Below are 57,671 nucleotides of genomic sequence, written 5' to 3'. Positions count from 1 at the left end.
AGAACGAGAAACGCTCGAGAAACACGATGGTATCATTACCGTTGTCGAAAGCGGTGGACAGTTCCAGGTCGTCATTGGCAGCAATGTGGCTCATGTATATGCAGAGATCATGAAGAACAGAGATTTTGGAGGAGATTCTTCCTCATCCGCTGAGTCTACAGGAGAAAAAACCTCGGTATTATCCAAAGTCTTTGAAATTATATCCGGAAGTTTCTCACCGTTAATCCCGGCCATGGCAGGATCAGGTATGTTAAAAGCTTTGCTGACTGTCCTGACCATGCTTGGATGGATGTCTGATACAAGTGACACGTACCTGATTCTATCTGCTGCCGGCAACGCAGTCTTTTATTTCTTACCTATCTTCCTCGGTATCACACTTGGTATGAAACTGAAAGCCAATCCTTATGTAGCCGGGGTAATTGGTGCCGCCCTGATGGAACCGAACTTCACCGGACTGATGGATAAAGGCTCGGATGTATCGTTCCTCGGCATACCGGTTGTCATGATGAATTATTCAGCCAGCGTGTTCCCGATCTTCATATCGATCAGTATCTACGCTGTACTTGACAAACTACTGAAGAAAATCATTTTGAAAGATCTGCAATTGTTCCTGGTACCAATGATTGCACTGATGATTATGGTTCCTTTGTCCGCAATGGCCTTCGGACCATTTGGCACCACGGTAGGTGACTGGATTTCCTCCGGCGTAACTTGGCTTATTGGCGTCAGCGGTATTTTGTCAGGAATTGTACTGGGTGGATTCATGACCTTCATGGTTGTCTTCGGACTCCACTGGGGCTTCACACCAATCACGATTCAGAATATCGGGGTTGGCGGCGATCCAATTGAAGCTATGGCTGCTGCAGCCGTGTTTGCACAAATTGGTGTAGCATTTGGTATTTTCCTGAAAGCCAAAAAGAACAAAACCCTGAGAACCCTTGCAGGCTCCACCAGCCTCACCGGTTTACTTGCAGGTGTCACTGAACCGATCGTATACGGTCTGATCTTGCGTTATAAACGAGTGATTCCTATCGTTGTCATTGCAGGTGCGATCGGCGGTGCCATTAATGGTCACTTCGGCGTTAAAATGACTGCTTATGTGTTCCACAATATATTTGCCATTCCTGTCTATACACCAACGGTTGTATACGTGATTGCGATCGCCTGCTCCTTTGCTGTAGCAGCGGTATTGACCGTGATGTTCGGTTATGAAAGCAAAACGAAAGACACAGTTTCCGAGAAAAATGAATCTGTCTCCAGCACATCTGTTGAAAGTACGCCGGAAGAACTTCCTGTCGTACCTGAGGCAAAAACAACTGAAATCAAAAAGGAACAAATTTATAGTCCTCTTACAGGTAAAGCTGTAGCCTTAAGCACCATTAACGACCCTGCTTTCTCAACAGGTGCCATGGGCAAAGGATTGGCGATTGTTCCTGAGATTGGAGAAGTCATCGCTCCCGTGGATGGCGTTGTAACTTCACTCTTCCCAACTGGACATGCCATTGGATTAACGACCAACGCAGGTACCGAGATTTTGATTCACATTGGTATTAACACGGTGGCGCTGAAGGGAAAACATTTCAATCCTGTCGTTCAGGAAGGCGATATCGTTAGACAAGGCGATCTGTTGATCCAATTTGAAATCGATAAAATTAAAGAAGCCGGATACGAAACGGTGACTCCTGTCATTGTTACTCTTACCCAGCAGGAAGTGGATGTATTCGAAACGACTCAAGAGCATGTACAGAAAAACGATGTCCTGTTGACTTTGGTTGTCTAACTCAACTTATATCATGTGTATTCAATTTAGGAGGAACTAACAATGAAGCATACTCAACTTAAACCATTTCCTAAAGATTTCTTCTGGGGAGGTTCAACCTCTGCCTATCAAATTGAGGGAGCCTGGAATGAAGATGGCAAAGGCCCTTCTGTCATCGACATGGGCAATCATGTGGATGGCGTAACCGACTTCAAGGTAACCAGTGATCACTATCATATGTACAAAGAAGATGTGGCCCTTATGGCCGAAATGGGCTTCAAAGCCTACCGTTTCTCCATTGCATGGACTCGCATCTATCCGCAAGGCGCAGGTGAAGTAAATCCAAAAGGGCTGGCATTTTATGATTCCTTGATTGATGAGTTGATTAAATACGGCATTGAGCCCATCGTGACCATGTATCACTTTGATCTTCCTTATGCGCTTGAAGAAAAAGGGGGCTGGTCCAACCGCGCAACGATAGATGCCTTTGAACAATATGCCAAAACGCTTTATGAGAACTACGGTGACCGGGTCAAATATTGGCTGACCATCAACGAACAAAATATGTTGATCCTACATCCTGGCTCTCTGGGTACACTGGATACAACGCTTGTTGATCCGCAAAAAACACTGTATCAGCAAAATCACCACATGCTGGTCGCTCAAGCCAAAGCCATGGTCCTGTGTCATGAGATGCTGCCTGAAGCCAAAATCGGCCCGGCTCCCAATATCGGTGTAATCTATCCCGCTAGCTCCAAACCGGAAGATACGCTCGCTGCTGATAACTATGCTGCCATTCGCAACTGGCTCTATCTCGATATGGCGGTATATGGACGCTACAATCATATTGCCTGGAGTTATCTCGAAGAAAAAGGATATACCCCTGTCATTGAAGATGGAGACATGGATATCCTGGCTCAAGGAAACCCTGACTTTATTGCGTTCAACTACTATACTTCCCAAACCGTTGGTGAAAGTCTAAACGATGGTAATGACTTCTCCCATACAGGAGATCAGCACGAAATCGTAGGAGAACCGGGTGCATATAGAGGATCTGTGAATCCGAACCTGCAAAAAACGGAGTTTGGTTGGGAAATTGATCCGGTCGGCTTCCGCTCTACCCTTCGTCAGATTTACTCCCGTTATCATCTGCCATTGATCGTTACCGAGAATGGTCTGGGTGCATTTGATAAACTGGAGGAAGGCGACGTGGTCAACGACCCCTACCGCATCGAGTTTTTCAATAAACATATCGAACAGATTCAACTGGCTATTACAGACGGTGTAGATGTATTCGGCTTCTGCCCTTGGTCTGCGATTGACCTGGTCAGCACACATCAAGGATCAAGCAAACGTTATGGATTCATCTACGTGGATCGGGAAGAATTCGATATCAAGGAATTAAGACGTATCCGCAAACAGAGCTTCCACTGGTATCAAAAACTGATTGAAACCAATGGAGAAGTCCGTTAATACTGTAAATTAAAAAGCCAGTCGTTTACACATCGTTCATGTGTAGCCGACTGGCTTTTTGTGTTGGTTCACTCACGCATTCTTATTCAAATCAGGATTACATTTCTGCTTTGGCGTTGCCTGTGGAGTTAACTCCTCTTAACACCCGCAGAGATAATAGGAAACAGATTGCCAGAACAAAAGCTGCTGAAACGTAAGGATAGTTGATATTCACATCAAACAATGCTCCCGCTACAATGGGACCTGCGATATTGCCCAAACTTGTGTAGGCTGAGTTCAATCCGGCCACAAAGCCTTGCTGTTCTTCCGCCAGTTTGGACATCTGCGTACTGATTGCCGGACGCAATATATCCATACCTAGGAACACGATAAACGTTACGACAAGAATCATCCAGTAGGTGTTCACAAACAAGGTTAACAGTACAAATACGGCTACAAAAAGCAAACAGACCGAAATGACTTTTTTCTCACCAAACCGGTTTAACAGCCAGCCAATCAGTGAGACCTGCACCACGGCTCCCGCAATGGAACCAAACGTAATAATGAATGCAATGTCTTTTGTCGTGAAACCAAACTTGTGATCCACAAACAGTGAAAATACCGTCTCATAGTTCGCCAGACCAAATGCCATAACAAACACGATAATCAAGCTGAAAAAGTAAGGCTCCCGGTACGAATGCAGCAACTGGGAAACCATGCCCGGGCTTTTGACCTTCGGTGCACCCGCAACAGGTTTGGTTTGCTCTCCGGTAATTCTGGTCGATTCCGGCAAAATAATCAACGTAATGATAGATGCCAGCAAACCCGCAATACCTGCGGCATAGAAAGGAATCCGAATACCAAAGTCAGCGATATATCCGCCGATCCCCGGACCAATGATAAATCCTGTAGTAATTGCGGCATTAATTAATCCCATGCCTTTACCGCGTTCTTCTTCTGTCGTAATATCTGCGGTATAGGCCATTACTGCTGGGAAGATCATCGCTGCACCGATCCCTCCAAGCATCCGGGCTGCAAAGAGCAGCGATGGTGCATTCACAGCACCAAACATAAACTCCGATACAGCAAAGATTAACATCCCGCCAACAATAATTTTTTTACGTCCCAAGATGTCAGACCAACGGCCCGCAACTGGAGAAAATAGAAACTGAGTGAAGGAGAATGCTGCTACCAGCAAACCAACCGTGAACCCGGTGATATGCAGTAGATCCATGTACGCAGGCATAATAGGTACCACAAGACCTATACCTGTAAAAACGAGAAAAATATTAAACATTAACAGCAGCAATGCGCCCCTGTTCCGTGTAAGTAATGCCATGATTCCATCCTCCGTAGTTGTCAAAATGTTGCCTTAAGCTTTATCTTTTGCTATTCCATACAAGAATACGCTAGCCGCTTGGCGGTACAAGGCAAGAGCCTGTTCTGGCTCCATTCCGCGCGACAGCTGACTAAGTCCAATAATGGTACTTTCCAGAATGAGAGCAAGATTGTCAGCGTTGTCCGCATTGAACTCTCCGCTCTCTATCCCCTGTTCCACCAATTGTTTGTTAAATTGAATATGCCGCTCAAACATCAAAGCTATGCGTTCTTCAATATCATTTTCTTTCTTTTCCCCCGTAAAGAACTCATCTGCCGCCTTGGTTAGCGGGTGATTCATATCGTCGAGGATTAATTGTTCTGCCAAGCCGTAGATCTTTTCTGTAGACGTATTATACAGATGTTCCTTGGCCGCCCAATTTTCTTCCCATTCCCGATCCCACTCATCAATCAGATACAGAAAGAGGCCTTCCTTACTTTTAAAATGGTAATAGATATTGCCTTTGCTGCTGCCTGTCGCAGTCACAATATCTTCAATGGAAGTTGCTTTATACCCTTTTTGCACAAAAAGAGCTCTTGAGGCATCCGCAAGTTTCTTCTTGGTCTGCTCGGTTTGAATTTGCTTTTTATTCATACTCATACATTTCACTCCACCTCTTGCATACTGAACGTTCGTTCTGTATTTTAACAGAACCATCAAACTTAAGCAATCAAAAAGGAGAATCGGCTTGGCGCCCATTCTCCCTTCACATCTTTATTTCACTTTTTTCCCTTGGCCATGAAGTATTTTCAGTTGTCCATTTTCATAACCGACTTGATACGTAACTTTATATTTCGTGGTGACCAATTCACCATCTTTTCGTTCATCCGCTGTAATAACCGCAGTGACCTCTATTTCATCATTTGACTTATCCGAGGACGAAACTTCGGCGATGGTAACATAACTGGTGTTGATGTAACCTTCACGGAACTTGGCATAACTTATACCGCTCTGCCACTCACTGCCAAGCAAGGCATAGGCGGTAACATAGTCATTCAGATTCAGGTTCATATAAAATTCGGTCACCAGACCCTCCGCTTCCAAAGAAGCTGAGTCTGCTCCCTGACTGCCACTCGTCTGAACCGCCGTTTTAGATGATGGTTTCTCAGACCAGGCCTGGACCTGCTTCAATACGCTGGTGATAGGAATGCTGAACCCGATTCCGCCTTCCTGCTCCACAACGGCTGAATTAATGCCCAATACTTCACCGGTGTCCGCACTGATCAGTGGGCCACCACTATTGCCGTGTGTAATGGGCGCCGAGATTTGATACAGATTACTATAGATATACGGGGCAATTTCGAAGCTGCGACCAACACCGCTGATAATGCCTGTAGTTACGGTGTTCTCCAGACCTAGCGGACTGCCCAGAGCGAGAACCTCATCTCCCGTCTCCGCTTTGGATTTGGCGATAGGCAGCGGTTTAACTTTTTTCAGATCAGGCACCCTGACGACAGCAATATCCGTCTCTTCTCCAATCCCGATAACGGTTCCTCTATACTCCTCATGATTCAGGGTTCGAATCGTTACTTCTTTCGAGCCCTCCACCACGTGAGCATTGGTTACCACATCCCCCTGATCATTGTAGAGAAAACCGGAACCCAGTCCGCTGCTGCTCTCAATCGTAACCACTTTCTTCTGACTCTCTTCAATAATCTGTTTACGTGTTTTCTTCACGGTTGTCTGGGAGGACGGTTTAGACGCTCTAGTTGCCGTTTCCTTCGTAGTGACAACAGCCAGTCTTGGTCCATCCTGCAGTTGATCTGCTGAATACTGATGAATCCAGAACACCCCTCCTGCTCCTGCTCCAATAATGATTGCACTGGATATAATCGTACTCCATGTTCGTTTGGCCATTCCAACCTGTCCTCCTATTCCAGATACCACGTTGCGTTCACTACAGAAACTTCAGCTTCCTCGTACACACCGTAATAATACGTTTCAAAAAATCCCTGATCCCCTACATCCAGCCAGCTCGGGTACACATCCGCATAGGTTTGACCGAGATATGCCCCGTCTGAGCTGTAGATGTCCAACATAACCGTCACGGAAGAGATAGGCCGAGTGGCATTATTCATGATTGAGCCGCTAATATACAGGTCGCCATACATATCAAGCGTCGCTTCTACGTCTACAATGCTCACCGCTGCTGTGCGGTTTTTCAGGTCTTCTTCTGCTGCCTGTTGCTCAGCAAGTTGAATTCGTTCAGCTTCTGCTTTTTCAAAAGCCTTCTTCTCGCTCAGCACCCTTTCGCGATATGCTGTCAGTTTGTCATCCTCGGGCGCGTAGGACAGTCCCTGATCAACGGTTTGCAATGCAGCCGCAAAATCCTTTTTCTTCACTTGCTGTTCAGCTTGCTTATAGCTAAGTCCAGCCAGCTTGTCGATGATTTGTTTCTGAACCGCCTCTGCTTCCTTGCCTTTCAATTTTGATACAGTGTCCAATTTCTCAGCAAGTGCCTGTACGGTTGTCAAACTATCGATTTCTTTCTTCACCTTCAGGACAGCCAGTGTCACCTTGTTGTTGTTTAGAGTCGTACGCACCTTGGCAAAAACCGGTTCTTCTCGCTCTTTCAACACTTTTGCTACAGCCTGAAGTGTCTTGTCACCGGCAGCAAGTTTTCCCGTTTTCAAACTTGTCGCAGCTTCGTTCAGCTGATTCATCAGATTGAAGGCTTTGGCTGTAATTTGGCGATCCTCCACAAGTCCATCAACATTGGGCCGTTTCGCAAGAGCCGAATCCAGAAGTTGAAGCGCCTCTTGATATTTACCATCTAAGGCTGCCTGCTCCGCCTGTTGATGCAGTGATTTTACCTCCGCATTGATCCCCATCTCCTGCTTGTAATAATAAGTCAACAAGGCCCCCATCACCGCTGCCAGAAGCAGTGGAATAATCCAGCTAAATGCTCGGCCTTGTGCCGTATTGCTCTGCTTCGGTGCAGACTGCTGCTGTCTGGATAACTGATCTAGTGCTTTTCCTGTTCCACTTTCCAGACCAACTGCTGTTTCTGCCCAAATCTGTTCATCGGTAGAGCTTGAATCTTTTAATTTCGTTCTACACTTTCTACACGTGCTGTCCCCTGGATTGCTTTTGGTCCCACATACGTGACAATACACCCTGATCCCTCCATCAAAAAGAACGTATGTATACTATGCTATTTTTACATGAATCGACACTTATCATATAGTAAAAAGGTAAATTACACCATATGTTATTGGGATATATGAACGCAAAAAGTACCTCCCTGTTCATAGGAAGGCACTGATTAACTAATGTATTCTATTCTTGCGTAGGAAAGCTGCTTAGATCCATATAGGAAACTTCCCACAGATGATCATCCGGGTCCTGAAAACTCCACCCATACATAAACCCATGATCTTGAGGATCGTTATACGGTTTGCCGCCAGCATCCAGGGCAGCTTGTACAATCAGATCGACCTGTTCACGACTCTCCACCGACAAGGCTACGATGACTTCTGCCGTGTCCGCTGCATTGGATATTTTTTTCGAAATAAACGATTGAAAACGATCCTCCACCAGCAGCATCGCATAGATGTTGTCTCCAATGATCATGCAGGTTGCAGATTCGTCTGTAAAGTTCGCATTGAACTCAAACCCTACTTTGGTAAAAAAATCAACGGACCTCTTCAAATCCTTAACGGGCAAATTAACAAATATCTGCTTAGCGCGAACAGCCACCATCGATCACCTCAATCTAATAGAATGGATTTCACCTCAAAATAACATCTCGCGTATACGCTGTCAATTCAATATAATAACGATATTCCAGACTGTGAGGTGAAACGGATGTTATTCCGAATCGTTCGAAGTAATTAGTCGTCGGGCTGGGTCAAAACGCGTACCAGCTAACATGGGATACGTCTGCCCTTTTGAGCCTGTTCGGCATCTAATCGTAACGATTTGGCACAACATCTGTCTAGAATCAAGAACTCACATTGGAGGAATCATATAATGAAGAAAAAGATGGACTATACTACTTTTTACGAACGTATTGGGCGATTGAATGGCTGGGACTTCAGCTCCCTGAAAGTGACTTCAGAGGGAATCAAATGGAATTTCTACGAGGAAGTTATACGCTGCACCGAACCATCTGATCTATTGCTTGATATTGGTACAGGTGGTGGAGAAGCAGTTCTGTCCATCGCGGATGCCGCACTATTATTGGTTGGAATCGACCTTTCCCGGGGAATGATTGAGACTGCCCAGCGTAATCTCAAGGCATCTGGTTCCCATTCGAATGTCCGTTTTGTGCATATGAATGCAGAGCAACTGACATTTCCAGATCAATTCTTCAATGTAGTGTCCTCCAGACACTGCAACTTCTGCGCTACAGAGGTATTCAGGGTATTGGACGATGGCGGTGTATTCCTTACCCAACAAGTCAGTGAACATGATAAGTATAATGTAAAAAATGCCTTTGGCCGTGGTCAAGCCTCAGATGTTCAGCCTGGCACATTAATGGAACGATGCAAACGTGAGCTTCGCGAAGCGGGTTTTCGTGACATTGAGACACACGAATATAATGCAACAGAATATTACGCCACGCCTGATGATCTGCTTTTCCTGTTGACCCACGCACCGATCATTCCTGGTTTTGGAGAGAAGGAATCTGACTTCAAGCGTTTCCAACAGTTTGTTGAGCAAAATCGCTGCGATAAAGGGATTCGAACGAACTCGGCACGTTTTATGCTGACTGCTCAGAAATAAATCTTATAACATAAAGGCAAAATAAAGCCCATCCGCCATTTTAGTAACATGAATGGTGGATGGGCTCTTCAAATACTAAAGATACATCGTAAATCGCAATCCAATTACTGTATTACTCCCTTTTTCTCCAGGAAAGGCTTTAATTTATCCAAAACATAATGACTGCCGCCTCTACCGTTCACTTGCTCAATGACTGCGGCTATAAGGAAGGATGGTGATTCGGTATCGAACACCACGACAAATCCGTTCTCCTGTCCTTTTTCACCCTTCTTGGCCTTCAGCTCGGCAGTCCCTGTCTTGGCCGCCAGTCCTTCAGGGAGTGAGTTCAAGGAATGAGCCGTTCCTCCCGATCGGGTCACAACCTCGCTCAATGCATCCTTCACCGTATTTGCCACTTCAGGCGTAATCACAACTTCCGGTTCGACTGTTTCCTTTTCCTCTATCAGTACAGGCTTCACCATTTTTCCTTCATTAATAAAAGGGGTGAAGGAGGACGCCAGATGGATCGGCGACATCAACATTTCTCCCTGTCCATAGGACGTGTCAGCGAGCAGCACCTCGGATGATAGATCGAGATGAGCCTCGTTTGCATACTGACTTGGTTTCAGATACAGTTCATCCAGTCCAAAGTTGTCTCCAAAACCGAACTTCTGGATGCCATCTATGAACTTGGTGCTGCCCATCTCTACGGCTTCCTTCGCAAAATAAATATTGTCCGAGTAGACCAGCGCATCAACCATGTTCACCGGGGATACACTTTTCACACGTTTCACATAGTAACCGCCCCAGCTCTCATCCTTGCGCCATTGCAGACCAGAGATATCATGCGATTTGTCGGCTGTGGTAACCTTCTCCATCAGACCTGCTGCTGCCGTAATGGCTTTAAAGGTTGAACCTGGTGCATAACGATTCGTAAACCTATTGATAAAAGGTAGCTTCTCATCTGCTGAATAGGCATCCCACTCTGCCTGCGTCAGTCCTGTAACCATCTTGTTCGGATTATAGGCGGGCGCACTTGCCAGTGCCAGCAAATTACCATCCGTTGGGTTCATCAGCACCATTGCTCCGGCGTCACCGCCACTCGATAATGTCTTATACAACTTGCGCTGTTGCTCAGAGCTTATCGTCAGTTGAATATTCTCTCCATCCACTGCATCCTTGCGAATAAGCTCAGAGCGAGTGTTTCCAGATTCATCGGTGATCTCGATCAGGCCACCTCGTTCGCCGCGAAGCTGTTTCTCCAGTGATTGCTCCAGTCCGGCTTTGCCAATCCAATCTTCCGCACGATAATAGCCTTCCGTATCTTTCTCCAAATCTTCCTTGGTGGCCTTGCGCACATAACCGATTAGATGAGCAGCAGCCTCACCAAGAGGATAATATCGTATTTCCTTGGATTGAACTTGCACACCAGCTAGTGCTGTAGGCACCCGGGAGTCTTCTGTTGAAGCAATCGGGACAAAATATTCTGGCTTCACCCATTTCTGTGCAAGCGCGGTGTTAATCATAGCTTCTGTAACTTTGTAATGCTCCGCGATCCGGGCGATCATCGCCTCTGGATTTTCTCCCAACTTCTCAGGTATAATACCCCATTCATATATATTTCCTTTTGTTGCGAGGGGCAGCCCTTCACGATCAACAATGTCTCCACGTTCCGGGAAGAGGGTTCTCACCCGAACTTTGCTTCCCTTGACCATGTCAGTCAGAATCAGGGATGGCTTCCAGTTGATCCGCCAGACTTTGCCACCCTCCTCAAGCTCTTCACGCACCAGTTTCAGTGTATGTGTCTCATCCACTTCCCCCAGGAAAGTCGTTAACTGCAGACTGTAGTCCACTTCATAGGCATCCGGGTTTTCGTTTTTATTTTCATTACCCTTGCCATCCGTTGTCTCTTCGATTACTTTCGGTTTCAATTCTGCTTTAATCGCAGAAACCTCCATACCCGAATAGATTGCGTTGTATTTTTCCACAAATTGCTCACGGTTCATACCGGACTCTTTCAATGAAACAGGTGTCATCAAGGTATACAGTTGATCAAATTCTTTCTTTTGCAAATGCTCTATGTACTGATTAGCGGTTACCTCAGGCTTTACTTCCTCTGTTTTGCTATTCTGCATGTATAAGTACATTCCGATTCCACCGGCAAATAAGATGGGAAGCAGTCCATAAATAATTTTACGTTTCGATTTCATCATATCACCTCTAATATACACTATAGATTTCCAGCCTCAATTAAACAATGGAACAAATCTGACGAATTTATCATTAAAAATAGCCGAAAGCTCACATAATATGTTTAAATAAGGAGAGTGAGATTACAGTAAAGGAGCCCGATGATGGAAATCAGCTATTTTTTACTCCCCAAAGCCGAAGTGGCCTATATCAAGTCTTCCGCTTCCATGAAAGATGCGATCGAGCAGCTTGAATTGCAGCATTATACCGCCATTCCCGTGATTGACCAGGATGGAAAATATGTTGCCACCCTGTCCGAAGGCGATTTGTTATGGAAAATGCGGAGCACTCCTGGACTGACATTTGAGACGATGGATCAGGTCCAGGTGCATGAGATCGACAACCGTGTATATAATGAATGTGTCTTTATTAAGGCAGAAATGGAAGATATGCTGACGCTGGCAGCAGATCAAAACTTTGTGCCTGTGGTGGATGTGGACCGTGTCTTCCTCGGTATTATCCGTCGCAAGGATATTATTGAGTATTATACGCGCAACATCTCCGACTAAATTTGAAATGAATATATGCCTTTTGCTGATCACAATGGCAGAAGACAGAAACAGAAATGACGAGTCCTTGGGGCAATATCATTAAGTTACTTAACTTAATGACATTGCACATTGAGCTCGTCATTTTTGTGTTTTCAAACATCCAGCCTCTACTTTCATTTATGCGAAAAAAACAAATAAACATATTGCGCAATTTTCGACAAATAACTACAATAATTATTATGATACGACAAAATTAACCATCAAAAATTGAACCTATGGTTCTATATTTTTCGAGGTCCTATCTCTTTTTTCAGAATTTGTTCAGAATCATTTAGTACAATGATCACATTCTTTTATTTCGATAGGCGGCACTACTCAGAAAAATCAGGAAGAGGTATTCACTTGAACTACTTAAGTACACGCAACAAGATACTTGTCACAGCTACTGTGATTATGTCTTGTATTTACGTCATTTGGCGTACATTTTTCACCATTCCTTTTGGACATGGCCCTCTCGCTGTAACCGCAGGTCTTGCCCTCCTCATTGTCGAACTTATAGGGATGTTCGAACTCGCCGTCCATTTTTACAATATGACCCGGCTCGAATATCCCGAACTTCCCGTTGTTGACGAAGCCTTATATCCGGATGTGGATGTATTTATCGCAACTTATAATGAACCCACTTCACTTCTGTTCAAAACGATTAATGGCTGTCTGAACATGGATTATCCTGATCGCTCCAAAGTACATATCCATCTGTGTGATGACTCGAACCGTCCCGAGATGCGGGACCTGGCTGCGCACCTGGGTATCAACTACCTTACGCGAACAGAGCATGTACATGCCAAGGCGGGTAACCTGAACAATGCCATGAAGCATACGTCTTCCCCGCTAATCGTCACCTTTGATGCAGATATGATTCCAAAACATGATTTTCTGACGTCGTGCGTTCCCTATTTTCTGACCGGAGAAAAAATTGGTTTTGTGCAAACACCACAGAGTTTCTATAATCCGGATCAGTTCCAGTACAATCTGTACTCCGAGAACCGGATACCGAATGAACAGGATTATTTCTATCGGGACGTACAAGTAGGTCGCAACAAATCCAATTCCGTCATCTATGGCGGAACAAATACTGTACTCTCCAGACAGGCACTGGAAGACGTCGGCGGTTTCTATACCGGTTCCATTACAGAGGATTTCGCCACTGGTATTGAAATGCAAAGCAAAGGGTATCGCTGCTTCGCTACCAATAAAGTACTGGCCTCCGGACTTGCTCCCGGTGATCTGAAAAGTTTGATCAAACAGCGTCAGCGCTGGGCGCGCGGTTGTATTCAGACAGGTAAAAAAATGAACCTTCTCTTCAAAAAGGGACTTAGTTTTGCTCAAAAACTGAACTACATTTCTTCCATTACCTACTGGTACTCCGGGTTAAAACGACTGCTGTACATCATGTCACCCATACTGTTTGCCGTGTTCGGCGTTCTGGTTGTGAAATGTACCATTTTGGAGATTCTTGTGTTCTGGTTGCCGATGTACCTGTTGACCAACACCTGCCTGCGAATGTTATCCGGCAATATTCGGACCACCAAATGGACCAATGTATATGAGACCATTCTGTTCCCTTCCCTTCTGCCCGCCGTCATTCTGGAAACTCTGGGCATCACGATGAACAAATTCGTCGTTACCCGCAAAGACGGTGCGCAAAATGATGATCGGAACTATCAGATTAAACAAATGATTCCTCATCTGATTCTGGCGGTACTATCCATTATCGGAATCGTTAATTGTATCCACTGGACATTTAGCCAAGGAACAATTGGTTTCCTCGTTGTGCTGTATTGGTTGTTGATCAATCTCTACAACATCATGATGTCGATCTTCTTCCTGGCTGGACGCAAAGTGTTCCGCAATCACGAGCGCTCAATGGCTGCCGTGGATTGCACGCTCACAACGGAAGGGGAGATCATCTCCTGCATCACTCACGATCTCTCGGAAGGCGGTATTTCCGTCATGCTGGATACACCGAAGTACATTCCAAGTGATATGGATATTGGCATTAAACTGGTAAATGACCGGTATTCAAGCGAGTTTACAGGCAAGGTGGCACATGTCGCTTCGATCGGAAACCGTTGGAAATATGCTTTTACCGTTAAGGATATCACGGAACAAGAGCAGCGCCAGCTGCTGCACATCATCTATGATCGCGAACCTACGCTGCCACAGAAGCTGGACAAGGATATCAGTACATTTGAAGACATTCGCCTGAATTTTGTACGTCGGGGTCAGAGTGAATTCATGTCCAACCGGAAGCTGGCACGAATTGCGCTAAATCGCGAATTGCCAACGGCAGATCATGGAATCGTGACATTGATGGATTTCAACTATGAATTCGTCCTGGTGGAGATGGAGCATCATGATTTGGCCAATGAGATCCAACTTTCGCTTAGCGAAGACATCTCACTGAAATGCATGTGGGTACAGTCCCTGCGTAACAAACGAGGCAATTTGTACCGTGTGACCAATATTCGTGATATTGCTCGCAACCATCAGATGCCAACCTTGGAAGCTCTGCTGAAACAGTGGAATAAGGAACATATTCAGTTGGGTAAAACAGGCCCTGCATCCCAGGGCAAAAACAACATCTCTCCAGACGAACTGAACGAGATGGCTTATTTATAGAGGGGAGGCAAGAAAGCATGATCAAGAAGTGGAAACAACTTACACTTGTTGCTAGTCTTGTTGTGTTATGGAACATGTATCCCATCCAGGCTGTTCAGGCAGAGCAGCTTAAGGTGAGTAGGAGTACACTCCATGAATGGAACAATGGAGCCAAGGTAGACGCCAGCGTTGATAAGCAAGGCAGTATTCAGATTAAGACCTCCACGCAGGGGCTCAAAAAAGGATACTATTCGGCCTACGTTTATGAGCTGCAGAATCGAGACTGGTCAGGCTATGGGGCTTTGACCTTCTCCATCCGCAATGAATCGGACCGAAGGTTGCCTCTTAATATCGTACTGACCCGAGCGGATAAAACCTCCCTTACTGTGTCTGATGATCGAAACGTCATCGTAGTCGAGAAATCAACCGGACACGCTGAACTGGTTCGTCCGTTATCTGGCCTGATTGCATTGGAACCGGGATTTGTCGGACAAATCCGCATCCCCTTTTCCAGCCTAATGGTCCAGGACAAGGCCAGCACGGCAGGTCAGGTGAACTTGGGTAAAGTCATTGGCTGGGGCATTACAACCACAACTCCCGAAAACGCCAAGCTGAGCTTCCGCATCGGCAACATCAAGCCATTGTCCAAGAAGCAAGCTGTTGTGGAGAATGGGCTCACCACCTTGCAAATGACTGGTGACGAACGTGTGGTGAAGCCCGTAGCTGGTGAATCCATTGTCCAATACGGTGTTCAATCTTCCTCAGAAGAAACGCCCGATGTAAAATTCCAGCTCAACACCCCCGTTCAGGGAGCATCCATTACACCGGATGGACTGCTGACGCTGCATACCGATGTCGATGCTGAGCAGGCCACCATATGTGCACTTGTGAATGGCAAATGGAATCTGACAAAGACCGTCATGCTGGATCGCTCTTCAGCGATGAATGTTCAGGAGAAAGACGGGACGCCACGTTCTATTCCTGACCCATCTGAAGTTACCAAGGTGCTCAGCCCTGCCGACCCACTGATGAAAACATCGGTGGGATGGTTTATTCGTCTCTTGTTAACAGCTGCCGGAATCCATGGACTCGTCCTCTACTGGATGTGGAGAAGACAACGGAATGCCCAGGGTGCCAGAAAGCGACGTTCCCGCAATGATCGACAAGCACGGCGACCTTTTCGCATGTAAACGAACCTTGCAGACCAACTCGCATCCTAAGATGCGGGTGTCTGTCTATTTTTAATTGAGCATGTTGCATCAATTGATACAACGTGCTCCCTTATATGATCCTCAAGGAGGAAAGGCAGTGCTCTTTTCCAGTGTAATCTTTCTATTTTATTTCCTGCCGCTTGTTCTGGGGCTGTATTACATACTGAGATTCTCGGTTACGGCCAAAAACATGCTGCTGCTGGTTGCCAGCCTGTTCTTCTATGCATGGGGTGAACCGTGGTTTGTCCTCATCATGCTGGCCTCCATCTGTTTTAACTATATCTTCGCCCTGCTTGTGGACAAGTTCAGGGAACGAAGGAATGCCGCGTACACCATCATTACGTTGATGCTTATCGTCAATCTAGGTATGCTGTTCGTCTTTAAATACATGGCTTTTGCACTGCGTATTGTGAATGAGAATACAAGTTTTGGCCTAAACATTCCGAATATTGCTCTACCGCTAGGGATCTCGTTCTTCACCTTCCACGGAATTTCCTACGTCATCGACGTGTATCGCGGACATGGTGCCGTACAAAAGAATCTCTTTTACGTGGCGCTGTATATCTCCTTCTTCCCTCAGCTCGTTGCCGGACCGATTCTGCGCTATAACACGATTGCAGATCAGATGGTTAACCGAAAGGAAAGTTGGGACAAGTTCGCACTGGGCTGCTGCCGTTTCATTGTGGGTCTGGGTAAAAAGGTGCTGTTATCCAACAGCATGGCGATTGTCGCGGATCATATCTTCAGCATGGGTGGGACCTCAGATATTCCAGCAAGTCTGGCATGGCTTGGAGCCATCGCCTATACGTTGCAGATTTATTTTGATTTCTCAGGATACTCCGATATGGCCATTGGTCTCGCCCTCATGTTCGGATTCAAGTTCGAAGAGAACTTCAGATATCCGTATATCTCCCGGTCCATCACTGAATTTTGGCGCCGCTGGCATATCTCGCTCGGCACCTGGTTCAAGGAATATGTCTATTTCCCACTCGGTGGATCACGTGTCACTAACAAGGATAAAATGATTCGCAATCTGCTCATCGTCTGGGGATTGACTGGCGTGTGGCATGGTGCGGAGTGGACATTTGTAGTCTGGGGATTGATTAACTTCGCATTCATTGCGCTGGAGAAAATCTCTAACTTTGATAAAGGTACCCGCTTCAACCCGCTGCGGCATCTCTATGCCATGTTTATTGTGGTCATCGGGTGGGTGATCTTCCGTTCACCGGATCTGCTGCAAGCTGGCAACTATCTGGGTAACATGTTCGGACTGTACGGCAATGGATTCTGGAGTGATACAACCTGGATGTTTCTGAAAGAGTATGCACTCTTCTTCATCCTCGGTATTCTGTTCTGCATGCCGATTGCCACGAGAATGAACAAACTGATGGTCGACGGCGCACGTTTCAGCAAACCATTGGAACTGGTGTACCCGGTCACGATCATCGTTTTATTCCTGGTCTGTGTATCGTATCTGGTCAAAGGTACATACAATCCGTTTATTTATTTCAATTTCTGAGAGAAGGCACAACCATGCACAACTTTTTTGCCAAAAAGAGAATCACGGCTTTCCTCTTCATTCTCGTGCTCGTGACATTCTCTGTTCTGAACATTATTCAATCCTTCGGGCCGATCCAAAAGACGCTGGCTTCAGCGGACTTCCATTTTTCTGAAGCCAAAGAACTGATTCACGAACTGGATAACGACATTAATGAACATGTCTTCGATAAGTTCGGCTTCGTGGAAGCGTACGGATATATGCAGTCACTCATGTGGAAGAACGAGGAGAACAACTTCGAAGTCGTAAAAGACATGGAAGGCAAGCTGCACTATACCTACTTCGCTACAGGGCCAACGGATACGAAAGATCTGTCGGATCGGGTTGCAGCGCTGGGAGCACATTTGGACCCCAAAACTAAACTGACCTATGTGATGACACCAGACAAATACGTACGTGGGTATACCCAGTTCCCGGAAGGCATTCCTTACAATTATAACAACGAAACAGCCGACGGCTTTCTGACCAATCTTAAGCAGGATGGCATCGATACGGTGGATCTGCGCGAAGGTCTGTTGGAGAGTGGTATTCCGGCAAAGGATCTCTTTTTCACCACAGATCACCACTGGAAAATCAAGACCGCGTTCTGGGCCTTTGGCCAGCTGGTGAATCATCTGGACGGCATGTACGACAAGCCGCTGGACCCGGATCATTATTTCACGGACTTAAATAACTATAATGTGGTGCCGTATCAGGATATTTTCATTGGATCACAGGGTCGAAAAGCCGGGAAATACTTTGCTGGTGACGATGACTTTGACCTGATTTACCCGAAGTTCAAAACGGACTATTCCTTCTATTTCAAAACCGGAGAGACGGAAGCCACACTGAACGGCCGCTTTGAGGATGCTCTACTTACGACCTATCCGCTGAATGTGCAAGGAGCTACCTATGATCTAACCGCTGACAAGTACTTTACGTACCTGTACGGAAATCAGGGAATCGTTCATGTGGTGAACAAAGACAAACCGAACGGACTCAAGGTACTGTTCATCAAGGACTCTCTCGCAGTGCCGATGATCTCCTTCCTGTCGACCGTCGTGTCCGAGATTTACCTGATTGATCCACGTTATTATACGGGAGACATCGTAGATTTCGCCAGCAAAACCGAATTGGATCACGTCTTTGTGTCCATATCGCCGCAGGATCTCGTAGATGAATTTTTCCCTTACGGATCGAAAGATTAACTCGGTGGAGGTTCATTCATCTATATAAATTCGAAAGAAAGGGTACCCCACAGCCAATGAGCTGGCAGACAGGGTACCCTTTTTTAATCCAATAGAATCAGTTTCGTTCACGCTTCGCCTTCTGTTCCTTATAATATTGCAAGACATCACGCGGGCTTCCTTGAAATGCTCTTTCCTTGCCATATGCATACGCCAGGTCCAAATTAGCAAAAGCTTCATCATGCTGCTCTAGCTTCATGCAGACTATACCCAGCTCAATCCACGGCCCGGTATTAATATCCGAACTTCGTGTTTGCAGTGCTATTTCTGCCCAAGGCTTCGCCAGCGCGTACTGCTTCATGTCCATATGTGCATTCACGTGACAGGAAGCGATCCAGCTTGCCATTTCCCAGTCGGTCTTCGGCTCGGGCAGCATCCCCCAAGCCTGATCATAATAGATCAGGGCTTGCTCATGCTGCTGCGTTTCATCCAGAACATTGCCTGCTTCTACCGTTTCAATAATTTGTCTCTCCAGTTCGGGATGCTCCGGTGTCAAATCTTTCACTCCGTAACCTCCTCCTCCAGTTCGAAATACCATTCCAGAAAGTTATTGAAGTTCGCCCACTGCGGTGTGCTTTCACCGCTCAGGAAACGTTCGATCGATTCACCAAGCTCCACCAGAGCCACATCTCCCGTTTGGCGGTTATAAAAGAATCCACCCTCGCCCTCAAAGCTGTCCAGCGGGATGTAGGCTTCTGGCAATCCCAACGTAAGTTGAGCCACCGTCATGTCCTCCAGATATACGGTGTTTTCCATAACCCAGCAGATCTGATAGATTTCCTGATGTCTGCTGTAAAAGGTCGGACCATCATCAGCATGCAAATAAAAATGTGCAAAATCAGATGCAAGATCAATACCCAGTTTACGTAAAGCTTCTTCGTACTCTGCTGGCACATCTTCATGCCACCAGCCCTGATTTTGACAATAATCAATCACTTTATTGGATAACATATTAAGCCTCCTAATGAATCGAACATGATGTAGCCATGATGAGTAAACCCTCTGGTACAATATAAATTGAACTAAGAATTATTTACACGTGGCACTCCGATGACAGAACAACCTTCCGATCGCTGTTATCCCCAGATTTTTTGGATTCCCTTTTTAAAGGGGAAAATCCGGGGATAAAGGCGAAGCGTATGCTTCCGATGCAGCTTTCTTTCAGAATGCTTTTAGCTCCGCTTCTTCAGGTTATTTCTGTCCTCTCCGTTATCGTGAAAAAGTTTAGTTCAATTGATATAGTTGATCTTTACCTATATAACGATATAACCTAGCCTGTTATGCGTTAAATCACGATAACGGTTTAACAGGTATCCATACTTGAGGAGGAAGACCCTGACCAGGGTAAACCTCAAGTTCCGGAATTCCTGCGTGCTTGTAAGGAGTGGCTCCGAACCATTCGCTCATAATATACTTCCACAACCGCTGTATCGCTTCTGGCGCCAATTCATCGGCTTCAAATACCATCCAGTGGGACGCGGGAATCTCTATTGAGAACAAACCCTCAGGCACTTCCCCGGAGTGTGAAGTTGCGATCCAATATTCCATTTGACCTCTGTGTAATTCCCTCTGATCTATACAAATGCCAACCAAACCGGAGACGGCCCCGTTATTAAACTCGTTTAAACGATCTTCTATTCCGTCCGCCAAAGCTTCCTGCCACATCTTTGGAATCTCTCTCAAATTCTCGCCATCCACACAAGAAAACGTTCTTTTAATGCCTACGAAAGTTAGGGACTGCTGTTCAATCAAGTTATCTTTCACATTCATGGGATCGGCTCCTTTCAGAATGAACGAATTATTAGTATCTAACCGAAACGTGCCTACGCACGCGCATTCCGCAGGAGTTCCTGAAGTGATTGTTGTATAAACAATATATCCCCACGGGTTTTACTATAAATACTGTATCAAAAGAGCAAGACGATTGGAAATAGCTTCATTCATATCCATCCTTAATTTCCTAATTCTGGAGCAACTTTACCTTCATTTTTTCGTCTAATGATTAACTAACGACGAAGGAGATGACTATGCGAATAAGTTGCAGTCCCGGTTTCCCCGGGAGCATGATTGGGTCAATTGACCTTCAGCCTACCAAGTTTAATACGGGTGTTTCCAGCAACAGCGAGATTACTCATCACATTAACGCTGAACTCATTGCCATTCCCTATATGGAAGATCCCGAATTCGGATCATACTTTGATGCGATGAAGATGATGAAGGGAACATACAAGGAAGAGTTTCACGTAAGCTATGATGTGGAATTTACGATTGATGTGGATAAAAAGGGGTATATGTGCGAACCCAATTTCGATCTTAGTATCGAACCATAACTCCTACATCATTTGAATACAACAAGAGCACAAAGCGTTCCTGACTTACTTCGGATCACCTGTGCTCTTTTTGAATATAGGTTCTGTTTACCAAAAAAAACATATTTCAGGGGTGGTTACATGGATTTTCGAGAAGAAACACCTGAAGAAAAAAGAGAACGTCTGAGACAAGAAGAATTAAAGGGAAACCCCATGGGTACGTTGGGTGATGGCGTAAATCGTGCTCAATTTGGAAGCTTCGCAGATTTAGTTGGAGGTTTGGGATGGAAAGGCACTGGAATCCTCATTATATTATTGGTACTAGGGTATGTAATTTATAAATTAGTATCCTAAATAAGGATTGGGATAACTATGCATTCTTCGCTATGTGAATAAATAAGCGTATTCAAAGCTTTCCATTGAATACGCTTATTCGTTTGCAGAAAATACTCAACCATTTAAGCACTCAAGTCTTTCTTTTCTCCCTTTGCCACCAGCTTCTTGTGCTCCCACTTCTCAATCCAACCCCCAACCCGGATGAAAAAGAAAGCTACCGCCATCGAAAAGGTCACAATTCCGTAGAAACCGGCTCCCGTACCAATACCGACCCCACCTGCAAATAGGATCATCGCTGCCGATGTCAAACCTTTCACTTCAAATCCGGCCTTCATAATGAGTCCTGCTCCGAGAAAACCAAGGCCCGAGACGATTTGAGCCGCCAGACGCATCGGGTCCATCATCGTTCGGTTATGCAGCTGTCCGTACACTTCAACACTCTCAATGGATACGATTGTAATGAGTGCAGAAGCGACTGTGACAAATGTATACGTCTTTACGCCCGCCGGTTTGTTCTTATGGGTCCGATCGAATCCGATTAACAGCCCGAGCACAGCACTGATCAGAATTCGGACATAATATTCAAAAGGTACAGAGTTGCCCATCCAGGATGTAAACGTTATCATATCTAACCTCACAACATCCGAAACTCATTCTTGCTAATTCTTGATCGAGGAACAAGAGTTTCTTTCTATTATTTTGCTAGGCACGATCCTGTTATTCTCGTACGATCCCTCCAAAATACCCAGCTTATGCATAAGCAGCCTTACCGACTGAACACCCAGCTCCGATGGTTGCAAATCCATTCCCGTCAACGAAGGTCTTACCTGATGCATCATGGACTGATCACCGCAGATTACAAACAATGAGATATCTTCCGGCACACGAAGACCCGCATCGTTAATGGCATTAAGAGCGCTAAATGCAGTACGGTCGTCATCTGCAATAATGGCCGTAACCCTGCCCATGGGGTTCTTCACATTATGAAGTGTCTCATCATAGCCGTATTTAATATACTTGTCTGAATGAATACCTGGTTTGTAATGGATCATTCCGGGCTGGATCGTCACACCATGCTCCTGCAGTACCCGGACGAACTCTTCCGACCGCTCAATGGAAACAGTCATCTGCTCCCCGGCGTTCAGAAACATGATGTTCCGATGCCCCAGTCCAAGCAAATAATCGCAAATATCGCGCATGACCTGTTTATTATCATTATTGACGGTAGATACACCCTGAAGTCCCTTGTTAATGATTTTGCCGATCGTGACGAACGGAATGTCATGCTGATACAGCAGATTGATCCGGTCATCCTCTTCTGTTGGTCCCAGCACAATGGCCCCGTCAATAGGATAACTCGCAAGTGAAGGTGTCTTCACCTCTTCGGCAGCAATCATGTCCAGAAGCACCCGATATCCGTAATTGGAAGCTTCCAGAATGACACCATTGATAAACTGATTATGGAACACGCTGAAAAAGAATTTTCCGTGCGGAATGGTAAGCCCGATCGCCATTGTTTTCTTGGTGACCAAGCTTCTTGCAATGTGATTCGGCACGTAATTCAATTCCTTCGAAATTTGCAGTACTTTCTCGGTTACTCTTTTGCTCGTTGGCCTTTTCTGGCTGAATACGTTGGATACCGTTCCCTTGGATACACCCGCCAGACGGGCTACATCATCAATCTTTGCCATTAGGAACAACCTCTCCTCAACACTAGTTCGATTTCGTCCTCGCGAGTTCAAAGATGACTGATGGTACCGTCAGGTTCATGTCGATGGTTAGGATGTCCTGGATTGCATCTCATCCTCAGTCTCGATTGGAACGCCGCGAAGCTGAAGCTGCTCTGCATAATGACAGGCAGCAAAATGATTATATCCTACTTCACGGAGTTCAGGAACGTGCTGGATGCATTTATCCGTCTTATACGAGCATCGGGGATGAAAATGACAGCCGCTTGGCGGATTGGCCGGATTCGGTACTTCCCCCTCCAGTATAATACGTTCTTTTTTAAAATCCGGATTCGGTTGGGGCACGGCTGACATTAGCGCCTCCGTATAGGGATGCTGAGGATTCGAGAACAATGATTCCGTTGTTGCCAGTTCCACAATTCTGCCCAGATGCATAACCGCTACTCGGTCGGAAATGTTCTGTACGATGGAAAGATCATGCGAGATGAAGATATACGTGATCTTGAATTGCTCCTGCAAATCTTTGAGCAGATTGATAATCTGAGCCTGAATCGATACATCCAGCGCAGAGACCGCTTCATCACAGACAATCAGTCTGGGTTGTGTAATCAGCGCACGTGCAATGGCTATCCGCTGCCGCTGTCCCCCCGAAAATGCATGTGGGTAACGTTTCAGATAACTCACATTCAGACCTGTTTTCTCGGCAATTCCCATCACCTTCGTCTCCACTTCAGCTCGGCTCAGCTTAAAGTTCGCAATCAGCGGTTCGGCGATAATATCGAATACGCTCATCCGGGGGCTCAGTGAGGAATACGGGTCTTGAAAAATCATCTGGATATCCTTGCGATATGCTTTGATCTCTTTGCCCTTCAAGTTTAGGTAATTCACTTCTTTTCCATCTTCCGCATGATAGACCACACTGCCAGAAGAAGCATCCACACCTCTGACGATGCAGCGTCCGAGCGTCGTTTTTCCACATCCGGATTCCCCGACAATACTGAGCGTCTCCCCTTCAAGGAGTTCAAATGAAATTTCGTTCAGAATATGAATGGGTTTTGGCTTTTTAAACAGGGCTTTTTTGGATTTGACCTGAAAGCTTTTGTTCAGGTTGAGGACTTCAAGAATGGGTTTGGTCATTATGCTTCTCCTTCTCTCTGGTCCGCGTACAAGAAACATCTGACCATATGCTGGTCGGAAATCGCGGTTTTCGGTACAGCTTGTTGATTACATACGCCTTCAATCCTGTCCTTGCAGCGATCATAGAATCCGCACATCGGAGGCATGTTGATCGGCATCGGAACAGAACCTTCGATGGAATCCAGCCGTTTGCTTTTATTCCCTCCCAGTCTGGGCATCGATTTAAGTAAGCCTTTCGTGTAGGGATGCTTCGGATTGTTGAAGATTTCCCTCATTGGAGCCTGCTCAACAATTCTCCCCAGGTACATCACCGCAACCTCATCACACATCTCGGCGATAATACCCAGGTCATGGGTCACCAGCAGAATGGCCATGCCAAATTCCGCCTGCAGACTTTTCATAAGTTCCAGTACCTGAGCCTGAATGGTCACATCGAGCGCCGTCGTGGGCTCATCCGCAATCAGAATTTCGGGGTTACAGGACAATGCCATGGAGATCATCGCCCGCTGACGCATACCTCCCGAGAATTCATGCGGATATTGATCGAAACGCTTGGCCTGATCGGAAATCCCGACTTTGCTTAGCATCTCTAACGCGATTTTTTTGGCCTCTTTCTTATTCCTCGTCTGATGAATTCGAATCGCTTCCATGATTTGATTCCCGATGGTATACATCGGAGAGAAGGCCGTCATCGGCTCCTGAAAGATCATCGAGATTTTGCGGCCACGTATGGAGCGGATCTGCTTGCCTGTCGGCTTAAGAGACAAAAGGTTCAGACCATGGAGAGTCGATTCCGAGTCGGAATTGTAAGTGATTGTTCCACTCGTTTCACATTCCTTGGGATTGATGCTGATGATCGATCGACTTGTCAGGCTTTTGCCGCAGCCCGATTCCCCCACAAGCCCAAGGGTTTTGCCTTTGTATATATTGAAGTCGACTCCATCCACGGCATTCATGACGCCATTTTCCATCTGAATCCGAATCTTCAGGTCTTGAACGGACAGTAAAGGTTGCTCCTTATCAACAGCTTGAGTTGCCATGCGATCCCCTCGCTTGCCTAGTATTTGGACAATTATTTTTTGTACGGATCAGCCGCGTCGCGCAAGCCATCGCCGATGAAGTTATAGGTCAATACAGTCAGAATGACAAAAGCGAGCGGAATGAGCTTCCAAGGATAAAGGGCCACATTTTCAATTTTTTGCGCCTCCTGAAGCAACACACCCCAACTGGTTGCCGGCGAACGTACGCCAAGACCGAGAAAGCTCATAGCTGTCTCACCCAGAATCATGCTCGGAATCGCCAGGGTTGTCGCCACGACCAAATAACTCATGAATCCTGGCAGCAGGTGTTTAACGATAATCTTTGCGTCTCCTACACCAGCGATCTTTGCAGCGATTACATAATCTTCATTCTTCAACGAAATGAACTTGCCTCTGACCACCCGTGCCAGATCCGTCCAGCCAATAAAAGCGAAGATGATCACGATGTATAAATACATGGTCACGACCGGTATACGTGGCGGAATTGCAGCGGATAGTGCCATCCACAACGGCAGCGTCGGAAAGGAACGGATGATTTCGATGATGCGCTGTATCATGGAATCAATCCAGCCGCCAAAATAACCGGAAATGCCTCCAATAATCAAACCCAGAATAAAGCTAATGCCTACGCCGACCAGCGGAATGCTCAGTGATATTTGACTGCCCAGCACGATCCGGGAGAACAGGTCACGCCCCATACCGTCCGTACCCAGCAGGAATATCCGCCCTGGCTCATCTACAGCGAACAAATGTGTCGACATGGGGATCAGACCAAGAAACTTATATTCTTCTCCCTTCACAAAGAACTTGAAGAAATGCTTTTTTTCGGTATCCGGGACAAACATTTTACGCAATGTTTCGGGGTCACGCTCGCTCTTCAATTCATATACAAACGGCTTGATGTGAAATTTGCCGTCCGCATCAACGAATCGAAGTCCCATTGGTGGAGCATTCACGTATTTGCTGTCATAGCTTTGCAGCCCATACGGCGCGATAAACTGTGCGAACAGTGCGATGATGTAAAATGCGCCCAGAATGTACATGCTGATCCGGGCCAACTTATGTTTCTTAAATTTCTGATATATCAGCCGCCACTGCGAACTGTATACAGTATCTTTGGGTGCTGCTGTAACTGGGACTGCCGGCCTTTGACCTTTAAATAACGGTAGTGGTCTCATCATTAGGATCCTCTGAACTCTGTACGTATTTTGGGATCAAGCCAAGCCAGCAAAATATCGGAAATCAGTGTTCCGAGAACCGTCAGCAAAGCCATGATCAATAAAAAGGTTCCAGCAAGATACATGTCCTGACCGAGCAATGCATTATGCATAACTGGCCCTTGAATCGGCAGGTTCAATACGATTGCTGTAATGGTAGCGCCGGTAAAGATGGAGGACAGTGACCAGCCAAAGGTACTCACAATAGGATTCAAGGCTGCACGTGTCGGATACTTGAACAGGATTTGCATCTCTGATAAGCCCTTGGCACGAGCTGTAATGACATTCGGTTTGTTTAACTCATCGAGCATTTGTCCGCGCATGATCCGAATCAGATCCGCAGTACCCGAAAGTCCGATAACAATAACCGGAATCACCATATGCTGCATTAAGTCTTTTACCTTGTCCATGGACCACGGCGCATTCACGTATTCGTTGGAGAATAAGCCGAGCAATGGATTACCGAACCACTTATAGGAAAAGAACATGAGAATAATGGCTAACAAAAAGTTGGGCGTTGCCATTCCGATAAAGCTCAGACCGGAGAAGAAATAATCGCCCGCAGAATACTGCTTTACTGCCGTGTAGATCCCAACCGGAATCGCGATTATATAATGGAAGGCCATTGTCACCAGCGAGACGACCAGAGTCAATCCCATATACTGCTGGATCACCGCCATCACCGGTTTGTTATAGTTGAACGAGAAACCAAAGTCGCCGTGCAGAATGATTTTCTTTACCCAAACGAAGTATTGTTCATAGATTGGCCGGTCGAGCCCCAGATTCGCCCGCATGTCATCCATCTCAGCCTGGGTCATGATATCGCCGGAAGCGGACATCTTGGCCGAGTATGAGGATACATAATCGCCAGGTGGCAATTGAATAATGTAGAAGACGATAAAGGAGATCACAACAACAACAGGAATGGCCAACAGGATTCGTTTTAAAATGTATTCAAACATCTATTCCTCTCCTCTGCACCGCGTGAATGATACAAAAGGAAACAATAGCAAGGATAAGTCCCCTCCTCACTATTGTTTACCTGAATGCTTCACCAGCTATTGCTTGATGAAAAATTGTGCCGGATGGCCTTGACCCAGCGAGCGATACTCATCGGACCAGATGAGATCCGTAGGGATGTTATGAATTTTATTCGAGGCTGTAATCAGCACCGGAGTTGGTCCCGCATATCCGATGACCCACTGATTCTTCTGGTGCAGCTTCACGATCTCATTGCTATACTGATTGATTTCATCCAGTGTCTTGCTTGCTTTCACTTTTTCCCAATACTCAAGGATTTTAGCGACATCCCCTTCAGGCTTGACACCTTCCTTGCCGCCAGATTGGCTGTATAAGCCGTAATGGCCGAACCATGGTGTGATAACACGGAGCGGAACCATGGTATCCGGTCGGAAGGCTACGTTGACGACAGAAATATTCTCGGTAGTCATTGGAATCTTGTTGGCATATTTCATATCAAAATGAGTGCCTCCGTCAACCACTTTCAGGTTCGTTCGCAGCCCCATATCCTCGTAGTATTTCTTAAGCAATTCAAGGAATGGTGCTGTATCGGTTGTGCTCTCAATCACCGTGAGTGTCAACTCGGAACCATCAGGGTTCAGACGGAAGTTGTCTTTATCCCGCTTGTTCAAGCCTAACTCGTCAAGAATTTGGTTAGCGCGTTCAGGATCATATTCCGCCCATTGCTGAGCCCATCCTTCCTGGTAGCCCATTACGCCTTCGGGTACGGAAGCTTGTATTGGTTCTCCCAGCCCACTGGTGACAATCTCAGACACCTGGTTACGATCCACCCCAATGGAGAGTGCTTCCCTGAACTTGATATCTTGGAAGAGTTTGCGGAGATTCGGATCTTCCGTAGTCTGGTTTAACTGTACTCCCGCGCTGGACCAAGCTGGTTGTGTCCAAGGGATGATACGGTAGTCACCTTTTTTCTCATTCTCTTTCAGTACCGTGAAGTCTTTGGAATCAAAGATCACCAGGTTGTAATCACCGGCAAGCGTTCCAAGGACCTTTTGGCTCGGATCTTGAATCTTAGTCGCTACAATCCGGTCAATATACGGAAGCTGTTTGCCTTCTTTATCTGTTTTCCAGTAGTACGGGTTGCGCTCCATGACAAACTGATCGCCGTTAGGATCATTGGTTGGAACCCAAGCCCGAAGTGTAGGAATCTGGTAGTGCAGCCAATCCGTATACCCGGTTTCCATCAAGAATACTTTGGGATCTTCATAACCCCATTGCTTCGTAATCTCCAATGTTTTGGCATCCCCTACGAACTCGGGAAGGATGGTTTTGTGAAAGTGTGCAGGAGCAAAGAACCACTTGTTATCAATGGCCACACGTTCCAGGAAGAGCACACTTGGATATTTGTGAGTTACGGTAAACGTGTAGTCATCCACCTTCTTCACTTCAGCCAACGCTCTATCCCCGGTAACAGGGTCAACGGAATAATAAGCGTCATAGATCTTTTTGCCAAAGGTCTCTTTGGTCAACATATGCTCCCAATAAAAGAGAACATCATCCGCTGTGAAAGGAACACCGTCGGACCATTTCATTCCTTCTCGCAAATGGATGGTGAACACGGTGGAATCATCATTCACTTCATAGCTCTTGGCTACGTTTGGCTCAACCTTGTTTCCTTCCTTGTTGAAACGAAACAGCGCTTCCTCTGTCGGTTGGCCTATCCCCCACTTATCAGGAACACCAGTCCAAGGCATGTTCCAATCTCCGCCATATTGCCCGATTTCCTCGACGACCTCTTCAACCATAATGTCTTTGGAAGCTGGTAGGCGCTCAGCCAGGGCAGGCAATTTACCTTCATCGACAAGCTTTGCCAGCATCGGGGCTTCTTTGGCACTGTTGTCCGTAACAACAGGTTCTTTCACTGTTGATTCCTCATTTTCGTTGTTAGACGAAGATGCAGAGCATCCCCCTAGTATTGTCGTGATTAGGACAAGAACAATTAACAAGTTGCTTTTCCTTTTCAAGCTAAACCCCTCCACGTTTGGATTTGCCATTAACTTGCCTAAATATGCTCTGGTTGGCGCTCACCTCCCTAACGAAATAAACCCTTTATGTACATATGTAGATACAATTAAACCGGTTTAATTTTTATGTAACAGAGGTTCTCAATCGGGAAAACATCTCATAGAATTAAACCGGTTTAATTGACATATAAGAAAATGTAAACGCTTTATTTGTATATAATACATGGATGACTACGTTCAAGCAATAGGGATTTTACAAAAAAATTCTGTTTTTTTAAATTCATTTCAGAAACAGTTCCGAACAGTTCAGGTCTGCTCAAACAGCACCCTCACTCACAAATCCAAGTATAGGTTCCAATTGTACTAGGATTATTATCCGATCATCAATTTTTGGTAAAATTCTACATCAACTTCTCTTATTTGCGGTTTGCAACTGTATTTAGTCGAAAGCGGAATTTGGCATCCTCGCCGTACCACATTGGGAAATTGGTGCCCCAAATATTGTTATGCAGATTAAACTGCCATCCAGATTCAAGCGAAACAAACGAGTTGTCGAATTGCAGCAGCCTTCTCTGTCCAGGTGCGACCAAAGCGGAATCCAATGCTTCAATAGAGGCCTGACCATCTGTGCCTTCATAGAATACTCCCTTGTCTACAGCATGCAGATTACGGTTGCCGTCTTTTACAACATTCAACGGAGAGATTCGTCCTCCAAGCTTGTCCATCATCCACAGATTGGGGTTATCCACCTTAAGTCCGCATCCAAACCAACTGGCCTCTGGAAGACGATTCGCTTCTTTTCCAAACCATTGCAAGCTAACCTCTACCACTCCTGCCTGTGAAAACGTATATACCAGTTCCAGTTCCTTGGGTGCTCCGTACAATTCATGACTTTCTGCTGGCATGGACAACCGGAACCAATACGTATCGCCATGAGCATTGCCTGACTTGTGCATATCGGTCACGATTGGCAAGTACACCTGATGGCTTGGCAGTGGGCGCACAAATTCAAAGCCAGGTTTGCTGAAGTCGGCATCCGCCCAAGGATGCGTCACAGGCAGGTTCTGCATATAGGTACGGAAATACCTGGCGTAATCCTCCGTCCCGAAGGTTTCATAGGCATAGGCTCCGAACGGATGCTTCGCGTCCACCCAATTCTTTTCCATCTCGTCCGTCAGCTGAATCAGTGCACCATTGTTATTGAAGGCCAGCTGGTATCCGCCACTGCTATAAACTTGATGACTTGCCGCAGATACGATGTCGGAAGAAACACTTTTAACTGGATTTAGTTGTTCAAAAGCTTGCAGCGCTTCCTTCTGCTTGTCTTCACTCAGGCACGCCACAGCCGTGTCCAAATATCCCCGCTGTTCCGCCCAAGAGCTCTCTATCATGGAATAGGTACGACGGCTCGTCTCCGAAGAGAATAGTCCGCTGGAATGACTGTCGAACTCATCCATGGCGAAGGCACCGATATATTGAAATTTTGCAGGAATATCCTCCACATCGACGTCGTTCATTTCCCGCGCCCGGTTGAAGTCAGGCTTGGCATAATTCCGGAAATCCGGAAGCCATTTCTTCACATCAAGTCCCCACGTATGCTCCACAACCAGCAACATGGCATCACTCATGCCTTTATATTCTGCGCTTGCCGAATCGATCCGGCCTTCGGTCAGCCACTTGTCTCTTAACCGTTGCAACTGGCGGAATCGGGCTATTTTAAGCGGGTCGGTACCGCCTCCGTGAATCCAAGTATCCCCGAGCTCTTCACGTACAACAGGCAATTGGTCCCGCACCTGATCAAGGTGCACTGCAAATGCATCAAGAGACGAAGCCATAATCTCTGCATCGGGGTATCTTTCCTGGATATGCTGGAATTGTTCACGAATCTCTTCTGCGCTTGGCGGTCCGCAATTGTCGCCCGTATGGGCAAACAACAAGATATGATCGATACCTTCAATTTCGACTGCCTCTCCGTAGGTGTCCGCATAATTGACAATGATCTCACTGCCATCCGCTGCCTGCCATCTGAACAGTTTAGGCACATCCGGGCGCATGGAAGCTGGATTAACTCCAAGATGCATATACCGGAGACCCGCTTCACTCATCAAAGGCACCATGGACAGGGTATGCCCGGGTACATCCGTCATTTTTGCTGCAATGGTCGTTTTGCCAAATTGTTTATCCAGGTCCAATCCGATGGACAATCCGTAGCGAAATAATGAGGGGTCCATCAGTTCGGTATGCGTTGTGAACGGTAATCCATGCCATACGATATGACCTTTGCGGATCGCTTGTTCCATGGCCTGTTTGCACTCTTCGGACGCATGATTCAGATAATGACGGATCAGCCAGGAACCCGTGGTCCATATGAATTGCTCGCGCCCTCCCTCTGCTTCCAACTGCGCGGACAAAGCGATAGCTTTGGGTACATACTCTTCCATGTACTGCTTTACGACGTTTTCCGCCAAATGCGTAAATCCGATATCCAGGTGAGTTTTAAAAACAACATGTACTTTTTTGCGGTTAGTCATCGTTGTCTGAGCCTCCGTTGTTAGATTCACAGTTAATACTGTCTACTTGGACAATAAGCATGGGAGACCCGCTTCATGTGAAAGCGAGTCCCCTCGTTAATCATCGCCTAATCTAAAATAACATCATTCGTTAATGCGCCTTTTTCCTGCGGTCCTGTTGGTCCTCCTGCAAGTAGAGGCTGACCAAAGAAGGAGCCTTGGGACGGATTTCCGAATTTATAGACAGACAAGCTGTTCGGATTACTGTAATCCCTATCCAGCCATGATGGCCAAGCATTTCCCAGACCATTGCCTGTTCGAGTATTCGGATAATACTGAAAAGCCTGGATATTGTTCCAGGTATCCCATGCCGTTCCCTGATTCGTCACATCAATCAATTGGGTCACGACGAGTTCCTGATAGACATGATTGCCAGGATCTTTCCACATCCCATGGGAACCAAACGCTGAATAAGCGACAGGATGTGTATTGTTTACTTTGTCCACTTCAGCCCACGAATAGGTTGTACCGAAAGAATGCGCGCCATAGTAAACTTGAACCGGCTTCACATAGTTACTGTTCTGATCAGTGAACTTGGCCAATCTGACCGTGACCCGCTCCCAATCTCCGACATGATCTCCCACTTCCGTGCCAAACACTGTTTTCCCAAGATCATAGGGACTGAACTGGAAATATACCAGATCGACATTGTTATACTCCTTCTCCACCCAAAACGCATAGATTGGTGCATTAGCCAGATCGCCCGTAAAATACGGTAGTTTCAGGGTATATGGATTCAACTCCGTTTTGGTCTTGAATTCATATAAGCCTGAACCTGGATTCACATAACGATCCACATAAGGCAGGGTGTGTTCTACCGAGGATGGAAAATAAACTTCGCCTTGGGCAAACCAGATTTTAGGAGCAAAGGTTTGCAATATTTCACGCTTGGCTGTGTCACTGTAATCGTTACCCGGAACGGCAACCGAGGTGGTGTCGAGCGGCGAGATGGCTTCAACCTTCAGGCTAGAAACCGAATCATTGATATCCCCGCCAACATAGATCGCATCTGCAGTCAGAACCTTGGAGTATCCAGCGAAATTGTAGTCTTTGTACAATGTGACCTTATACCCTGGGGCTATCCGAAGTGCAGAGATGGCATCATTGCCTACTCCAGCCTTCAGTTCATCCACATTATAGCTGCCAATATCAAACTGCTGCTCAAAACCTCCATAAGGTGAATTGGAGTATGCGAGAACTGGTTTATTGGGGCCTCCGATCTTCTCTACTTTCAGACTGGAGGTCGCGTCGTTAAAATCATCAAGCCATCCCGCATCGCCGGTCAGCGTTTTGGTGTCACCGGAGAAATCCTTGTCACGATACAGGGTCAATCGATATCCCGGAGCTACCTTTACCGAAGATATTTTGTCGTTACCAACCACATTAAGCTGATTCACATTGAACTGGCCAACCCCAAACGGTTGGGAGCTGCCTCCAAAATCTCCATCCTGGTAAACCGTTACGGCATTGTCCTCTGCCGCCTGCGCGGGCTGTGCCAGTGGAAAGAAAAGAGATACTGCCAAGAACGAAGCTGCAAGCAAGGATTTGATTGTCATATTCGGGCTCCTCTTCGAATAATGATTTCGTTTATTGCCAACGTTCGTACGTTCATTTCTTTTGGCTCTGCAGGTCATTTCCCAGGATGTATGGTAGCGCTTTCCGGAAAATCCTCCCTTCATCCTTGAAAGATATGTGGCATACCTTCACACTAATATATGTCATTGACATATACAATGATATAAATGTAAATTTTTCTCCAATTAAACTTCATATAACTACTATTATTTACAATATTTTTGCATAAAACGGTGAGATACATAACAAATTGTGTATTATTGAGTTTGAATTGGATAACAATCATCGTATGTTACTGACATATAAAAGCCTTCCTTATCATTAAAACGAGATAAGGAAGGCTTGAATTGGCTTAAATAACGCGGAACCAGATCGACATTTATTGATTAAGATTACGTACGGAGCTTCGTTCGATGATGGTTGTGTTTACCTTGATGGATAACGCCCCTTCTCGGGAATTCTCCATACGTTTGCACAGCAAATTCACTGCTGCCTGTCCAAGCTTCTCTGTGGTTTGCCTTGCCGTAGTCAGTGGCACGGGCAGTAGACTCGCCAACTGGATGTCGGAAAAACCAATGATGGACAGTTCCTCGGGTACCTGCTTGTGGATGGATAAGGCCGTGTACAAACAAGAAGTCGCGATATAATCATCCGCACAAACTACGGCTGTCATTGCGGGATTACTTTGAATGAAATCCTTGAGTTGCAGATTCGCTCCATTCAGGTTGAGCATGTAATCCTCTGCGCAATCCAGGCAAATGTTACGACCGTTGACGGGAAGTGCATAGTCCAGCATGGCCTGTACATAGCCTTTATAGCGGTCCTCGCGGCTCGTCACTCCATCAAACGGCATAGAGATATACCCAATTTCCCAATGTCCTCTATTGATCAAATATTCCGTCAAGTTGTAGGCTCCCTGATAATGGTCATGATACACACAATCAATATTGACCTCACGAAAGATTCGATCGATGATCACCAATGGATAATTCAGCAGATTAAGCTCCAGCACCTTTTCACTGCAGCGTGTTCGTCCCCTTGGATACAGAATAATTCCATCGATTCCTTCCTCGTACAATTCTTGTAGGGAGAAACTCTCATCCTCTTTATCCGTAGTGATCCGAATGAGCAGCTGGCACCCGGATTTACGTGCTTCCTGCTCAACGGATGCTATAATTCTGGCTACATAATCATCCATATTGGGGAACAACAGAGCAATTTTTCGCTTAATAAGCTTCTTGTCTGTAGTTACATTCCCCGATAATGACTCCTTACCCGGGCCGCCCAAATAGTCACCCGACACAAATGTCCCCCGCCGCGCCAACCGATAGACAATACCTTGTTTCTCCAAAATTTGCAGTGCAAGCTTGGCTGTCATACGGCTGACAGAATACAGTTTGGCGAGCTCGCCTTCTGATGGCACGGGATCATGTGGCTGCAATTTCCGGTTACGGATTTCTTCCATCACCAAATCGGCAGTTTGCAAGTACAACAACGGCTTCCGATGTGGTTCCTCCATGTGAACACCTACCCCAGTTCCGGATTTTACGATCATTCTATCATTTTCTCATGTAAAAAAGTAAAAATAGCCCGTGAGCAGAAGGTTGAATGACATTCTATCCTTCTGCTCACGGGCATACAAGCAAACATTTTATTTATTTGACTTCGGCATTTAGCCGTTCAATAAGTTCAAGCAGCTCCAGCGGTTCACCGACTGTGTGAGTCGGACGTTCTGTCTCATCCACCGGCTCATGGGGATAACGCGGCGTCCAACTCTGAAAGATGCTGGTGATGCCAAGTGCGTTGGCTCCCTTCATATCACGACTCAGGTTATTGCCAATCATCACTGTTCTTGAAAAATCCTCTTCGGACAAATCAAGGGCACCAATTGCTGCCTTAAACATCCGCGGGCTTGGCTTGCTGGCTTTAATGTTTTCCGAAATAATCATTGCGCTAAAATAATCATGAAGTCCATGCTGCTTAAATACGTTCTTGAAGGATTGTGCATCGCCGTCTGCAACCAGGGCCAGCGTGTACCCTCTTTCATGAAGCTTCTGAATCGTGATATCCGCACCCGGAATCAGATCCGCACTCAGAACAATTCCCTCTTCGTCCCGAATCTCGGTCGATTCATCAACAATGGTATCGCCGCTGTCAAAAAAGATAATTAACTTTTTGTCGTCCATGTTCGTTATGACCGTCCTCTTCATTCAATTGGTGAAACGAATTGCCGGTTTCCACTTGACCATGTAATCCAACATTGATGTTTTAATAAAAGGTATAGCGCTTAATCTAATGTTACAATGGAGATGAATAAAAAATCAATCATTATTTCGTTGCGCTTATGCAGAGGCCTGATTTAAGCTCAATCATCTTTGCTGATAATGTAATGAGGATCATTTGGCCGGTAGTTGGAGGGGCTGCTGGTGACCAAACTGCTTTGCTTTCACTGTCATCGCTTTATCCAGCCTTGCTCTTAATCCACTCATCCACTCCGGCTCATTTGCCCATTGTTCTGCCCCAGATCGAAGCACACGTACGTAACCGTACAGATTGGCAAAACGACGACATGCCGGAAACATCGACTCCATATCATAGGCGTCTCCTGCTTCCTTCCAATACCCCTGCAAGAATATTCGCTTCTTCTGCTCCCATTCATCCGACTGAATTTCATCCCGTAAACTATCCAGAGTCTGCTCCACATCCATTGCGTACCAGTGGTACATGGCGTCATCGAAGTCAATGGCGTAACAGGAATGACTCTCCTCGTCATAGAAGACATTATCCAGTTCAAAATCATAATGAATTAACCCGAAGTTCTGCTGGTTAATGGGCCAATTTGCAAAATAATCCCGGAGAACTTCTACCTCATTGAGCGCCGCATTCTCGCCAGGGAACTCCCCCAGAACGTCCTTCATCCAATTCAGTACATCGGTATACGTCCAGCGTTTTGCCTGTTTGGGTGTGTATTCACGAGATAAACGATGCAACTTACCCAATGCCTCACCCAAGCTGTACACGATCTGGTCATTTATATCGATACTGCCCATCTGGTTACCAGGAACTCGTTTGAATACGGAGGCATAATACGTTCCCCAAGGCGTATGAGCCTCTACCAGCTCTTTTCCCGCATGAGAAGGTACAGCTTCCATGACACCATATTGGTTTAGTTTAAGATAGGTCAGGAACTCCAGCTCCGCTGCAAGATTGGTTTGATTTTTCTCCTCTACAGGGGCAAAACGAAGTAAGTGAACCTTTCCTTGATCCCGGAACGGGTACACGGCATTGGAGGATATACGATAATACTGGAACATGTCCAGTGACTCCGGATCGTAACTCCAGTTTTTCAAAATCATCTCGGCGAGATCGTTATTGTGGAATAAATATTTAAGTTTTAACATGGGCATATCTCCTTAGTGGTCGTTTAATATAGAACGCTTTAAGCGTTCCGGATCCTATTTTTGCGCGCAAAAAGCCGCAGGCTATGCCTGCGGCTTTAAAAATTCTGGATACACGGGTTTACTTGCATAAGCAAATAAACCTCGTGCATACCAGGAAAAATGAGCAGTTATATCCCTATATGTCGGCAGACTTCAGATCGTCACATTAGCAGACTCCAAATGCTTCGCCATATGTCCGTTGCTCTGCCGGATCTATTCAGTTCGTAATCACCTTAATTGTTGTAGTAACGCTTTGCATCATCTTAGCCCGTCGTTTCATGACGCTCACTCCTTCCGAGAAACAAGTTATTTCCATAATACTCCATCAAGTGATGATAGGCAATGAATATCAAGACTGTGTAACAACCATTCGTTCTACGGTCTCGGTATTCTCCTTATACCAAACCATAACGACATCTCCCTCCTTCAGGTCAGACACCTGAAGGGATGAATTAGCATTTTGGTTGTTGCCTGGGGCACCCATGCCTTCCGTGATATCCACATCCTCACTGATGTCCAACTTCATTTCAATGCCCGTATCTTTCATTTCCATGCTTCCGCCTCTGGAGGCGCCTGGTTGTCTTCCATTTCCATTAGTCGAGCCTGTGGATGAGTTATCCTCCACCTCAAGCAACGAGATCGTGACGGTACTCCCTGTGGCAGAGATCACTTTGCCTGTAAGATCGGCATTCATCATCCCCCGCATATCGTCCTGACCGCCTGTTCTGCCATTCATACCTTGCCCTCCGCCCCTTTGTGCTCCTCCATTCATGCCCGGGCCACCGCCATTCATCATTCCGCCACCGTTCATGCCTTGTGCAGAACCGGTATTCGTAATGTTCTGGGCAGTAATAACATCACAAGCAGAGAGCAAAACTGAGCAGGTCAGCAGCAAGAGCATAGCCGATATGAGATAACCATTTTTTCGCATACGGATCACCCTTTTCTCAGGGAAGGACGTTCCCAGCCAAGTTTTCTATGAAACATGAAATTATACGCATCTTTAAATCCCATGTACGACAATACAATCAGCAGCGGATATACGGGGTAGATATACCTCGATTTAATTTCCCACAGAATATAGAACCCGATAAATCCGAGAATAACTAGAATCAAAGAGACTTCGTCATACCGCTTTCCACGAATTGCACCGACCAAACGAATGAAAATAAAACAGTACATCATGAAATTCATCACATAAACGATCCAAAGCACCCCCGTCCGGTAGACGGAATCTCCCTTGAATAAGTCTGTTACCGCATTGGTATAACTGTAGGAGCCGGCAATTCCGCCACCTCTTCCTCCTCCCATACCCGAAGAGCTTTCGTTGCCGATGCCATATCGATCCATTTGGTAGGTCCCTTCGGTCCAGGTCCAAATGATCTTTTTGTAATACATCTGGGCCAAGTCACTTAAGCTAGCTTCCGACAGCTTGCGTTCAATCTCCTGTTTGTACAGTTCTGTACTTTCAGCTTTATTATAGTTGGCTTCTCTTTGATAAATCTGGTAGCTCTCCATGTTGTCCCAGAAGCCGAATCGTTCCAAATTAATACCCATGTTCAACCACATATAGACCGGTGCTGAATTTTCCCCAACAGGCTCACTTACAGCACCTGAAGATTTCAAGACCGAATTCTGAGTCCACCCTGGGACGTTAAACAACATAGCCAGTACGAAGATGGAGACAATCATTTTCTTGAATCCAATACTTCGCATATTCAGCAGGATGGTTAATATAGCAGCAATCAGGACAATTACGCCAATACTTCGGAAGTAGTTGCCAATCGCGAGCAGAATGGCGGCAATGACGATCGTCTGCCAAGACTTTTCACGTATAAACCGAATCAAAAAGTATAAACAAGACGTCAGAAATGCCGTAGCAATTACATCGTTATAGATCAGGTTGTTCAGGAACAGAGTTGGAAGATACGTGGCTGCAAAGATTAGAACCCCGTAATCACGTTCTTCGGACTTATGATTTAACTGTTTATAAATGAGATAAATCATTAATGTCGTTACCGTTGCAAACAAAATATTGAACAGCTTGATTACCAGATAATTATCCGGGAACAGGTACAGCAATGTCTTTAGGTACAAAACGGTAGAAAAGTTGAACGGGAACATGTGCAGATATCCACCCGTTTCGAACGAGGAATAATCCTGATCGTAAAGCATGTTCATCGCGAGTGAAAGCACGGTCTGTGAATCATCCGTAGGCACTCGTGGAAACACGAAGATAATTATAATTTGAATGGCCAGAGAACATAGCAGCACCACCGGAATGACAACCTTTGGACTGTATTGGTTCAGCTTCAGGCAAAGGCGGTATAACACGACACCCGATCCTAGAAGCAAAGCAATCACCGGGATAAAAATACTCCACTGCTGCGTATCCAGAATCGGATTATCCCCATACAAGGTGTAGTTGTACTGCGCCCGGACAAACAGGGATGAAACGATAAACACGCCGACAAAAACAAGCAGAATGAGATAAAGCGACTTATGGATCACCTTAGACATGCCAAAACTCCTTTTCCAGTACAGGATTCGGGAATAGTATAATGCCTGTACCTGAAAAAAGGCTGAATTCAGAGTTGTGCTCAAAAATGCTCATATAGACAACAAGGAATATGAGGATACCTCATCGAATAAGAAAAATATGTTCATAGTTAGATATCTCTCATGCATAAAGGAGAACTGAAAATGAGAAAACTCGTTCTATTTCTTCACGCATCGCTTGACGGTTTTGTAGAAGGGCCGAATGGTGAAATGGACATTGGCTGGGTTTCCTACGATGCTGATTTGGAGAAACACGCGAAAGAAATTCTGAGTACTGCCGACACGGTCCTTTGGGGACGTGGGACTTATCAGATGATGCACAGTTACTGGCCATCTGTGCCTTCGGACCCGTCAGCTTCGCAACATGAACGGGATCATGCTGAGTGGATCGAAAAGACAGCCAAAATCGTTTTTTCCACGACGTTGGAGAAAGTCGAATGGAATAATTCAAGACTCGTGAAAGAAGATATCGAGGAAGAGATCAATAACCTCAAACAGCAGCCAGGCAAAGATATGGTCATCCTCGGCAGTCCTAGGTTCGCACACCACCTTATGCAGCTAGATTTAATTGATGAGTATAAAATTACGGTTTCTCCCGTACTGATCGGTAAGGGATTGCCATTATTCCATGGCATCAAGGAGAAGATCAATCTTAAGCTAATCGAAAATAAGACCTTTGATTCTGGAGCTATTGGTCTCGTTTACCAGACGGTAAGATGACCTTGTCAATATTAGAATTTAACATAGCTATTTTTTTTCGGGATGCCCTGTGACAGTGTTTGAAGCAATCATGTTGATGCTTACCTTCGGTACGCTCATCATTGCCATTCTGTCCGATAAACGCAAATAGACCGCCCCCATAGCAAAGGATCGCGGTCTATTTCATCGTGCCCTTATGTTACCGAAGCCCACCGCCCTTAAAAGCGGCTATTGCTCAGAGGAGTCGTGTTACCAGCACGGCTCTCTTTGCATTTTACGTCTAATCTGCTCTAATTATTCCATACTCAAATCTTTGAAGTCACATATAAACCGTGTTAATCATCGTACATTCTCTTATATTCATGCATATATTTACGGTACCATCCACTACTTCTTTCGCTTCTTTTCCTTAGCCTTTTCCACATTGGCCTGCACCCGAAATTCCACGATCCGGCGGATCAATTCTTCTGGCAATGGTTGTTCCAAGGGAAATTGCACCGATCCTTTGGCTCCTTTATACCGTGAGAGTTCTTCCTTAAACGCTTCGATCCCACTGGCACCCGGGTAAAATCCAATATGCTTGGAGTACGCTGCAAAATGAACCAAGTTCCCGTGCTCTGCATACGTTGGCATCTTGTAACTGATCTTCTCCACGGCATTGGGAGCGGAATCGCGAATAATCTGTCTTAATGATTGTAATTTGACCTGTACATCTGAAGGAAATTGCGCGATATATTCATCTACCAGCACATCAAAAGAAGTACTCTCTGACATCTTGAACTCCTTCCACCACGTCCATTCGTGGTACGCGTATTTTTACAACGTCATGGCTCTGCCATTTCGCATCAGATAATCCTCTTTGGCTTTGTAGTCAGGCATAACACTGCCCACACGGCGCCAGAACGAGCGATCATGATTCATATGATGGATATGGCATAACTCATGAATGATCACGTAATCAATCACCTCTAGTGGAGCCATCGCCAAGCGGTAGTTAAACGTCAGCTTTTTATCCCAACTGCAGCTTCCCCATTTGGTCGCCGATTCGACGATGTCCACAGACTTCGGCTTCACCTTCAACTCCTGCTGGTAACGGCCGATGCGCTCACCGATCATTCTCTTACACTCGGCAAAATAAAACTTCTTCAGATTCGCACGCAATTCCTCTTCCGAACGTCCCTCTACGTCAATTAACTCATGCAGCGCATGTTCTTTGCCAAAGAGCAGAAACTTCCCTTTGCCCTCCTCTTCATATTCTTTCGTTTGAGGACCGTCCAACGCCTGTTGCATCAGAACTGATTTTGTCAAAATCACTTCCCCATGTTGCGTAACAAGCTGCCGGATCATGTCTTCGCTGGTACCATTGGGAGCCTTGATTGTGACCATATAGGGTAAATCCATCGTAATGGAAGCTTTCTTCCGTTTCCCATATTCGATATGACAGTTAATGATGTGATTGTTTATTTCAATAGTTAGCATAACCTGCTCCACTTCTTCCGATATTTCAATTTCAAAATTTGGATTTATTCATTCAGATTGTAACCTATTCAGTAGCTCTATGCATAATGTTCAGCGACACATTATATATCTCGTATTGAATTTTTATTCATTAATATGTATTATTATAAATTATAAAATAGGAGGATAGATATGATCCCTACATCGAATCCGGATTACAAAACCATTGAGGAACTATCCCTCAACCATTGGCAGCCCTTATCCAGCTTGCTTTTTGACGGATGGGTACTGCGTTTTGCACAGGGATATACGAAGCGTGCCAACTCCATTCAACCCCTTCACTACTCTACCCAAGATGTGTATGAAAAGATCGAGCAATGCGAGCGAATGTATACTTCCAATCAGTTAAGTACCATATTTAAGATTACACCGTTTATCCAGCCGGATCATCTCGACCAGCTTTTGCATGAAAAGGGGTATGATGTTGTGGATCTGAGCCGGGTCCAGACTCGGAGCCTGGAAACTATTAAGGAGCCTGAGCACTCTGGTGTAAAAATGGACGAACAGTTAACCGGAGAGTGGCTGGATCACTTTTGCAGGCTGAATCAGGTAAATGATCTGCATCGGGGAACGATGGAACAAATGTTGACCAACATCCGTACACGCACAGGTTACATCTCGCTGTTCATCGACGGACAAGTCGTCGCTTGTGGATTCGGTGTGGTGGAACGAGGTTATATTGGGTTGTATGACATTATTACGGACGCTAACTTTCGGAATCGGGGATTGGCTGAGCAGATGATCCTTCATCTATTGCATTGGGGAAAAGAGAATGGTGCTACCTCCAGTTACCTGCAAGTAGTTGCTAATAATGCTCCTGCATTAAAACTGTATGCCAAACTTGGATTCTCGGAAATCTATTCATACTGGTATAGGGTCAAGAAAGCCAAAATCTGATCTAGATCAGATTTTGGCTTCAAGCAATTTAAACAACAAAAAAGAGCTGGCTCTCAGCTCTGATTGCGCTCCAATTGTTTTTCGATTCCCAGCCTGTCGATCTGAATCCAGTATTCTGCAATTCTCTCATTCTCCACTCGATATACCGCACTCGCCATTTCAATCACGGGCAGGTTGGTCGGCGCATATCCATCCACTTCCCCGACATGAGTACCCACTTGTCTCCAACGTACATATACTTTATCTCCCTGTGCAAGCAACTCCTGAATCTGCAGCGAAAAATCTCCGTACGCCTCAATCATTTCCCTCACATGATCCGCATAGACGGAAGGCGTTCTTGTGACGGTCACTTCCTCTTCCGAGATCACCTGGTGAGCCAGTACCTGCTCGGCCATCAGTGTATTGGCATAATCAAGATTGCGACCCGAGCGCACTTCTTCAAAAAAAGTTCTGACAATCTGTTCTGGCGTCATCCGATCCACTCCATTTTTCGTTTTATCATGCATTGTACCAGAAGTCTCGACAATTCTCACTCTCTCGCAAAGATCAATTTGACTAACTCTAATACACGATTATCACTCTATTGTATATAGTCATAATATACCATTACATATCTTGACAATAAGTCTATATGACCATAGACTAGCAAAAGACATTAGGGAATTAATAGGAGGTCTTGCTTATAAGAGGTTTGAAAATAGTTTTTAACCAGAAATGATAATATTCGGTGTTTTGATTTTTTTTAGAAATTAGCCTTTGCAACAACTGAGAAAAACGAGAAAGCGGTGTATCATGAAACGTTTATTTTTGATTATGTTTACGCTCACCCTGTTATTGGCTGGATGCCAGAGCAATGACAAGGAGAGTAGTCCGTCCGAGAATAACCCCACAGAAATAGTAGAAGGTTCTAGCGTATTAAGTTTGAAGCAGAAGTACGGCTCTGAATCGAATAAAGCGATTATGCCGATGTATAACGTAGCTCAAGATGAAGAATTCAAGTTTAAATTCAAAGCAGATCTGAAAAATAGCCGTATACAAGCAAGTGACATTATTAGTGTACATACCGATATTAAAGCACTCAAAGCCAGCAAAGTTTATGCAATATCAGAAATCAATGACAACAATGTTTCTATTGAGCCTCTTGGATCGGGTGTACTAAGCTCCGATTCATTAAATAACACGCATCAAAGTTCTTGGGGCGGTGCCCCTATCTATTACATTCGTCTGAACTATGATCCGGATGCGGAGAAGCTAACACTGCTCAATCAACCCATCATTATTCCGTTTACAGTGAAATCGGAGTTACCTGTGCCCAACCTAAGATACGAGATTGATAAAGACAGACGGTTAAAGTTGGTCTGGGACAAGGTTGAAGGTGCAACCGAATATAAAATTTATGAGCGTTCTGACCTAACTTCCTTTGATACAAACAAGCCTGTGACCGGTGCAGAGGATGCTTTTAATAATAGTCTGCCTTTAGATCTTGCGGTAACGACAGAGACGTCTTTCAATGATTTTTTGAGAGACGGAAAAGGCGGGCTCGGCACTTATAATGAACTGATAACTACTCATCAGAACCATGGTATACGAGGAGAATATTACGTCACTGCACTAGGTGGAGGCAAAGAATCCAATTTTAGCAAAGGTGTCCCTACAGCTCCGCTTGCTTCCCAGTTACCAACAGCTTTGAAAGAACAATTGTATAGGGAGAAATTAAAGAATATAGATGTACTCCCCCAAAAAACGACAGTTGAGTACAATGATGGTTCCTTAGCCCGTGAGACGATTGTTTATGATACCGCCAACGTAGAGATTTCGGAGTTCAATGAAACGAATATTCCTTTTCACGTTAAAGGAACAGCTCTGAAAAGTTACGTACGCGTAGAGAATATCACTCAAGAAGATCTGGACAGATTGAATAATCAAACGGTTGCCGAGTCCAGTAACGGACTGGTAGAACCGAAAAATGACACACCATACGTCCCTGCACCTGATGTGCCAACCATTATCAACAATCATGATACGCCTGCATCGGAAGCAGAAACAGAACCAGCAGTGGAAGCTCCATCTACGGAGTCCACAACCGATACTGGAACGTCAGAAGATAAAACTGATTCTGCATCCACCGAGGCTGGCGATGAATCTCCTGATCCAGCTTCCGAAATTGAAGAGGATAATCTGGTAGATGAGCAGAAATCCAATACACAGCAGAATGTAGAACAAGGCAATCAGGAAACGGTGCCTGAGCCGGCTACAGGCGATGCAATGATCAATGCAGATTCTGCATTGGAAGAAGTTTTGGCTAAAAACATGGTTGCTGCCCAAGACAAGATCTCATTAAAAGCTTTTCCAGAGGCCCAAAATTTCACAACGCTCTCGGATGTTGTCCTGAAAGTAATGTACCAGAATCCATTGATTCTTGGTGTGGAAGGTTTTGAATATAATTACGGTACACTTACCCTTTCGATCCATTACAATGAGTCGGCAGATGTCATCCAGAAGAAGCAGAGCGAGATTATCGCCAAAGCAAACGAGGTTGTTGCTTCCATCATCAAGGATGGCATGAAGGATGATGAGAAACGGAAAGCCATCTACGATTATCTGAACGATAACGCGAAGTATGACGATGCAGCATTAGAAAATGCAGAACAGAACAACTTTAAAAATGTGGATGCACAGTTCAATGATTCGTTTACCACTTATGGTATTCTTGTCAAAGGTGTTGGCGTATGTGCCAGCTATGCTTCCGTCTACAAACTGCTCTCCGATCTGTCTGGACTGGAAAGCATCGTCGTAACGGGAGCATCTAGTGGTGTTCCTCATGCGTGGAATAAGGTGAAAATCGGAAATGAATGGTTCCATGTAGATGCCACCAACAATCTGACCAATTCCGGTATTCCTTACTTCCTGTACAATGCAAATGATGAGACGGCTGCAAGTCAGAAAACGATAGCCGATAAGGATTACTGGCTTGATGCCGAACTCGCCCTGTTTAATGGCGAAAGTGATGCGAACGATTATTATGTACAGAACGATCTCGAAGTCGCTTCGATTAGTGAATACAAAACGAAGGCTGAGAGTGAACTAAAAAATGGAGAAAATCGGGTAATTCTCCGTTTTGCCTCACCTGTGGACTCTGATGAGCTGATGACAGCTGCAGGCGAAGCCCTCGCTGCGGTAGATGAAGCCCTGCTGAATACAGCTCAATTGGCCACGCTCGGCAGCTACGCCATTCTGGAGCCTAACCCGGATCAGAAGTAATGCAATAATCAGGAAAAAGTTCATAACAACAAAGAACTCCATTCACCTTTATCGGGATTGGAGTTCTTTGCTTTACTTGCCTATGATCACTGACCTAAGATTCATAGGCCCATTTTATATCCAAAATTACGGACTAACTGTACCGCCATTGGCGTTCAGTGTCTCACCGCTCACATAGCTCGATTCCTGGCTCGCCAGGAACACAAACGCCGGCGCCATTTCAGCAGGCTGTCCTGCACGGCCAAGCGGAGTATTCGATCCAAAATCAGCAAGCTTCTCTACGGGCTGTCCACCGACCACCTGAAGCGGGGTCCATACCGGACCTGGTGCGACAACGTTCACACGGATGCCTTTGCTGCCGACTTGCTGGGCCAGCGCTTTGCTGAAGGTGTTGATTGCAGCCTTTGTTGTCGCATAATCCAGCAGGATTGGAGACGGCTTATATGCCTGAATAGAAGACGTGTTAATGATGGAGCTGCCTGGCTTCATGTGTTTTACAGCTGCTTTACAGAGCCAGAACATCGAATAGACATTGGTTTTGAATGTTGCATCAAATTGTTCTGTGGTCAGATCGGCGATCTGCTCAACAAACTGCTGTTTACCTGCCACATTGGCGAGGATATCGATTCCACCGAGCTCTTTTACAGCAGATTCAATGAGTTCTTCGCAGTATTTCTCATCCTTGAGGTCGCCTGGAATCGCAACAGCCTTGCGGCCTGCTTCTTCAATCAGCTTGACCACTTCCTTCGCATCGGCTTCTTCCTCAGGAAGGTAAGCCAGAACGACATCCGCACCTTCACGGGCAAAAGCGATGGCGGCTGCCCGACCAATACCGCTGTCTGCTCCGGTTACAACAGCTTTACGTCCGGTCAGACGGCCGCTGCCTTTATAGCTTTTCTCACCTGCATCAGGTACAGGAGTCATTTCACGTTGAAGCCCCGGCTCCTCCTGCTGCTGCTTCCAATCTGATGTTGCCTTCGGATATTGTGTCGTCGGATCTTGCATGGTGTGCTGGTCTTGATTAGCCATGTACAATTCCTCCTCGGATTAATTTACAATGATCACTACGATCACAGAATAACCTTACGATCGCTGTTATCCCCAGATTTTTTTCTCTCCTTTTATAAGGGGGAAAATCCGGGGATAAAGGCGAACACTTCGTTTCTACATGTTATTTCTGCGCTCTTCGTTATCATGTAAATTTAAATTTATTTATTATGTTGTTTTCATAAAAGTTGCACTCTTTCCTTTGTAACCGAGATGAATGGAATTTAAACTGGCTCTAAACATTTCCATGGCAAACCTTCCGACTTTGAATCTCCAGTTACTGGAGGTTGTATAATAGATCCTGAGGTGATTTCATTGAACCAAAACAAAGATACCTATTCGATCGGTGAAGCTGCCAAAATGATCGGCTCAACTGTCAAAACGATTCGATATTACGATGAAATCGAGTTGCTGCGGCCCTCTTTTCATACGGAAGGTGGTCACCGGCTCTATACACCGCAAGACGTTTGGCGGCTGGAACTCATCACAACGCTTCGCTATTTGAATTTTGGCATATCGGATATTCGCAAGCTGATGTCCGGTGAACTTGGCGTGTCACAGGCGCTGGATCTACAGATTGAAGCCCTGGAAACTCAGATCGGGACCATGAATTCCATGCTCTCCATTCTGCAACAAGCGAAACAACATGAAAAGGAAAATACACTCCATTCCGGACATTCTCTAACCTATGTTTCAAGCCTGGTGGATTCGCTGACCGCCAATGCCCAAAAAAGAAAACAATTCGTTTCGGCCAAAATGGAAGAATCTCAGCTGCTGGATGGTATTCCGCATGAATGGAGAGTTTCGTTTCTGCATTTTTTCGATAAATACATGATGAAAGATACAAAGCTGTCCGCCCAACAAACACTGGCATGGAGGGAAATCCAGGAAATCATAAACGATCCGGCCTATATCGCCGATCTGGCCCTTCTCGAACTCCCGTTTTTCACCATGGCTAATCGTCCACAGATTGAAGCAGACGCCTGGGTGAAAAAAATGGAGATCCTCCGCATTCGTGCCACCGAAGCTCTGGACAAATGTTGGCCGTTAGATAGCCCCGCAGTGCAAAGCATGGTGTGGGATTTTGTGATGATGTACGCCAGTATTGAACATGCTGGAGATCCGGAAGCATTTTTCCGTAAACAAGCTCGATATATGCTCGACTCCGTAACAGAGCGCATCCTTCGTTTTAACAAACTCTGCAAGATCGTGAATCCTGAATGGAGCCAGATCGTAGACGGCATTAATCTGTTACAGGAAGGCATGCGACTGCGGTTAAAACAAATGGAAGAAGACTGAATTTCAGTCCTCTTCCATTATTAGATTCAACCTTTTTTCAATGAATAAGATGTGTGTTCTCCCACTTCACTGTCCAACTGGAGCGGTTGCCCTTTCAGATAGTGGTTAAAGAAGTCGATTGTTGTATCATTTACAATTTGGTGTGCTTTCCTTGCATCTACACCCTGTGACCATTCCAGAATGGGAGATACCAGATAGAGGTCCGAGAAGCTTAAATGTTTGGTATCACTCAGCTCCATCCAGTAGTTCCCTCCCGCGGTCACCGGTTCATAACGTGCATACACTTCTTCGTAGTATTTCTCGGCTTCCGGACGAGTGGTGCCCATAGCTGCAATCTCGTCGTCACTCATTACAATTGTACCTGCAACGGTTGTGTCCGCGCTCATCATGAAAAACGGTTTGCCTACACCTTCAGCAGGAATGCGCTTTTCTCCAAACAATACACCATCCATGTTCATACCTGCTTTGACACGCGGATCATCCATCAGCATCTGTACGGTTGTTGCCCCGCCAAATGAATGTCCAAACATGCCTATGTTGTCCAGATCCATATGACCGTTAAAACGCCCGTTTGCATCATTGGCAGACAGCTTCTCCACTTGATCCAGCACAAATTGCGCATCCTTCACCCATGTCTCGTTGAGCTTGTCCATATAATTGAACTGCAGTTGATCGAATCCTTCCTTGCCCTCCGATTCAAATTGCGCCACACGCCCATCCGGGAACACCGAGACCAGACTGCTGTACGTATGATTAATGCCCACAACAATATAACCTTGGCTGACCAGTTGCTCCACCTGGAACGTATTTTGGTTTTCATATCCATGTAGGCCATGAGAGAAAAGAATGACTGGATACTTGGCTTCCGCATCAGACAATGATGCCTCCTGAATAGCATGGGTTTTGACTTGGCTCAGGCTTGAAAATAGAAGCTTTGGCAGCGTCAGTACATCATTAAAGGCTGTTGCATACACTTTCGGATCATTCACATAAGTAGCCGTTGTACCCTTGGTGTCTTTATCCGTTGGATACCAGATCTGCACCATCAGTTCCCGTTTGTCTTCGGCAGTACTCGTCAGCAATTCCTCCCGGCTCTCATCCGTCCAATCGTAGGATACCGTACCGATTCCGTAAGGTCCAGTTGGTTTATCAAACGAAAATACCGGGAACAGAAGTGGCAGCCCCATCGTCACGGCAGCGTATACCAATACCAACAGCGATGTCACGATGATTCGAACACGTCCGAATTTCCGCACGTCGGCTGATTTTGACCTCTTAGCGATTAACACAATCAGCGGAACCAATGTGAGCAGATACGCCGGAATCATGGGCCAACGCATTCCCTCAATCACCCCATGTACCAACAATAATACAACCGATATGATCAATCCTCCCCACACCATTTTCCGAGGTTTGTTTCGGCACACAATCAACCACACCAGCATCACTACATTGAAAATAAGATAAATCCATTCTAGTGTTCTCACTATTCCTTGCCCCCTTCTCTGCCACAATTAAAATTAAAATACCGTGCAGCAGCTCTTCTATTTCCAATCATAAAACCTCCAGTTACAGGAGATTCAAGCATGAATTTTGAAAACAAAAAAATGCACCCCCTGTATGACATTGGATCTCCCGAAGGTTCTCCCATGTATTCAAGGAATGCACGTATGATATTATGATATTAACATCAACGATTTTATAATATAAGGTTAGTGATCTTCGCCTGCATCTACCCGCTGTCTTTTTCCTATGCCAAATACGAAATATCCGATCACAACGATCGCCATAAATGTCGCCCCGACAATCAGGGGTAACCGCGTATCCGGGTTAAATGCCATACCGATAATGACGAGCGTCAGATATACGATGATGATATAGTTGCTGATGGGGAACCATTTGGACTTAAAATTGTGGTCTCCCATCTCATTACCCCAACGCTTTCTGAACCTGAACTGGCTGAAGGCTAGCGCGAACCATGGAACCATCCCCGGAAGAACACTTGCGCTATAGATGTACAGGAACAGTTTGGAGTCCGGCATCAGATAATTGAGTACCACACCCACCAGCAGCAAGGAAATCGTAATGATAATACTGTTGCGGGGAACCCCGCCTTTGGACAGCTTTTTGAAAAAGGCCGGTGCCTGTCCATTCTCCGCAAGCGTGTAAAGCATACGTCCTGCACTATAGATCCCACTGTTACATCCCGACATCGCGGCGGTAAGCACGACAAAGTTGATAATTCCCGCTGCAGCGACAATCCCGACTTTGGCAAACGTCAGAACAAACGGACTTCCCGTCTCTCCCACTTCATTCCAAGGGTACAATGTCACGATGACAAAGATGGCCCCAACGTAAAAAATGAGAATACGCCACACGATGTTTTTGATCGCTTTACGCAGCGTGATCTTCGGATTTTCCGCTTCACCTGCCGTAATCCCTACCATTTCGACACCCTGATAGGCTGCCGTTACGATACACAGGGCAAAGAGGAAACCTTTGATGCCTCCAGGGAAAAATCCGCCATGGCTCACCAGATTCGCTAGCCCAATGGGCTGCCCTCCGTTCCCCCAGCCGAAGAAGATCAGTCCGGTTCCGATCACGATCATGAAGACAATAGCCGTCACCTTGATCAGTGCAAACCAGAATTCGAATTCTCCATAGTACTTTACCGCTGCCAGATTCGCTGCCGCAATAATAAGCACGCCAGCCAAGGCAGGCAGCCATTGTGGAATATCCGGAAACCAGTAGCCTACATAAATCCCAATCGCGGTGACTTCTGCCATACCAACCGTGACCCAGAGGAACCAATAACTCCAGGCAGTCAGGAACCCGGCGAGTGGACTGATATACTTATGAGCAAATGTGGCAAATGAACCGGTGACAGGCTCCTGAATCAACATTTCCCCCATAATACGCATGACAAAAAAGATAATGATCCCGGCCAGCAAATAGGCCAGTAGCACTGAAGGACCTGCCCATTTGATCGTACTTGCCGATCCCATGAACAATCCGACCCCGATCGTACCTCCGAGTGCAATCAGCTCTACATGGCGAGGCTTTAGCCCTCTAGATAGTTGCTTTGATTCCAAACGATTCTCCCCTTTTCTGGTGTACAGCTTCTTGTTGTAAGATTACATTATCATATTCACATTAACGCAATGCAGAATTACTTCACCAAATTGTACGAGATGTTCCGCAGAAATACAACAAGGAATGTAAGGAAGCGGATTCATCGAATAAATGGGCAGCAGGCCATGCAAAACCAGAATAACCAGAGCATTCAATGCTTGTCACCGGACTTACACATTTGACTTAGTGTTCTCAATCAAGCCGTACAACAAAGTAGCATCCCCATCAAATATAGACGCAAGTACTCGTCCAATTCCCTCCGTGTGAAGAAGCTTCGATCAGAACGATAATTCCAGATTATATGGAGGTAGACTCCAGCATACTTTGCCGTTCAGCAACATTACCCTCTCGCGACAACACAGCACATTCACGAAAAGCAAAATGCTTGCAGCCTAGGCATTTCTGGTGATTTAGATGCTGTAATGCATAATTGATGGCTTCACCGGTATGCTCAAACATGTGATCAGGATGAATGCACTCCATTAAACCCGTTTTCCTCATCATCTCCAAGGGCTGTGCCTGAACGCCTGAAAACAGTATCATGCCACCGTATCGCTCAAAATGCTTTACCAAACTGGCAAGGTTGGCTTCACCTGTTGTATCCATAAAAGGAACCTTCCCCATACGCAGCAGCAGAATACCTGGTCTTTGATGAATTGAATCCATCACCGATTTCTCAAACAGATCTGCCGCTCCAAAAAACAAAGGGCCTTCAATCGTATACATACTGATCTGCGGACAATCATGCCCTTCATGAACCATATGCGCCATAACCTTCTCATGCTTGTGATCGGGATCAGGCAGCACTTTGGCAACCTTCAGCATCTCGCTCATGCGCTTCACGAATAGAAGGACCGCAAGGATCAATCCCACCTCCACAGCGGTGGTTAGACTCGTAAAAACGGTGAGCAAAAAGGTAATGAGTAGTACGAGTGAATCACTCGTTTTGGTTTTCATTACATGTATGAACGATCTCCGCTCACTCATATTCCAGGCAACCAGCATCAGCACCGGGGCCATACTGGCAAGAGGGATGTGGGACGCATATGGTGCGAAGAGAACAAGCACCAGCAACACAACAACGCCGTGAATAACGCCAGAAAATGGCGATACTGCACCGGATTTAATATTCGTTGCCGTACGCGCAATGGCCCCTGTTGCTGGAATGCCGCCGAATAGCGGTGTCACCATATTCGCGATTCCCTGCCCAATCAGCTCCCGATTGCTGTTATGACGGCTCCCGGTCATGCCATCCGCAACAACAGCTGATAAAAGCGATTCGATACCGCCCAGCATGGCGATGACAAAAGCGGGCTGCAGCAAACTCACCACACGAGCCCATGTGATCTCTGGAATATGAAACTGGGGTAGCGCTCCTGGAATAACACCGAAGGTCGAGCCAATCGTAGCCACATGATCCTTGAAAAAGAGTGCAGCCACGACGGTGGATAGAAAAAGACCAAGCAGCGAGGCTGGTACCTTTGGTGCAAACTTTGGCACAAGCAAAAGAACAACCAGACAAATTCCAGCTGTCAACAAACTGTATATATTAACCGTCGAGATATGCACACCGATTTCTTTCATATTGGACCAGAAATCCTCGTGCTTCTCAATGCCGCTCAGCCCCAGAAAATTCGCAATTTGCCCACTAAAAATAATCACAGCAATACCCGCCGTAAATCCAATGGTCACGGGTCTTGGAATAAATTTGATCAACGCGCCAAGCTTGAAAACGCCCATAAGTACAAGCATCAATCCCGCCATCATCCCGGCAATCAGCAGATTTTCGTATCCATACTGCATGACAATGGCGAAGAGGATCGGAATAAATGCACCCGTTGGACCACCAATCTGGAATTTGGATCCCCCCAGCAAGGAAATGAGAACGCCCGCGATTATCGTTGTATACAGACCATACTCAGGTTTGACTCCGGAAGCTATCGCAAACGCCATTCCGAGCGGGATCGCAATAATGCCCACAATCAGTCCGGATAACAGATCCTTGCGAAAAGCGGAAGCATTGTATCCTGCAAATCTCCCCATCCATTTCATCTGTCTTAACCTTCTTTTCTTTATATATTTGAATATTTGAATATAACAAAAAGACTACTCCGGTCTGTGCTCTCTGTCAATCGTAATGTTCACAACAGTTACCCTCATAAAACGCAAAAAACAAGAAGTTACCTGAACTTGCTTCCGGTTCCTCTTGTTTAATGTGTTTAAGTATCTTTTCGAATGTCTTCCAGCATGGAAATGGCATCAACCAAATGATTGTCAAAAATCTTTTTAGCAACGGCCAGCAGGTCTTTAATCAAAGGGTCACGAAGCGAATACGTAACTGTCGTTCCTTCTTTTAATCCCTGGACAACGTTTTTGCTGCGCAATACAGCCAACTGCTGCGAGACGGCGGAACCTTCCGATCCCAGAATGCTTTGCAGTTCATTTACATTTTTCGCCCCATCGCTCAGCAGCTCCAGAATCTGAATTCGCATCGGATGCGCCAACGCTTTGAAAAAATCCGCTTTAAACTGTTGTATGCTCTGATTCATACGCTATGCCCCTTCAACCAAACTTTTGAAGATGCAAATATCATAACATATAACATATTGAAAGGAATTAGAAAGGAAATGTAACGCTCTATGTCGTCCGTGAAGGATTACAGTTCGTACAATCTATCCTGTCATTTAATCGCTATTTACAACTGTATTTTATTGGTATATATTATAGCCGTCAGGAATGTTAACGCTAACATAAACTGAGAAAAGGAGGATGTCTCAATCCATTTTCGAAAAGGTTTTCGTTTTAGTGAGCTTACACTTTAAAACATTTCATTTTGAAAGGATGAGGTATCGATGAAAAAACTAAGCACCACATTATTTGTATTTTTTATGGGCATATCCCTTATGTTCGGCCTGACCGCATCAGCGAATCCCGCCATCGTAAGTTATGGAGGCAGCTATTCCAATACACTCACTGCTGGTCAAGGATACGCCTACATTCTCCCTAATGCCAAAACCACCGGTACAAGCGTAAAAATTACTGCTTCCGCAGCCAATGCACTTCAACTGCACTACTACTGGAGCTACAATAATACGACAATCGACCTGGGGACAGCCATTGTAAACAACAACAATTACAACGGCGGTTCAGCTTACTACAATCCTGGCACTCTGGTCACTGTGGTAGAACGCGTACCAGCGTCCACGACGTTGTACCCTTCCGTATCCTATACCATATCTTTCAATTAACAGTACAACGAACACATAGTATCCATTCTTATATACAGATTCAAATACATGAACTCTTTCAGTTTTAATCAAAAATGCACCTCTTAGAAGTACAAATTGGAGCCTGCCAAGGATTCCATAAACTTCTGTTGGGGTGCTTTTTTCTGTGAACGGGGAGGCCCCATTTATAGTAAACTGGAGAAAAGGTCCAATCATTCGGGAGGTCTGCTTATGCAAGAGCAACATGCTGCACGAGTCGAATTATTCGTTTCCAACACTCAGATCATCAAAAAATCATTCAAGTGGCAAAATGTGATGATGCACCGTCTGGCAGCCCTTTTATATGCAGCAGAAAATAAACAAGCCGATGGCGAAGCCATTCGCCAAAGTCATGAATTGATTAAGCAACACACCAATCTCTTCTCGGCCTTCAGGGGAAATTCGGCGATCAGCGTCGCCACCTTGCTCTCACTTACAACAGATCAGGAAAAGAAACTGGAAGACACCCTGCTTATCTATGATCTGATGAAAAAAATCAAATTTCGTACGTCCGATTTTCTGGTTATTGCCGCCTATCAGATTGCAGCTCACGCGACGACTGACCAATTCGAGCATAAGGTCGAACGAGCCAAAGCATTTTATGATCACATGAAAGCCCAACACCGCTTTCTTACCGGACAGGACGACTATATTTTTGCAGCTATGCTGGCCCTATCCGATCTCGACGTGGAATCCGGTGTGACCCGTATGGAGCAACTCTATGTAGAATTAAAACCTGAGTTCTCACCAGGCAATAGTGTGCAGGCATTAACGCAGGTGCTGGTCCTAGGTGATGATAATCCGGAGGCAGGCACTCATGTGATAGCGTTAAATGAGGCATTCCGCAGACGGGGAATACGATTAGACAAAATGTACACCCTGCCGGCTCTGGGGATCCTCTCTCTACTGCCCGCTGACAGAGATACGCTGGTAGAACAAGTTGAGGAAACGTATGAGTGGTTGCGTACACAGAAGGGCTTTGGTGCCTGGTCAATCAACAAACAGGAGCTGCTGCTGCTCTCGTCCTCGCTGGTGGCCGTGCAATATGTGGAGGATCTTCGAAATGGCGTCCTGACCACGACGGTCTCCACTAGCATCACCAACATTATCATTGCCCAACAGGCCGCCATGGCCGCTGCTGCAACATCGGCTGCCGTCGTAGCTTCGACTTCATCGAACTAAGTAAAGGTCATGAAATGCATCTTACAAAAAAAGAGGCCCTCTGGAACCATCCAGAAGGCCTACTTCATTTGAATCCATCATTGCTGTTAGTCATCACCGCTAAACAATTCCCTTATCCCGGAACTCTTCCACGAAACTATCCAACCAATCCGAACCATAATCCAGCGCGCCCATATCACTTTCGATAAAAGCAACATCCAGACCCATAACCCAGAATCGGCGAGCAATAATAAAAAGGTCAACAGCCTGTTCATCTTCGGCAGAGAAGCTTCTAACCGAACGATATCCCGCTATGAGCGCACTCCATAACACTTCTTTTTGCTCACCAGACTGTCTCTTTCGAGCCTTCACCTGCGCCAGATCGTAGGCACGCCAACCATTAGCCGCCCACTCAAAGTCATAATGGATGAACTGATTACCCTGTTGAAAAGCATTATTGTTCCCATGCATATCGCCATGGCACAGCCCATTGTCCAAACCTTGTTTGGATGCGACGCCGATGCGTTCTTTTAACGCTCTAGCAAACGTATGTAGAAATGATGATGCTTCATTTTTTTCACCGATGTAGTTGATGATTCGCTCAAGAGGTTCGTCAATGAGAAACTTCGTATCCAACTCATATCGCGGCTGCTCCAATACCACTTGGTCCATCGCTTTATGCAGCTCAGCCGCAGACTGACCAAAAGCGTAACACGACTCTTCATCTTCAAGGTTGTTCTCGATACCCTCTATATACCGAAACATCACAGCAACCCGCTTGCCTTCCGCGGCCTCCAGCACCGTATATTCAGTATGATCTTTCTTCTCGATGTGTTCTCCAATATCGGTATGTACAGATGAACCTAAAATGCCCTTTAATTGAGATAACAGGGAGAGTTCGTACTGAACATCAACCTCCGTAATTTCAGTACGGTAGACACGAAGAATATACATGCCAGAAGAAGTACGTACCCGGTAAGTATCATTTAACCCTCTCAGCCAAAATAAACATTCTTCCCACGATCCGATGTCGTATTGATCACTCAATACATGCTCCAGATATTTAGGGTTGAGCACTGAACGTAAAGCAGTCGGTGGCGTATACATTAGTGTGCTCCTTTGAATTATAACTTTTAACATTAATACTATTCGAGATAGATCCCATATCCCCTTTTACGAAAAGAAAAAGTATAAATCTATATAGGACATTGTTTATTTAAAGGGAACGATTAAAATAGCATTATGCACAATATAATTTCTAGAGAAGGAGTACGGATACGAAATGAAGTTGTTAACTTCCAAAAACGAAGAAGAGCTACAAGATGAAATAAAACGAAGGTATCAAAACAAACGAGATATTAATGCATTCAAGGAAGCAGAACAAAAAAAGTTAAACTCCTATAGAACTCAAAGACTCAACCTTCTAGAAGAACAAGAGCAAATTCTTCAAAAGCTTCATTCCATTGAAGATGACGAGCAAATGAAGAAAGCAATCGAAGATCTACAAAAACCGAAAAAAAACAATAATGCCCGATACATAGAACATTTGCTCAGACAAACGGCATGGGGAATGCTTTGGTTCTTGTTATATAGCGGAATATCACTACTTTTCCGGTTGAACAGCGACATTATATTCACCATGATGCTTCGTCATCCGATGCTTGAGATTTTTATTAAATCCATGACGATTATTGGGGTTATATTCGTAGTCCTTTTATACATCGCTTTCGGTGCTCGTTCTCCTCGCACCTGGATACCATTTGGATATTTAAAGGGCGATACGTTTCTAGTAGGAATATGTACAGGATCGATTGTTTCCTAT

General features: G+C 45.6%; 51 protein-coding genes (2 of these 51 running past the window's edge). 18 read left to right on the top strand and 33 right to left on the bottom strand.

Translation table 11 applies throughout. The features are described from left to right. Together HP548_RS04380 and HP548_RS04375 are read left to right on the top strand one after the other, a co-directional pair. Positions 1-1,780 carry the 3' portion of a beta-glucoside-specific PTS transporter subunit IIABC gene (locus tag HP548_RS04380; protein WP_175381005.1) on the top strand. It extends 119 nt beyond the left edge of the window, so only the last 1,780 of its 1,899 coding nucleotides appear in the window; the start codon falls outside the window, past its left edge; it ends in the stop codon at positions 1,778-1,780. A gap of 42 nt (positions 1,781-1,822) precedes the next feature. Beyond that, entirely contained in the window at positions 1,823-3,232 is a 1,410-nt protein-coding gene (locus HP548_RS04375; protein ID WP_175381004.1) for a glycoside hydrolase family 1 protein, read from the top strand. Between the two features lie 97 nt (positions 3,233-3,329). Here HP548_RS04375 and HP548_RS04370 read toward each other — a convergent pair whose 3' ends face one another. The 5 genes from HP548_RS04370 to HP548_RS04350 all read right to left on the bottom strand — a co-directional run bounded on the left by HP548_RS04370 (position 3,330) and on the right by HP548_RS04350 (position 8,288). Beyond that, the gene (locus HP548_RS04370) at positions 3,330-4,550 is read right to left on the bottom strand and encodes an MFS transporter (protein ID WP_076291675.1); all 1,221 of its coding nucleotides are present in this window, start codon (positions 4,548-4,550) and stop codon (positions 3,330-3,332) included. Between the two features lie 33 nt (positions 4,551-4,583). Then, on the bottom strand, positions 4,584-5,183 hold the full coding sequence (locus HP548_RS04365) for a TetR/AcrR family transcriptional regulator (protein ID WP_076291693.1): 600 nt from the start codon (positions 5,181-5,183) through the stop codon (positions 4,584-4,586). Positions 5,184-5,303: 120 nt separating this feature from the next. Further along, positions 5,304-6,446, bottom strand: a complete 1,143-nt coding sequence (locus HP548_RS04360; RefSeq protein WP_175381003.1) for a trypsin-like peptidase domain-containing protein — start codon at positions 6,444-6,446, stop codon at positions 5,304-5,306. 14 nt (positions 6,447-6,460) lie between these two features. After that, on the bottom strand, positions 6,461-7,705 hold the full coding sequence (locus HP548_RS33890) for an FxLYD domain-containing protein (RefSeq protein ID WP_175381002.1): 1,245 nt from the start codon (positions 7,703-7,705) through the stop codon (positions 6,461-6,463). A gap of 163 nt (positions 7,706-7,868) precedes the next feature. Further along, the gene (locus HP548_RS04350) at positions 7,869-8,288 is read right to left on the bottom strand and encodes a VOC family protein (protein ID WP_076291692.1); all 420 of its coding nucleotides are present in this window, start codon (positions 8,286-8,288) and stop codon (positions 7,869-7,871) included. 273 nt (positions 8,289-8,561) lie between these two features. Here HP548_RS04350 and HP548_RS04345 point away from each other — a divergent pair, with 273 nt between their 5' ends. Next, positions 8,562-9,317, top strand: a complete 756-nt coding sequence (locus HP548_RS04345; protein ID WP_175381001.1) for a class I SAM-dependent methyltransferase — start codon at positions 8,562-8,564, stop codon at positions 9,315-9,317. Positions 9,318-9,421: 104 nt separating this feature from the next. Here the strand turns inward: HP548_RS04345 and pbp4 are convergent, their stop codons facing one another. Further along, positions 9,422-11,506, bottom strand: coding sequence for a penicillin-binding protein PBP4(5) (pbp4, locus tag HP548_RS04340; RefSeq protein ID WP_175381000.1), 2,085 nt, complete (start codon positions 11,504-11,506; stop codon positions 9,422-9,424). Between the two features lie 144 nt (positions 11,507-11,650). Between pbp4 and HP548_RS04335 the strand changes: the two genes are divergently transcribed. The 5 genes from HP548_RS04335 (at position 11,651) to HP548_RS04315 (ending at position 18,654) form a co-directional block, all read left to right on the top strand. After that, a complete protein-coding gene (locus tag HP548_RS04335) occupies positions 11,651-12,055 on the top strand; it encodes a CBS domain-containing protein (RefSeq protein ID WP_024631266.1) in 405 nt (134 codons plus the stop codon). Between the two features lie 384 nt (positions 12,056-12,439). After that, positions 12,440-14,719, top strand: a complete 2,280-nt coding sequence (locus HP548_RS04330) for a glycosyltransferase (protein WP_175380999.1) — start codon at positions 12,440-12,442, stop codon at positions 14,717-14,719. Positions 14,720-14,736: 17 nt separating this feature from the next. Beyond that, positions 14,737-15,888: a hypothetical protein gene (locus HP548_RS04325; protein WP_175380998.1), complete on the top strand. Its 1,152-nt coding sequence runs from the start codon at positions 14,737-14,739 to the stop codon at positions 15,886-15,888. Positions 15,889-16,006: 118 nt separating this feature from the next. Next, positions 16,007-17,428, top strand: coding sequence for an MBOAT family O-acyltransferase (locus HP548_RS04320; protein WP_175380997.1), 1,422 nt, complete (start codon positions 16,007-16,009; stop codon positions 17,426-17,428). A 14-nt stretch (positions 17,429-17,442) separates the two neighbouring features. Further along, entirely contained in the window at positions 17,443-18,654 is a 1,212-nt protein-coding gene (locus tag HP548_RS04315) for an alginate O-acetyltransferase AlgX-related protein (RefSeq protein WP_076291668.1), read from the top strand. A gap of 97 nt (positions 18,655-18,751) precedes the next feature. Here HP548_RS04315 and HP548_RS04310 read toward each other — a convergent pair whose 3' ends face one another. The 3 genes from HP548_RS04310 to HP548_RS04300 all read right to left on the bottom strand — a co-directional run bounded on the left by HP548_RS04310 (position 18,752) and on the right by HP548_RS04300 (position 20,463). Further along, complete coding sequence (locus tag HP548_RS04310; protein WP_175380996.1) at positions 18,752-19,198, bottom strand: hypothetical protein; 447 nt, start codon at positions 19,196-19,198, stop codon at positions 18,752-18,754. Continuing rightward, positions 19,195-19,644, bottom strand: a complete 450-nt coding sequence (locus HP548_RS04305; protein ID WP_076291666.1) for a hypothetical protein — start codon at positions 19,642-19,644, stop codon at positions 19,195-19,197. Before HP548_RS04305 ends, HP548_RS04310 begins: the two co-directional genes overlap by 4 nt. A gap of 339 nt (positions 19,645-19,983) precedes the next feature. Further along, the gene (locus HP548_RS04300) at positions 19,984-20,463 is read right to left on the bottom strand and encodes a GyrI-like domain-containing protein (protein ID WP_076291665.1); all 480 of its coding nucleotides are present in this window, start codon (positions 20,461-20,463) and stop codon (positions 19,984-19,986) included. Between the two features lie 293 nt (positions 20,464-20,756). Between HP548_RS04300 and HP548_RS04295 the strand changes: the two genes are divergently transcribed. Both HP548_RS04295 and HP548_RS04290 read left to right on the top strand, forming a co-directional pair. After that, positions 20,757-21,023, top strand: coding sequence for a hypothetical protein (locus tag HP548_RS04295; RefSeq protein ID WP_099859026.1), 267 nt, complete (start codon positions 20,757-20,759; stop codon positions 21,021-21,023). Positions 21,024-21,143: 120 nt separating this feature from the next. Then, a complete protein-coding gene (locus HP548_RS04290) occupies positions 21,144-21,356 on the top strand; it encodes a DUF6366 family protein (RefSeq protein WP_076291663.1) in 213 nt (70 codons plus the stop codon). A 104-nt stretch (positions 21,357-21,460) separates the two neighbouring features. On the opposite strand, the gene HP548_RS04285 is transcribed toward HP548_RS04290, so the two are convergent. The 14 genes from HP548_RS04285 to HP548_RS04220 form a co-directional block, all read right to left on the bottom strand. Continuing rightward, entirely contained in the window at positions 21,461-21,964 is a 504-nt protein-coding gene (locus HP548_RS04285; protein ID WP_083679106.1) for an MgtC/SapB family protein, read from the bottom strand. Positions 21,965-21,997: 33 nt separating this feature from the next. Further along, entirely contained in the window at positions 21,998-23,029 is a 1,032-nt protein-coding gene (locus tag HP548_RS04280) for a LacI family DNA-binding transcriptional regulator (protein WP_175380995.1), read from the bottom strand. Positions 23,030-23,116: 87 nt separating this feature from the next. After that, positions 23,117-24,163: an ABC transporter ATP-binding protein gene (locus HP548_RS04275; protein WP_175380994.1), complete on the bottom strand. Its 1,047-nt coding sequence runs from the start codon at positions 24,161-24,163 to the stop codon at positions 23,117-23,119. Next, positions 24,163-25,203, bottom strand: coding sequence for an ABC transporter ATP-binding protein (locus HP548_RS04270; protein WP_175380993.1), 1,041 nt, complete (start codon positions 25,201-25,203; stop codon positions 24,163-24,165). The genes HP548_RS04275 and HP548_RS04270 overlap by 1 nt, the downstream gene beginning before the upstream one ends. Positions 25,204-25,235: 32 nt before the next feature. Continuing rightward, positions 25,236-26,381 carry an ABC transporter permease gene (locus HP548_RS04265; protein WP_072735654.1) on the bottom strand — a complete coding sequence of 382 codons (1,146 nt, stop codon included), beginning with the start codon at positions 26,379-26,381 and terminating at the stop codon, positions 25,236-25,238. A gap of 2 nt (positions 26,382-26,383) precedes the next feature. Then, the gene (locus tag HP548_RS04260) at positions 26,384-27,382 is read right to left on the bottom strand and encodes an ABC transporter permease (protein ID WP_024631276.1); all 999 of its coding nucleotides are present in this window, start codon (positions 27,380-27,382) and stop codon (positions 26,384-26,386) included. Positions 27,383-27,478: 96 nt separating this feature from the next. Then, complete coding sequence (locus HP548_RS04255) at positions 27,479-29,425, bottom strand: ABC transporter substrate-binding protein (RefSeq protein ID WP_240343067.1); 1,947 nt, start codon at positions 29,423-29,425, stop codon at positions 27,479-27,481. 416 nt (positions 29,426-29,841) lie between these two features. Continuing rightward, positions 29,842-31,956 carry a DUF5054 domain-containing protein gene (locus tag HP548_RS04250; protein ID WP_175380992.1) on the bottom strand — a complete coding sequence of 705 codons (2,115 nt, stop codon included), beginning with the start codon at positions 31,954-31,956 and terminating at the stop codon, positions 29,842-29,844. Between the two features lie 107 nt (positions 31,957-32,063). Further along, complete coding sequence (locus HP548_RS04245) at positions 32,064-33,551, bottom strand: Vps62-related protein (RefSeq protein ID WP_175380991.1); 1,488 nt, start codon at positions 33,549-33,551, stop codon at positions 32,064-32,066. A gap of 398 nt (positions 33,552-33,949) precedes the next feature. Next, a complete protein-coding gene (locus tag HP548_RS04240; RefSeq protein WP_246317918.1) occupies positions 33,950-35,125 on the bottom strand; it encodes a GntR family transcriptional regulator in 1,176 nt (391 codons plus the stop codon). Between the two features lie 100 nt (positions 35,126-35,225). Next, positions 35,226-35,756 (bottom strand): HAD family hydrolase, encoded by a 531-nt coding sequence (locus tag HP548_RS04235; protein WP_175380990.1) that lies wholly within the window; start codon positions 35,754-35,756, stop codon positions 35,226-35,228. Positions 35,757-35,966: 210 nt separating this feature from the next. Beyond that, positions 35,967-36,971, bottom strand: coding sequence for a phosphotransferase enzyme family protein (locus HP548_RS04230; RefSeq protein WP_175380989.1), 1,005 nt, complete (start codon positions 36,969-36,971; stop codon positions 35,967-35,969). Positions 36,972-37,359: 388 nt separating this feature from the next. After that, entirely contained in the window at positions 37,360-37,941 is a 582-nt protein-coding gene (locus tag HP548_RS04225) for a hypothetical protein (protein ID WP_175380988.1), read from the bottom strand. Between the two features lie 5 nt (positions 37,942-37,946). Further along, positions 37,947-39,530 (bottom strand): glycosyltransferase family 39 protein, encoded by a 1,584-nt coding sequence (locus HP548_RS04220; protein WP_175380987.1) that lies wholly within the window; start codon positions 39,528-39,530, stop codon positions 37,947-37,949. Between the two features lie 183 nt (positions 39,531-39,713). On the opposite strand from HP548_RS04220, the gene HP548_RS04215 reads away from it, so the two are divergent. Further along, a complete protein-coding gene (locus HP548_RS04215) occupies positions 39,714-40,289 on the top strand; it encodes a dihydrofolate reductase family protein (RefSeq protein ID WP_076291651.1) in 576 nt (191 codons plus the stop codon). A gap of 49 nt (positions 40,290-40,338) precedes the next feature. Further along, positions 40,339-40,419, top strand: a complete 81-nt coding sequence (locus HP548_RS34065) for a putative holin-like toxin (RefSeq protein WP_371121679.1) — start codon at positions 40,339-40,341, stop codon at positions 40,417-40,419. 236 nt (positions 40,420-40,655) lie between these two features. Here the strand turns inward: HP548_RS34065 and HP548_RS04210 are convergent, their stop codons facing one another. Continuing rightward, entirely contained in the window at positions 40,656-41,042 is a 387-nt protein-coding gene (locus HP548_RS04210) for an iron chaperone (RefSeq protein ID WP_076291650.1), read from the bottom strand. A gap of 42 nt (positions 41,043-41,084) precedes the next feature. Beyond that, positions 41,085-41,747, bottom strand: a complete 663-nt coding sequence (locus tag HP548_RS04205) for a M48 family metallopeptidase (protein WP_175380986.1) — start codon at positions 41,745-41,747, stop codon at positions 41,085-41,087. A 171-nt stretch (positions 41,748-41,918) separates the two neighbouring features. On the opposite strand from HP548_RS04205, the gene HP548_RS04200 reads away from it, so the two are divergent. Beyond that, on the top strand, positions 41,919-42,683 hold the full coding sequence (locus HP548_RS04200; protein WP_175380985.1) for a GNAT family N-acetyltransferase: 765 nt from the start codon (positions 41,919-41,921) through the stop codon (positions 42,681-42,683). Positions 42,684-42,736: 53 nt separating this feature from the next. Here HP548_RS04200 and HP548_RS04195 read toward each other — a convergent pair whose 3' ends face one another. Next, positions 42,737-43,156, bottom strand: coding sequence for an ester cyclase (locus HP548_RS04195; RefSeq protein ID WP_063567144.1), 420 nt, complete (start codon positions 43,154-43,156; stop codon positions 42,737-42,739). 319 nt (positions 43,157-43,475) lie between these two features. On the opposite strand from HP548_RS04195, the gene HP548_RS04190 reads away from it, so the two are divergent. Beyond that, entirely contained in the window at positions 43,476-45,944 is a 2,469-nt protein-coding gene (locus HP548_RS04190) for a transglutaminase domain-containing protein (RefSeq protein WP_175380984.1), read from the top strand. 126 nt (positions 45,945-46,070) lie between these two features. Here the strand turns inward: HP548_RS04190 and HP548_RS04185 are convergent, their stop codons facing one another. Then, positions 46,071-46,973, bottom strand: a complete 903-nt coding sequence (locus HP548_RS04185) for an SDR family oxidoreductase (RefSeq protein ID WP_024631293.1) — start codon at positions 46,971-46,973, stop codon at positions 46,071-46,073. Between the two features lie 333 nt (positions 46,974-47,306). On the opposite strand from HP548_RS04185, the gene HP548_RS04180 reads away from it, so the two are divergent. Continuing rightward, positions 47,307-48,290, top strand: coding sequence for a MerR family transcriptional regulator (locus tag HP548_RS04180; protein ID WP_246317916.1), 984 nt, complete (start codon positions 47,307-47,309; stop codon positions 48,288-48,290). A gap of 26 nt (positions 48,291-48,316) precedes the next feature. Here the strand turns inward: HP548_RS04180 and HP548_RS04175 are convergent, their stop codons facing one another. The 5 genes from HP548_RS04175 to HP548_RS04160 all read right to left on the bottom strand — a co-directional run bounded on the left by HP548_RS04175 (position 48,317) and on the right by HP548_RS04160 (position 53,971). Continuing rightward, on the bottom strand, positions 48,317-49,630 hold the full coding sequence (locus HP548_RS04175) for an alpha/beta hydrolase family protein (RefSeq protein WP_246317914.1): 1,314 nt from the start codon (positions 49,628-49,630) through the stop codon (positions 48,317-48,319). A gap of 4 nt (positions 49,631-49,634) precedes the next feature. Further along, positions 49,635-49,844, bottom strand: a complete 210-nt coding sequence (locus HP548_RS33060; RefSeq protein WP_217504616.1) for a hypothetical protein — start codon at positions 49,842-49,844, stop codon at positions 49,635-49,637. Between the two features lie 158 nt (positions 49,845-50,002). Further along, a complete protein-coding gene (locus tag HP548_RS04170) occupies positions 50,003-51,382 on the bottom strand; it encodes an amino acid permease (RefSeq protein WP_175380982.1) in 1,380 nt (459 codons plus the stop codon). A 337-nt stretch (positions 51,383-51,719) separates the two neighbouring features. Then, entirely contained in the window at positions 51,720-53,474 is a 1,755-nt protein-coding gene (locus HP548_RS04165) for a SulP family inorganic anion transporter (protein ID WP_175380981.1), read from the bottom strand. A gap of 167 nt (positions 53,475-53,641) precedes the next feature. After that, entirely contained in the window at positions 53,642-53,971 is a 330-nt protein-coding gene (locus HP548_RS04160) for an ArsR/SmtB family transcription factor (RefSeq protein WP_076291641.1), read from the bottom strand. Positions 53,972-54,274: 303 nt separating this feature from the next. Here HP548_RS04160 and HP548_RS04155 point away from each other — a divergent pair, with 303 nt between their 5' ends. Then, a complete protein-coding gene (locus HP548_RS04155) occupies positions 54,275-54,670 on the top strand; it encodes a hypothetical protein (protein WP_076291640.1) in 396 nt (131 codons plus the stop codon). Between the two features lie 210 nt (positions 54,671-54,880). Next, positions 54,881-55,870 (top strand): DUF4003 family protein, encoded by a 990-nt coding sequence (locus tag HP548_RS04150; RefSeq protein WP_175380980.1) that lies wholly within the window; start codon positions 54,881-54,883, stop codon positions 55,868-55,870. Between the two features lie 99 nt (positions 55,871-55,969). Here the strand turns inward: HP548_RS04150 and HP548_RS04145 are convergent, their stop codons facing one another. Continuing rightward, the gene (locus HP548_RS04145; protein WP_175380979.1) at positions 55,970-56,956 is read right to left on the bottom strand and encodes a phosphotransferase; all 987 of its coding nucleotides are present in this window, start codon (positions 56,954-56,956) and stop codon (positions 55,970-55,972) included. A gap of 175 nt (positions 56,957-57,131) precedes the next feature. Between HP548_RS04145 and HP548_RS04140 the strand changes: the two genes are divergently transcribed. Next, positions 57,132-57,671 carry the 5' end (the start) of a KAP family P-loop NTPase fold protein gene (locus tag HP548_RS04140; protein ID WP_175380978.1) on the top strand. 2,355 nt of this gene lie beyond the right edge of the window, so only the first 540 of its 2,895 coding nucleotides appear in the window; the start codon lies at positions 57,132-57,134; its stop codon lies off the right edge, out of view.

Source organism: Paenibacillus taichungensis (assembly GCF_013359905.1).
Taxonomy (GTDB): Bacteria; Bacillota; Bacilli; order Paenibacillales; family Paenibacillaceae; genus Paenibacillus; species Paenibacillus taichungensis.
Note: the sequence above shows the minus strand (reverse complement) of the source record. Positions and strands in the feature narration are given on the sequence as shown.

What these genes read in the sequence shown, in the direction of transcription:
- HP548_RS04375 (WP_175381004.1), top strand. Translation starts at nt 1,823, where the DNA reads ATGAAGCATACTCAACTTAAACCATTTCCTAAAGATTTCTTCTGGGGA.
- HP548_RS04370 (WP_076291675.1), bottom strand. Translation starts at nt 4,550, where the DNA reads ATGGCATTACTTACACGGAACAGGGGCGCATTGCTGCTGTTAATGTTT.
- HP548_RS04365 (WP_076291693.1), bottom strand. Translation starts at nt 5,183, where the DNA reads ATGAATAAAAAGCAAATTCAAACCGAGCAGACCAAGAAGAAACTTGCG.
- HP548_RS04360 (WP_175381003.1), bottom strand. Translation starts at nt 6,446, where the DNA reads ATGGCCAAACGAACATGGAGTACGATTATATCCAGTGCAATCATTATT.
- HP548_RS04345 (WP_175381001.1), top strand. Translation starts at nt 8,562, where the DNA reads ATGAAGAAAAAGATGGACTATACTACTTTTTACGAACGTATTGGGCGA.
- pbp4 (WP_175381000.1), bottom strand. Translation starts at nt 11,506, where the DNA reads ATGAAATCGAAACGTAAAATTATTTATGGACTGCTTCCCATCTTATTT.
- HP548_RS04335 (WP_024631266.1), top strand. Translation starts at nt 11,651, where the DNA reads ATGGAAATCAGCTATTTTTTACTCCCCAAAGCCGAAGTGGCCTATATC.
- HP548_RS04325 (WP_175380998.1), top strand. Translation starts at nt 14,737, where the DNA reads ATGATCAAGAAGTGGAAACAACTTACACTTGTTGCTAGTCTTGTTGTG.
- HP548_RS04315 (WP_076291668.1), top strand. Translation starts at nt 17,443, where the DNA reads ATGCACAACTTTTTTGCCAAAAAGAGAATCACGGCTTTCCTCTTCATT.
- HP548_RS04305 (WP_076291666.1), bottom strand. Translation starts at nt 19,644, where the DNA reads ATGTTATCCAATAAAGTGATTGATTATTGTCAAAATCAGGGCTGGTGG.
- HP548_RS04300 (WP_076291665.1), bottom strand. Translation starts at nt 20,463, where the DNA reads ATGAATGTGAAAGATAACTTGATTGAACAGCAGTCCCTAACTTTCGTA.
- HP548_RS04295 (WP_099859026.1), top strand. Translation starts at nt 20,757, where the DNA reads ATGATTGGGTCAATTGACCTTCAGCCTACCAAGTTTAATACGGGTGTT.
- HP548_RS04290 (WP_076291663.1), top strand. Translation starts at nt 21,144, where the DNA reads ATGGATTTTCGAGAAGAAACACCTGAAGAAAAAAGAGAACGTCTGAGA.
- HP548_RS04285 (WP_083679106.1), bottom strand. Translation starts at nt 21,964, where the DNA reads ATGATAACGTTTACATCCTGGATGGGCAACTCTGTACCTTTTGAATAT.
- HP548_RS04280 (WP_175380995.1), bottom strand. Translation starts at nt 23,029, where the DNA reads ATGGCAAAGATTGATGATGTAGCCCGTCTGGCGGGTGTATCCAAGGGA.
- HP548_RS04275 (WP_175380994.1), bottom strand. Translation starts at nt 24,163, where the DNA reads ATGACCAAACCCATTCTTGAAGTCCTCAACCTGAACAAAAGCTTTCAG.
- HP548_RS04270 (WP_175380993.1), bottom strand. Translation starts at nt 25,203, where the DNA reads ATGGCAACTCAAGCTGTTGATAAGGAGCAACCTTTACTGTCCGTTCAA.
- HP548_RS04265 (WP_072735654.1), bottom strand. Translation starts at nt 26,381, where the DNA reads ATGAGACCACTACCGTTATTTAAAGGTCAAAGGCCGGCAGTCCCAGTT.
- HP548_RS04260 (WP_024631276.1), bottom strand. Translation starts at nt 27,382, where the DNA reads ATGTTTGAATACATTTTAAAACGAATCCTGTTGGCCATTCCTGTTGTT.
- HP548_RS04250 (WP_175380992.1), bottom strand. Translation starts at nt 31,956, where the DNA reads ATGACTAACCGCAAAAAAGTACATGTTGTTTTTAAAACTCACCTGGAT.
- HP548_RS04245 (WP_175380991.1), bottom strand. Translation starts at nt 33,551, where the DNA reads ATGACAATCAAATCCTTGCTTGCAGCTTCGTTCTTGGCAGTATCTCTT.
- HP548_RS04240 (WP_246317918.1), bottom strand. Translation starts at nt 35,125, where the DNA reads ATGATCGTAAAATCCGGAACTGGGGTAGGTGTTCACATGGAGGAACCA.
- HP548_RS04235 (WP_175380990.1), bottom strand. Translation starts at nt 35,756, where the DNA reads ATGGACGACAAAAAGTTAATTATCTTTTTTGACAGCGGCGATACCATT.
- HP548_RS04230 (WP_175380989.1), bottom strand. Translation starts at nt 36,971, where the DNA reads ATGTTAAAACTTAAATATTTATTCCACAATAACGATCTCGCCGAGATG.
- HP548_RS04225 (WP_175380988.1), bottom strand. Translation starts at nt 37,941, where the DNA reads ATGCGAAAAAATGGTTATCTCATATCGGCTATGCTCTTGCTGCTGACC.
- HP548_RS04220 (WP_175380987.1), bottom strand. Translation starts at nt 39,530, where the DNA reads ATGTCTAAGGTGATCCATAAGTCGCTTTATCTCATTCTGCTTGTTTTT.
- HP548_RS04215 (WP_076291651.1), top strand. Translation starts at nt 39,714, where the DNA reads ATGAGAAAACTCGTTCTATTTCTTCACGCATCGCTTGACGGTTTTGTA.
- HP548_RS04210 (WP_076291650.1), bottom strand. Translation starts at nt 41,042, where the DNA reads ATGTCAGAGAGTACTTCTTTTGATGTGCTGGTAGATGAATATATCGCG.
- HP548_RS04205 (WP_175380986.1), bottom strand. Translation starts at nt 41,747, where the DNA reads ATGCTAACTATTGAAATAAACAATCACATCATTAACTGTCATATCGAA.
- HP548_RS04200 (WP_175380985.1), top strand. Translation starts at nt 41,919, where the DNA reads ATGATCCCTACATCGAATCCGGATTACAAAACCATTGAGGAACTATCC.
- HP548_RS04195 (WP_063567144.1), bottom strand. Translation starts at nt 43,156, where the DNA reads ATGACGCCAGAACAGATTGTCAGAACTTTTTTTGAAGAAGTGCGCTCG.
- HP548_RS04190 (WP_175380984.1), top strand. Translation starts at nt 43,476, where the DNA reads ATGAAACGTTTATTTTTGATTATGTTTACGCTCACCCTGTTATTGGCT.
- HP548_RS04185 (WP_024631293.1), bottom strand. Translation starts at nt 46,973, where the DNA reads ATGGCTAATCAAGACCAGCACACCATGCAAGATCCGACGACACAATAT.
- HP548_RS04175 (WP_246317914.1), bottom strand. Translation starts at nt 49,630, where the DNA reads ATGCGTTGGCCCATGATTCCGGCGTATCTGCTCACATTGGTTCCGCTG.
- HP548_RS04165 (WP_175380981.1), bottom strand. Translation starts at nt 53,474, where the DNA reads ATGAAATGGATGGGGAGATTTGCAGGATACAATGCTTCCGCTTTTCGC.
- HP548_RS04160 (WP_076291641.1), bottom strand. Translation starts at nt 53,971, where the DNA reads ATGAATCAGAGCATACAACAGTTTAAAGCGGATTTTTTCAAAGCGTTG.
- HP548_RS04155 (WP_076291640.1), top strand. Translation starts at nt 54,275, where the DNA reads ATGAAAAAACTAAGCACCACATTATTTGTATTTTTTATGGGCATATCC.
- HP548_RS04150 (WP_175380980.1), top strand. Translation starts at nt 54,881, where the DNA reads ATGCAAGAGCAACATGCTGCACGAGTCGAATTATTCGTTTCCAACACT.
- HP548_RS04145 (WP_175380979.1), bottom strand. Translation starts at nt 56,956, where the DNA reads ATGTATACGCCACCGACTGCTTTACGTTCAGTGCTCAACCCTAAATAT.